This is a genomic window from Burkholderia sp. 22313, assembly GCF_052045245.1.
GTDB lineage: Bacteria > Pseudomonadota > Gammaproteobacteria > Burkholderiales > Burkholderiaceae > Burkholderia.
In genome coordinates, this window is the sequence record NZ_JBQEON010000013.1 from 57001 (window position 1) to 114671 (window position 57671).

Annotated in this window: 46 protein-coding genes and 2 pseudogenes (1 of these 48 running past the window's edge); 21 read left to right on the forward strand and 27 right to left on the reverse strand. The window is 63.9% G+C overall.

The window, feature by feature from the left end:
• The 5 genes from ACTJKF_RS13140 to ACTJKF_RS13160 all read right to left on the reverse strand — a co-directional run.
• Positions 1-1597: the 5' portion of a DNA polymerase II gene (locus ACTJKF_RS13140; RefSeq protein ID WP_440623962.1), read on the reverse strand. It extends 776 nt beyond the left edge of the window; 1597 of the gene's 2373 nt are visible here — the first part of the coding sequence; the start codon lies at positions 1595-1597; the stop codon falls past the left edge of the window.
• An 80-nt stretch (positions 1598-1677) separates the two neighbouring features.
• Positions 1678-1923 (reverse strand): hypothetical protein, encoded by a 246-nt coding sequence (locus ACTJKF_RS13145; protein WP_440623963.1) that lies wholly within the window; start codon positions 1921-1923, stop codon positions 1678-1680.
• A 65-nt stretch (positions 1924-1988) separates the two neighbouring features.
• Positions 1989-3581 carry a PAS domain-containing hybrid sensor histidine kinase/response regulator gene (locus ACTJKF_RS13150; protein ID WP_440623964.1) on the reverse strand — a complete coding sequence of 531 codons (1593 nt, stop codon included), beginning with the start codon at positions 3579-3581 and terminating at the stop codon, positions 1989-1991.
• Positions 3582-3739: 158 nt separating this feature from the next.
• Positions 3740-5386, reverse strand: a complete 1647-nt coding sequence (locus ACTJKF_RS13155) for an EAL domain-containing protein (protein ID WP_440623965.1) — start codon at positions 5384-5386, stop codon at positions 3740-3742.
• A 465-nt stretch (positions 5387-5851) separates the two neighbouring features.
• Positions 5852-6181, reverse strand: coding sequence for a hypothetical protein (locus tag ACTJKF_RS13160; protein WP_440623966.1), 330 nt, complete (start codon positions 6179-6181; stop codon positions 5852-5854).
• 591 nt (positions 6182-6772) lie between these two features.
• Here ACTJKF_RS13160 and ACTJKF_RS13165 point away from each other — a divergent pair.
• Complete coding sequence (locus ACTJKF_RS13165) at positions 6773-7054, forward strand: transcriptional regulator (protein ID WP_440623967.1); 282 nt, start codon at positions 6773-6775, stop codon at positions 7052-7054.
• 192 nt (positions 7055-7246) lie between these two features.
• Here ACTJKF_RS13165 and ACTJKF_RS13170 read toward each other — a convergent pair whose 3' ends face one another.
• On the reverse strand, positions 7247-7681 hold the full coding sequence (locus tag ACTJKF_RS13170; protein WP_440623968.1) for a phosphatase: 435 nt from the start codon (positions 7679-7681) through the stop codon (positions 7247-7249).
• A gap of 327 nt (positions 7682-8008) precedes the next feature.
• Positions 8009-9367 carry an NAD(P)/FAD-dependent oxidoreductase gene (locus ACTJKF_RS13175; RefSeq protein WP_440623969.1) on the reverse strand — a complete coding sequence of 453 codons (1359 nt, stop codon included), beginning with the start codon at positions 9365-9367 and terminating at the stop codon, positions 8009-8011.
• Positions 9368-9467: 100 nt separating this feature from the next.
• Here ACTJKF_RS13175 and ACTJKF_RS13180 point away from each other — a divergent pair, with 100 nt between their 5' ends.
• Complete coding sequence (locus ACTJKF_RS13180) at positions 9468-10421, forward strand: LysR family transcriptional regulator (protein WP_440623970.1); 954 nt, start codon at positions 9468-9470, stop codon at positions 10419-10421.
• A gap of 60 nt (positions 10422-10481) precedes the next feature.
• Here ACTJKF_RS13180 and ACTJKF_RS13185 read toward each other — a convergent pair whose 3' ends face one another.
• Entirely contained in the window at positions 10482-10700 is a 219-nt protein-coding gene (locus tag ACTJKF_RS13185; RefSeq protein WP_440623971.1) for a hypothetical protein, read from the reverse strand.
• 191 nt (positions 10701-10891) lie between these two features.
• Between ACTJKF_RS13185 and ACTJKF_RS13190 the strand changes: the two genes are divergently transcribed.
• Together ACTJKF_RS13190 and ACTJKF_RS13195 are read left to right on the forward strand one after the other, a co-directional pair.
• The gene (locus tag ACTJKF_RS13190; protein ID WP_440623972.1) at positions 10892-11797 is read left to right on the forward strand and encodes a helix-turn-helix domain-containing protein; all 906 of its coding nucleotides are present in this window, start codon (positions 10892-10894) and stop codon (positions 11795-11797) included.
• A 285-nt stretch (positions 11798-12082) separates the two neighbouring features.
• Entirely contained in the window at positions 12083-12976 is an 894-nt protein-coding gene (locus ACTJKF_RS13195; RefSeq protein WP_440623973.1) for an NAD(P)H-binding protein, read from the forward strand.
• 82 nt (positions 12977-13058) lie between these two features.
• Here ACTJKF_RS13195 and tssE read toward each other — a convergent pair whose 3' ends face one another.
• From tssE to tssK, 6 genes are all read right to left on the reverse strand, one after another.
• Positions 13059-13484 (reverse strand): type VI secretion system baseplate subunit TssE, encoded by a 426-nt coding sequence (gene tssE / locus ACTJKF_RS13200; protein WP_440623974.1) that lies wholly within the window; start codon positions 13482-13484, stop codon positions 13059-13061.
• A gap of 15 nt (positions 13485-13499) precedes the next feature.
• A complete protein-coding gene (gene tssH / locus ACTJKF_RS13205) occupies positions 13500-16223 on the reverse strand; it encodes a type VI secretion system ATPase TssH (RefSeq protein WP_440623975.1) in 2724 nt (907 codons plus the stop codon).
• Between the two features lie 136 nt (positions 16224-16359).
• Positions 16360-16845, reverse strand: a complete 486-nt coding sequence (locus tag ACTJKF_RS13210) for an Hcp family type VI secretion system effector (protein WP_175780303.1) — start codon at positions 16843-16845, stop codon at positions 16360-16362.
• A 108-nt stretch (positions 16846-16953) separates the two neighbouring features.
• Entirely contained in the window at positions 16954-18675 is a 1722-nt protein-coding gene (locus tag ACTJKF_RS13215) for an OmpA family protein (protein ID WP_440623976.1), read from the reverse strand.
• Positions 18672-19403 carry a DotU family type IV/VI secretion system protein gene (locus ACTJKF_RS13220; RefSeq protein WP_440623977.1) on the reverse strand — a complete coding sequence of 244 codons (732 nt, stop codon included), beginning with the start codon at positions 19401-19403 and terminating at the stop codon, positions 18672-18674. Before ACTJKF_RS13220 ends, ACTJKF_RS13215 begins: the two co-directional genes overlap by 4 nt.
• The gene (gene tssK / locus ACTJKF_RS13225; protein ID WP_440623978.1) at positions 19400-20752 is read right to left on the reverse strand and encodes a type VI secretion system baseplate subunit TssK; all 1353 of its coding nucleotides are present in this window, start codon (positions 20750-20752) and stop codon (positions 19400-19402) included. Before tssK ends, ACTJKF_RS13220 begins: the two co-directional genes overlap by 4 nt.
• A gap of 599 nt (positions 20753-21351) precedes the next feature.
• Between tssK and tssB the strand changes: the two genes are divergently transcribed.
• From tssB to tssJ, 13 genes are all read left to right on the forward strand, one after another.
• Positions 21352-21864, forward strand: a complete 513-nt coding sequence (tssB, locus tag ACTJKF_RS13230; RefSeq protein WP_440623979.1) for a type VI secretion system contractile sheath small subunit — start codon at positions 21352-21354, stop codon at positions 21862-21864.
• 73 nt (positions 21865-21937) lie between these two features.
• Positions 21938-23470, forward strand: a complete 1533-nt coding sequence (tssC, locus tag ACTJKF_RS13235; RefSeq protein ID WP_440623980.1) for a type VI secretion system contractile sheath large subunit — start codon at positions 21938-21940, stop codon at positions 23468-23470.
• Positions 23471-23553: 83 nt separating this feature from the next.
• Entirely contained in the window at positions 23554-25893 is a 2340-nt protein-coding gene (locus ACTJKF_RS13240) for a type VI secretion system Vgr family protein (RefSeq protein WP_440623981.1), read from the forward strand.
• A 9-nt stretch (positions 25894-25902) separates the two neighbouring features.
• Positions 25903-28533, forward strand: a complete 2631-nt coding sequence (locus ACTJKF_RS13245; protein ID WP_440623982.1) for a glycoside hydrolase family 19 protein — start codon at positions 25903-25905, stop codon at positions 28531-28533.
• Complete coding sequence (locus ACTJKF_RS13250) at positions 28526-29323, forward strand: hypothetical protein (RefSeq protein ID WP_440623983.1); 798 nt, start codon at positions 28526-28528, stop codon at positions 29321-29323. Before ACTJKF_RS13245 ends, ACTJKF_RS13250 begins: the two co-directional genes overlap by 8 nt.
• A 262-nt stretch (positions 29324-29585) precedes the next feature.
• On the forward strand, positions 29586-30839 hold the full coding sequence (locus tag ACTJKF_RS13255) for a hypothetical protein (RefSeq protein WP_440623984.1): 1254 nt from the start codon (positions 29586-29588) through the stop codon (positions 30837-30839).
• Positions 30840-30984: 145 nt separating this feature from the next.
• Complete coding sequence (locus ACTJKF_RS13260) at positions 30985-31242, forward strand: PAAR domain-containing protein (RefSeq protein ID WP_440623985.1); 258 nt, start codon at positions 30985-30987, stop codon at positions 31240-31242.
• A 3-nt stretch (positions 31243-31245) separates the two neighbouring features.
• Positions 31246-32484, forward strand: coding sequence for a hypothetical protein (locus tag ACTJKF_RS13265; RefSeq protein ID WP_440623986.1), 1239 nt, complete (start codon positions 31246-31248; stop codon positions 32482-32484).
• Positions 32481-36296 (forward strand): ImcF-related family protein, encoded by a 3816-nt coding sequence (locus ACTJKF_RS13270; protein WP_440623987.1) that lies wholly within the window; start codon positions 32481-32483, stop codon positions 36294-36296. The genes ACTJKF_RS13265 and ACTJKF_RS13270 overlap by 4 nt, the downstream gene beginning before the upstream one ends.
• 8 nt (positions 36297-36304) lie before the next feature.
• Complete coding sequence (tssA, locus tag ACTJKF_RS13275) at positions 36305-37885, forward strand: type VI secretion system protein TssA (protein ID WP_440623988.1); 1581 nt, start codon at positions 36305-36307, stop codon at positions 37883-37885.
• A gap of 9 nt (positions 37886-37894) precedes the next feature.
• On the forward strand, positions 37895-39709 hold the full coding sequence (tssF, locus tag ACTJKF_RS13280; RefSeq protein WP_440623989.1) for a type VI secretion system baseplate subunit TssF: 1815 nt from the start codon (positions 37895-37897) through the stop codon (positions 39707-39709).
• A complete protein-coding gene (tssG, locus tag ACTJKF_RS13285) occupies positions 39673-40815 on the forward strand; it encodes a type VI secretion system baseplate subunit TssG (protein ID WP_440623990.1) in 1143 nt (380 codons plus the stop codon). The genes tssF and tssG overlap by 37 nt, the downstream gene beginning before the upstream one ends.
• Positions 40816-40972: 157 nt before the next feature.
• Entirely contained in the window at positions 40973-41500 is a 528-nt protein-coding gene (gene tssJ / locus ACTJKF_RS13290) for a type VI secretion system lipoprotein TssJ (protein WP_440624044.1), read from the forward strand.
• 135 nt (positions 41501-41635) lie between these two features.
• On the opposite strand, the gene ACTJKF_RS13295 is transcribed toward tssJ, so the two are convergent.
• Together ACTJKF_RS13295 and ACTJKF_RS13300 are read right to left on the reverse strand one after the other, a co-directional pair.
• Positions 41636-42844, reverse strand: a complete 1209-nt coding sequence (locus tag ACTJKF_RS13295; RefSeq protein ID WP_440623991.1) for a benzoate/H(+) symporter BenE family transporter — start codon at positions 42842-42844, stop codon at positions 41636-41638.
• Positions 42845-43074: 230 nt separating this feature from the next.
• A complete protein-coding gene (locus ACTJKF_RS13300) occupies positions 43075-44100 on the reverse strand; it encodes a fatty acid desaturase (protein WP_440623992.1) in 1026 nt (341 codons plus the stop codon).
• A gap of 296 nt (positions 44101-44396) precedes the next feature.
• Between ACTJKF_RS13300 and ACTJKF_RS13305 the strand changes: the two genes are divergently transcribed.
• Entirely contained in the window at positions 44397-45221 is an 825-nt protein-coding gene (locus ACTJKF_RS13305; protein WP_440623993.1) for a phosphate/phosphite/phosphonate ABC transporter substrate-binding protein, read from the forward strand.
• A 43-nt stretch (positions 45222-45264) separates the two neighbouring features.
• Here ACTJKF_RS13305 and dbpA read toward each other — a convergent pair whose 3' ends face one another.
• The 5 genes from dbpA to ACTJKF_RS13330 form a co-directional block, all read right to left on the reverse strand.
• The gene (gene dbpA, locus ACTJKF_RS13310; RefSeq protein WP_440623994.1) at positions 45265-46662 is read right to left on the reverse strand and encodes an ATP-dependent RNA helicase DbpA; all 1398 of its coding nucleotides are present in this window, start codon (positions 46660-46662) and stop codon (positions 45265-45267) included.
• On the reverse strand, positions 46659-46856 hold the full coding sequence (locus ACTJKF_RS13315; protein WP_124612887.1) for a hypothetical protein: 198 nt from the start codon (positions 46854-46856) through the stop codon (positions 46659-46661). The genes dbpA and ACTJKF_RS13315 overlap by 4 nt, the downstream gene beginning before the upstream one ends.
• A 253-nt stretch (positions 46857-47109) precedes the next feature.
• The gene (gene mqo / locus ACTJKF_RS13320; RefSeq protein WP_440623995.1) at positions 47110-48771 is read right to left on the reverse strand and encodes a malate dehydrogenase (quinone); all 1662 of its coding nucleotides are present in this window, start codon (positions 48769-48771) and stop codon (positions 47110-47112) included.
• A 524-nt stretch (positions 48772-49295) separates the two neighbouring features.
• Positions 49296-49616 (reverse strand): hypothetical protein, encoded by a 321-nt coding sequence (locus tag ACTJKF_RS13325; RefSeq protein WP_440623996.1) that lies wholly within the window; start codon positions 49614-49616, stop codon positions 49296-49298.
• Between the two features lie 61 nt (positions 49617-49677).
• Positions 49678-50166 carry an Lrp/AsnC family transcriptional regulator gene (locus ACTJKF_RS13330; protein ID WP_440623997.1) on the reverse strand — a complete coding sequence of 163 codons (489 nt, stop codon included), beginning with the start codon at positions 50164-50166 and terminating at the stop codon, positions 49678-49680.
• A gap of 125 nt (positions 50167-50291) precedes the next feature.
• Here ACTJKF_RS13330 and ACTJKF_RS13335 point away from each other — a divergent pair, with 125 nt between their 5' ends.
• Positions 50292-51329, forward strand: coding sequence for a histone deacetylase family protein (locus ACTJKF_RS13335; protein WP_440623998.1), 1038 nt, complete (start codon positions 50292-50294; stop codon positions 51327-51329).
• A gap of 69 nt (positions 51330-51398) precedes the next feature.
• The gene (locus tag ACTJKF_RS13340; protein WP_440623999.1) at positions 51399-52544 is read left to right on the forward strand and encodes a branched-chain amino acid ABC transporter substrate-binding protein; all 1146 of its coding nucleotides are present in this window, start codon (positions 51399-51401) and stop codon (positions 52542-52544) included.
• 59 nt (positions 52545-52603) lie between these two features.
• On the opposite strand, the gene ACTJKF_RS13345 is transcribed toward ACTJKF_RS13340, so the two are convergent.
• Entirely contained in the window at positions 52604-53482 is an 879-nt protein-coding gene (locus ACTJKF_RS13345) for a mechanosensitive ion channel family protein (protein WP_440624000.1), read from the reverse strand.
• Positions 53483-53811: 329 nt separating this feature from the next.
• Between ACTJKF_RS13345 and ACTJKF_RS13350 the strand changes: the two genes are divergently transcribed.
• Complete coding sequence (locus ACTJKF_RS13350; protein ID WP_440624001.1) at positions 53812-55182, forward strand: M23 family metallopeptidase; 1371 nt, start codon at positions 53812-53814, stop codon at positions 55180-55182.
• Between the two features lie 134 nt (positions 55183-55316).
• Here the strand turns inward: ACTJKF_RS13350 and ACTJKF_RS13355 are convergent, their stop codons facing one another.
• The 5 genes and pseudogenes from ACTJKF_RS13355 to ACTJKF_RS13375 all read right to left on the reverse strand — a co-directional run bounded on the left by ACTJKF_RS13355 (position 55317) and on the right by ACTJKF_RS13375 (position 57293).
• Positions 55317-55778 carry a hypothetical protein gene (locus tag ACTJKF_RS13355; protein ID WP_440624002.1) on the reverse strand — a complete coding sequence of 154 codons (462 nt, stop codon included), beginning with the start codon at positions 55776-55778 and terminating at the stop codon, positions 55317-55319.
• A gap of 100 nt (positions 55779-55878) precedes the next feature.
• Positions 55879-55998, reverse strand: a pseudogene (locus tag ACTJKF_RS13360) (fucose-binding lectin II); the annotation flags it as partial.
• 26 nt (positions 55999-56024) lie between these two features.
• Positions 56025-56174, reverse strand: a pseudogene (locus ACTJKF_RS13365) (fucose-binding lectin II); the annotation flags it as partial.
• Between the two features lie 670 nt (positions 56175-56844).
• On the reverse strand, positions 56845-57165 hold the full coding sequence (locus tag ACTJKF_RS13370) for a helix-turn-helix domain-containing protein (RefSeq protein ID WP_440624003.1): 321 nt from the start codon (positions 57163-57165) through the stop codon (positions 56845-56847).
• Entirely contained in the window at positions 57162-57293 is a 132-nt protein-coding gene (locus tag ACTJKF_RS13375; protein ID WP_440624004.1) for a hypothetical protein, read from the reverse strand. The genes ACTJKF_RS13370 and ACTJKF_RS13375 overlap by 4 nt, the downstream gene beginning before the upstream one ends.
• Positions 57294-57671 lie beyond the last annotated feature (378 nt).

Here is a 57671-nt window from a genome sequence, read left to right on the forward strand (position 1 = left end):
TGCGATGCATGATCTCGTGGCCGCGCATCGTGATCGACGACGCGAGGCGCGGATCGAAGAACCGGCAGCCGGTCGAGCCGAGCACGCCGTAGAACGAATTCATGATGATCTTCAGCGCCTGCGACAGCGGCGCGTTGCGCTGGCGCTTCGCTTCGTCGCGGCCTTCCGACACGCGCCGCACGATGTCGGGCAGGCAATGCGCGGTGCGCGAGAAGCGTGCGCCGAGAAAGCCGGGCACCGACGTGTCGTCGCCCGGATGCGCGAGCCCTTCGATCAGGCCGGCCGGATCGATCAGGAACGTGCGGATGATCGACGGATACAGGCTCTTGTAGTCGAACACGAGCACCGAGTCGTACAGCCCGGGCCGTGAATCCATCACGAAGCCGCCGGGGCTGTTCTGGCCCGTCACGTCGCCGAGGTTCGGCGCGACGTAGCCGAGCCGGTGCATGCGCGGCAGGTACAGGTGCGTGAACGCGGCGACCGAGCCGCCCGTGCGGTCGGCCGCGAGGCCGGTGACGGTCGCGCGTTCGAGCGCGAACGACAGCAGGTCGGCCTTGTCGAAGATGCGCATGACGAGTTCGCAGTCCTTCAGGTTGTAGTGCGCGAGCGCGGGCTTGTCGTGATCGAAGCGGCGCTGGATTTCGTCCATCCGCTGATACGGATTGTCGATCGACTTGCCTTCGCCGAGCAGCGATTGCGACACGTATTCGAGGCTGAACGACGGAAACGTCCACGTCGCCGATTTGAGCATGTCGATGCCGTCGAGAATCAGGCGGCCGGCCGCACCCGCGAAGAAATGGTCGGGTTGTTGACCATGCGCGCGCCAGTCGAGCACGCTGCCGCCGCGACCGAGTTTCAGCGGCACGCCGTATTGCTCCGCGTGCGCATGCAGGATGCGCAGGTCGAACTGCACGAGGTTCCAGCCGATGACCGCATCGGGGTCGTGTTCGGCAAACCAGTCGTTGAGCCGCGTGAGGATCCCGGCCCGGCTGTCGCAGTAGTCGAGGCGGAAATCGACGGCCTGCGCATCGCCGTTCGGCGGGCCGAGCATATAGACCTGCCGCTGTCCGCAGCCCTCCAGCGCGATCGAATACAGCTCGCCGTGAACGCTCGTCTCGATGTCGAGGGACACGCAGCGCAGTGTCGGGCGATAGCCGCTCGCGGGTTTCAGTTCGCCGTCGGTCAGCGTGCCGTCGCGGCCGGCCGTGCCGCGAAACAGCACGGGCGCCGTGATGAAGCGTTCCATCGTGTAGCGGTCGGGCGGTTGCACGTCGGCTTCGTAGACGTCGACGCCGGCCGCGGAGAGACGCTTCTGGAGTCCGGACAGATGGCGGTAGCGGCGGCAGTAGAGGCCGGCCACCGCGCGCTGGCGGAAGTCGCGCAGCGCGAGCGGGCGCAGTTCGGCTTCGCGTTCGCCGGCGAGCGCGCGTTCGGCGAGCGCCTGCTGCTCGGCCGGCACGAACGCGACGGCTTCCTGCGGGCGCAACCGCACGCGGCGCGGGCCGTGTTCGGTTGCCAGCCAGAACTCGATCTCGATGCCGGACGCGGTGTCCCGCCAGTGGCGGGTGAGGATGAAACCCTGCTCGAACTCCGTCAAAACGCTTGCTCGTCGTGGATGCCCAGGCGGCGGATTTTAGCGCTTGCGCGCGGTTCCCGCCGAACGCGGCGCTGCCGGCATCAGATGGCAGGAAGCCGCCGCGCGACGCGCCACGCGGTGCGCGTCGTGTCGACCGGCCGCAGCAGCCAGCGGCGCGCGATGGCCACATGGCGTTTCTGCGTCAGGTACGCGTCCACCGCGAGTGCGAGCGCGTCGTCGTCGTCGTCCGGTTGCGACAGCGTCGCCGCTGCACCCGAGCCGTCCGCGAATTCGGGCACCGCGGTGTGCGGTGTCGCGATGTGCGGCGTCGCGTGGTCCGCCGTCACGAGACTGCCTCGATACCGATGCGAATGTGCCGTGCGCAGCAGAATCGCAGCCGGCGCGTCCATGGCTACAGCCGGCCGCGGCGCCGCGCATCGTCCTCGACGCGCACCAGCAAGTCATCGAGCGCATCGATCGGAATCGGCTTCGGGAAATGATCGTGGAAGCCGGCGTCCGCGGTTTCCTTGCGGTCGGACGCGTGGGCATGACCGGACAGCGCGACATGGAACGCATCGGGGACGGTGCCGCTCGCCTTCAGCGCCTGGAGCAGCTCGAAGCCGCTGATGTCCGGCATGCCCAGATCGATCAGCATCAGGTGCGGCGCGAACTCGCTGGCAAGCGGCAGCGCGTCGCGTGCGTGGTACGCGACGCGAGCGGTGTGGCCCTTGATCTGCAGCAGGAGGCCGAGCGTGTCGGCCGATTCGCGGTTGTCGTCGACGATCAGGATGCGCAGCGCATGCGCGGGCGATCGCGCCGGCGCCGTCTGCGCGGCTTCGACCGCAGGATCCGGCTGCGCGGCCGGCAGCCGCACGGTAAACGACGACCCCTTGCCGAGGCCGGCACTGTCGGCCGTGACGCTGCCGCCGTGCAGGTCGACGAATTTGCGGCAGATCGCGAGGCCGAGCCCGAGCCCGCCCGGTGCGTGGCGCTCTGCGATGTTCTCCTGTTCGAACAGCTTGAAGATCGACTCCTGCGCGCCGGGCGCGATGCCGATCCCGCGATCGACCACCTCGATCGCAACGACCTTCCCTTCGGTGCGCACGTGGACCTCGATGCGCTCGTCGTTCGGCGAGTACTTCGACGCGTTGTCGAGCAGGTTGTACAGCACCTGCACGAGCCGCGCGTCGTCGCCATGCACGATCACCGGCCCGGGCGGCAGGTGCACGAGAATCTGCTGTCCGCGCGCGTCGACTTTCGGTTGAATACCCTGCACGCTCCGGTACACGATATCGCGCACGTTCAGCGGCGCTTCCCTCAGTTCGAGCTTGTCGGACTTGATGCGCCCGATGTCGAGCAGATCGTCGACGAGCCGCACGAGCTGCTCGATCTGGCGATCGGCGATGTCCTTGCATTGCGTGAGCGCCGGGCCCAGTTCGGACGGTGGCAGGCTGCGGAGGATCCCGATCGTGTGCCGCAGCGGCGCAAGCTGGTTGCGCAGCTCGTGCGCGAGCGTCGCGATGAAGACGTCGAGCCGCTGCGTGGCCGCTTCGAGCGCCTCGACGCGCTTGTGTTCAGTCATGTCGCGCGTGATCTTGATGAAGCCGCGCAGTGCGTTCGATTCGTCGCGCACGGCCGTGATCGTCACGCTGGCCCAGAAGCGCGAGCCGTCCTTGCGCAGGCGCCAGCTCTCGTCCTGGAAGTGGCCGTACGCGGCGGCGGCTTCGAGCGCGTGCGCCGGGCGGCCCGCCGCGATCGCATCGGCCGGGTAGAAACGCGAGAAGTGGCTGCCGACGATCTCGTCCATCCGGTAGCCCTTGATACGTTCCGCGCCCGCGTTCCACGTCGCGACGTTGCCCTGCGGGTCGAGCATGAAGACGGCGTAGTCGGTAATCGACGCGACGACGGTCTGGAAGCGGAGCTCCGCGTAGCGGTCGAGCAGCGACTGATCGTGCGCTGCGGGCTGGCCGTCCGGAAGGATGGGTTGCGGCTGGTCTGGCGTCATCGGGACACTCGTTCAACGTAGCGGTTGCGCTGCGTATTCCATGACAGCGCGATGAGGTCATGCCCGGTCGCCCGGCGATCGGGGTCGCGTACAGGATAGCTGCCGGGCAGCGCGGAATCAAAGGGGGGCCGAGTGCCTGATGGCGCGCCGGGCAGCGCTCAGGCCGGCATCGGCGCGCACGCCCGCTTCAGGTGTTCGGGCCGCTGCGGCCGCTGATACAGGTAGCCCTGCGCATACTGGATCCCGACGGCCTGCAGCGCGCGATGCTGCTCTTCCGTCTCCACGCCCTCCGCGATGATCTTCAGGTCGTAGTGATGCGCGACGGCCGCGATCCCTTCGATCAATCCGGCATTGCCCGTCGTCAGTTGCGCGATGAACTGGCGATCGATTTTCACGTAGTCGAACGGAAAGCGCGACAGCATGTCGAGATTGCTGTGATGCGTGCCGAAGTCGTCGATCGCGAATTTCGCGCCCGTCGCGCGCAGCGCGGCAAACATCGCGGTGGTGCGCGCGTTCTTTTCGAGCAGCATGCGCTCGGTCACTTCGAGCACCAGCGTGAAGCCGGGCGGAAGCTGCCGAATCGTCTCTTCGACGACGGACACGAAGTGCGGGCGATCGAGATCCTTCGGCGCGACGTTGATCGCGATGCGCAGCGGCATCGACGGCACGATGTCGGTCAGCTCGGATACGGCCGTGCGCAGCACGAATTCGGTCACCTTCGGCAGGATCGCACTCGATTCGACCTGCGGGACGAACACGGCCGGGCTGATGGCCCCCCATTTCGGATGGTGCCAGCGCAGCAGCGCTTCGACGCCCACGGTCCTGCGCGTATCGACGTCGACGATCGGCTGGTACACGACGTGGAACTCGTTGCGCTTGAGCGCCTGGCTGACGGCTTTCAGCAACAGCCGGCGCGGCGCCATGGCGAGCAGGTAGGCGGCCGCGACGAGGCCGTTCACCAGCAGCGCGATCGTGATGCAGATCAGCCGGTCTTGCCGCAGCACCTGGGACACGTATGGGGCCGAAGCGGCTACCGAGACCCGGAACGGCCAGGCGTGCGAGGCGATCGTGCTGCCCGCCGACGGAGCCGCGCGGAACGCCGGCATGAACGCGCCCTGCTGATCGAGGCCGCCCGCGCCGTTGACCGACAGCGTGGCCGTTTCCGCGCCCAGGCGGGCACCATGCGCGAGCATGTCGGCCACGTAGTCGCCTTCGATCAGATACAGGACGCCCGATCCGGACGCGGTCGCCCGAAATACCGCGAGCACGGGCACGCGATGCTGAAACGGGGTCTGCTGAAGCAGCGTGACGGCCGTGGCCCCCGGTTCCGGCGCGTGCAGATACGCGTCGAGCGGGACGTCGATCGCGCCCAGTGCCGACGAGCAGGTGACGCGACCGTCGTTGACCAGCGCGACGGCGCGAAGATAGCGAAGGCGAGTGCCGATTTCGGCGAGCGTTCTGAACACCGTCGTGCAGGGCCGCCCGACCAGCGCGGTCAGCTCGTTCGGGTGCCGCGAGCGAACGCCGTCGAGGATGCGGTTGACCGACAGCACGATGTCGTTCGCGACCACGCGTTCGTGCCGTGCGATCGAGCTGCGCGCCACGCGTTCGGCCACGACGAGCGCGGCCACGAGGACGAGAATGCAGACGATCAGGGCAACCGGGAAGACGATATGCAGCCACGCGCTGCTGCGCTGGAAGACGGGCTTCCGGCTCGGCGTGGGCGTGGACGTTCCTCGGGTTGCGCTTGTTGTTGTTCCCATGGGAATGCAGGTCGAACCGGTCGATGAACGGGTGCGAAGCACTCGCCGTGCCCGGCCGGGGCACCGCGGTTGGCGCCGACGTCGGGACGCGAATCGATTCTACGCTCACGACACGCAAGAAGCGTCATCGCGGCGGGGGCGCTGGATTCGGCGCATTTCTCGATAACATACATCAATCATGTATGTATATTGATATGGCGTACCGAAAAAAACCCGACCGCATCGGAGTGCGGTCGGGACAGAAAGACACCGTCTCTTGGCACGAGGAAGGTGCGCGGCAAGTATAAGGCGCGGCGCGCGATTGCGAAATATTGTTAATCAACAAATGGTGTGATTTTGTGATTGACTATCACCAAGAAATATTCGCACAACGCGGTATTGCCGCGATTTCTCCATGATCCGCAGCGAACGTCGCTCAACCCGCATCAAGCGGGTTTCTTTTTTTCCGGCTCGGGGAAGGTCCGGTCAGAATGACCGGCCCGCTTCATCGGTCGGGACGGTCACGCGTCAGAAGTCGTTGCGCATCTTGTGGAGCAGGTCGCGGGGCGATTGGTGCGTGTCCACGGCCGTGAGGATGTCGGTCAGAAACCAGGGCAGGTTCAGCTGCGTGCCGGAATCGCCGACGCATACGCGGATCGGCGGGGCTTTTGATGCAGAACGGGAGTCGGGCGACGTGCCGGACGAAGGGGAGGACGTGGAAGACGCGGAGGACGGCACGCAGTTTTGCGCTTGCTGCGGAACCGGCGCGGCAGCGCTGCCCGAACGCGTGCCGGCGGCGGCCGGCAAGCTGGCGGCGGCGAGCAGAGTCAGGATGGCGAGCGGGGCGATGCGTTTCATGGGGACTCTCCGGCGATGTTCGTTCGACCTCGCCGGCCGGGCCGAGTTCGGCGGCGTCAACGGCTGTGGCGTTCCGATGGCGCGCCGATCTCGCCGGCCGACCGCGATCGCGAGCCGCGTAGCCGCTGCTGAACGCATTCGGCGGCATGTTGCTGCGCGATTTATCGCCGGTACGGCCAGGCATCCCGCTTGCCGCCGATTTCGTATCGCTTCTTTTTGCATACCGAAGCGATCGGGTGGCTGCCGAGCGGGTTCGAATACGCATTCGACACGCCGTTGACGCATCGCTCGCGTCATGGCTGCGATGCGCGTCATATGGCCGAACACCGTGCGTGATTGACTTGCACGCACCGGATCAATTGTTTCAAACGTTAAGAATCGTTTGAATTCCGCGTCTGCGCTTGCGATGCGCAATGCGCTCCTTTATCGTGCCGCCACGGCGCCGCCGACGCGGCGCGTCAAGCCAGATCGCAAGGAGCATTCGTCATTACCGCATTCAATCGTCGCACCCATATTCGTGCGTTTCTCGTGGCATCGGTTGCCTATTTCAATCTGTCGCATCCGGCATCGGCGGCTTACACGGAATCGTGGATGAGCGACCACGATGTCAAGGAATACGCACACCAGGTCAAGCATCCGCCCGTGGCGGCGAGCGGTGCGGCGGCCGTGAAGCCGGGGCCGCAAACCGTTCGCTTGCGGTCGAACGCGCCGGCCGCGGCGCATGCCGGCGTGAAGCCTGTGTCAAAGACGCACGCGGCGGCGGCGAAGGTGTCGAAGGTTCAACATGCGGATAGCGCCGATCCGAAGGGGCCGGCCGCCGCGAAGCCCAAGGCAGCGCGGGCGGTACGCACGGGCGCGGCAGTACAGCATTGACGCAGCACGAAGGCCCGCGCACACGTCGATGTGTCGATGCACGTCGGGATGACCGTTGCATTCGACGGTTGCGGAGACGCTGACGTCACTGATGGAACGCTTACCGACGCGTGGCATGCAGAACGCCGCGTCGCGAAGCCGCGTGATCATGCGCGCGAGGCCGCCGGGCTCGCGCGGACGCAGGGGTTCAGGTCAGTGAACGCCTGCCGATGCGATCGATCGCACCGTGTCGGTGATGCGGACGCAACGCGACAGGCCGAACGTCTCGGCTTCGCGGCGTTCCGGTTCGCTGCTCGCGACGGCCACCGCGCGCTCGGGCGGCACGCCGAGCGCCTGCAGCGCAACGTCGAATGGATGCTGTTTTGATACGGATTCCTGCTGATTGGAATCGGTCACGACGACCGAGAAGCGGTCGAGGTTCGCGCGGCCGAACTGGCCTTCGAACATGTCGCTGAGCCGGGCGGCCGGCAGCGTCGTGACGAGGCCGAGTCGATATCCTTGTTCCGATGCACTGTCGAGCCACTGGATGATCGCATCGCGCTGGTTGCGCGATTCGTGCGAGTCCGGTGTTGCTTCGATCTGCGCGAATGCTGCGTCGAGACGGGTGACGATGGCTTCGATGACCACGGTGATTCCTCTCGTGAGACGTGACGATCCGTTCGCGGACGGGCATGCCATACACCTTAGCGTCGATCCGGAACACGCAACCAATTAATATTTATATCCGACTCATACGATTCGACTAATGAATCGGGCGGCAAGCCAGGGCCGGCGCGGATGCGCGCAATGCGAGGCTTTCCGCACGATGCGCATCGCATCGATGGCCTTCAATGCGATGCACCAAACGTGCGCACGATGTGAATGCACCGGATCCGTGCAAACAAAAAAACGGCGTATCGGGCAAGGTGCGCCCGATACGCCGTCGTGCGATGCCGCGCGCCGGCGGCGCCCGGATCAGTGCAACTTGATCGACGGCTGGTTGCGGCTTTGCAGCCAGTGGCTCAGCGACTGGAACAGTGCGCGCTTCAGTCCGACCACGCTGAACAGGTGCTTGCGGTACAGGAACTTGTACAGGCCGATCGCGGCGAGCCCGTCGACGATCAGCGAGCGCGAACGCACGCCGACGTCAGCCTGGTACACGGCGCCCGCCCGGCCGAGCGACACGACGGTGCCCGCGTCGCGGAACGTGAAGCCTGCCACCGGCTTGCCGGCGAGGCGCCGTGCGAGCGCTTCGCCCAGGTACACGGCCTGCTGGTGCGCGACCTGCGCGCGCGGCGGCAGGAACCCGCCGGCATCGGCCGACGGGCACGCGGCGCAGTCGCCGAACGCATACACGTGCGGATCGTCGGGCGTCTGCAGCGTGTCGGTCACGATTACCTGGTTCGACCGGTTGAGCGCGATGTCGCCCAGTTCCCGCAGGATCGCGGGCCCCGCGACGCCGGCCGCCCAGATCGTGATGTCGCTCGCGAGCCGCTCGCCCGTCGCCGTCGTGACCGCATCCGCACCGACTTGCGCGACGCGCGTATCCGTCAGCACGTCGACGTTCAGCGCGCGCAACCGCGCGTGCATCTTCCCCGACAGTCTTTCATCGAGCGCCGGCAGGATGCGCGGTCCGCCTTCGATCAGCCGGATGTGCACGTCGCGCGCGGACACCAGTGCCTTGAAGCGATACGTCGTCAGCTGCTGGATCGCATGGCGCAATGCGGCGGCCAGTTCGACGCCCGTCGCACCCGCGCCGATCACGTTGATGCAGATCGGCGCCGCGTGCCGCGCGGGCTGCTGCTCGGCCAGGTGGTTCGCCTTCGTGCAGGCGGCGAGGAACTTGCGGCGGAAATCCTCGGCCTGGTCGAGGTTTTCGAGCGGCAACGCGTGGCGCGCGGCGCCCGGCACGTTGAAGAAGTTCGTCACGCTGCCGACCGCCAGCACGAGATCGTCGTAGCCGAGTTCGCGCTGCGGCAGGATTTCCGTGCCGTCCGCGTCCTGCACCGCCGCGATCGTCGCCGTGCGTGCCGTGCGGTCGACCCGCTGCAGCGCGCCCTGCACGAAACGGAAGCCATGGCGCTTCGCCTGCGCGGCATATTCGATCGTGTGCGAGGCCGGATCGCGGTGGCCGGATGCGGCTTCGTGCAGCAGCGGCTTCCAGAAATGCGTCGGGTAGCGGTCGACGAGCACGACGTCGGCATGCCCGTGGCGCCCGACCGTGTCGCCGAGGCGCGTGGCGAGCTGCAGCCCGCCGGCGCCGCCGCCGACGATCACGATGCGCGGCACGCGCGGTGCGCGATCCGTGGCAAGGATAGGCGTGATGTTGTCCATGATGTGGCTCCCGCTGATGACGATTCGGATGACATTGCTCAAGAACCGACGATATAGTTTCGAACCCACTCGAACAATTTAATGTTTATAAGCGACTCATATGTATTCACTTATAGGAAAGACCGCGACGTTCCGGCAGCTGAAGGCGCTGGACATGATTGCGCGGCTCGGCAGCGTGTCGCGCGCGGCCGAGGAGCTGAACCTGACGCAGCCGGCCGTGTCGCTGCAGGTTCGCCTGCTCGAGGAGGCGGTGGGCGCCGCATTGCTGCAGCGGGTGGGGCGCGGCGTGCAGCTGACCGCCGCCGGTGAAATCGTGTCGCGCTATGCGCGCGAGATCCTGCATCTGTGGAGCGAGGCCGGCGACGAAGTGGCTGCACTGACCGGCGATCTCGGCGGCATGCTGCGGATCGGCGCGATCACGACGGCCGAATACCTGATCCCGCCGCTGCTGGTGAAGTTCACCGCGACGCGTCCGCACGTGAAGACGTATTTCAAGGTCGGTAATCGCGACGACATCATCCGCATGCTCGCGACACATGAAATCGATCTCGCGGTGATGGGCAGCGCGCCGAAGGAGCTGCGCACGCATGCGGTCGAGTTCGCTAAGCATCCGATGGTGTTCGTCGCGGCGCCCGGCCATCCGCTCATGCAACGCAAGCGCGTCTCGCTGAAGGATCTCGAATCCGCGCACCTGCTCGTGCGGGAACGCGGCGCGGGCACGCGTTCCACGGTCGAAAGCCTGTTCAAGACGTCCGGCTACCGGTTCCATGTGGGCTCCGAACTGTCGAGCAACGAGGCGATCAAGCAAATGGCCGAAGCGGGGCTCGGCATCGCGTTCCTGTCGTTGCACGCGTGTGCACTCGAGCTGCGCGCGGGGCTGCTGGGGCAACTGCCGTTTCCGGGCAATCCGATCGAGCGCGAATGGTATGTCGTCACGCTCGCCGACCGGCGGATCTCGCAGGTGACGGGGCTGTTCCGCGACTTTCTGATCAAGCAGGGCGCGCCGGTGATCGACGGCGCGACCGTGGCGCCGCACGAGCGGCGGCGCAAGTAGGCGCAAGGATGCGCAAGCCGGTGGACGAGGGCGCCGCGCGCGGGGCGTGTGCGCCGGCGGTTAAACGATTCCGAAGTCGTCGTTGCTGTCGGGAATCGATGCGATCAGCCGTTCGAGCCGGTACCAGCCGAGCAGACGCAGGCAGCGTGCGGCGACCGTCGCCCGGATGCTGCCGGAGCGAGCGCGGGAAACGGGGCCGGAAGTGGTGCGGGCGGCGCCGGACGGTAGCGGCGCGGCGAGCGTCGCGCGAGACGGGCAGCAATCGGGCAAGACGGGCATGACGGGCTCCGTAGGTGTCGGATGAGGCGATCGTAGGCGTGTCGGTGCCCGCTGGCGCGCACGCACGGATCGGCTTGAGCACAAACGGATGATCTTTTGCCGCGCGGCGCCGGAACGGGCGTTCAGGCCGGCAAGCGCCCCGGAAAAGCGTCACAATGCGCGTTCGACACCCGATCTGGTGGAGGGGAACCATGAGCGATCCGATTCTCGCCGCGCCGGCCGACAACGGCGTGCCGGTCAGCCTGCGCTCCAGCCGCGGGCTTGGCTGGCGCGGCTTCGGCGCGTCGCTGCTGGAAATTCGCGCGGGCACGTACCGGATCCCGGCCGCCGAGCACCACCGCATCGGCGTGCATATCGGTTCGCCCGTGCGCGCGGATTGCGTGTGCGACGGCGAACGCGTGTCGCGCATCCAGGCGCACGGCGACGTCGACGTGATTCCTGCCGGCCTGCCGGGGCAGTGGACCGACAGCGCCGACTGCCGGATCCTGCACATCGCGCTCAGCGACAGTTTCGTGCGGCGCACGTTCGAGCAACTCGAACTGAAGCCGTCGCAGGCGCAGATCCGCCGGCGGCTGCAGGTGCGCGATCCGCGCCTGCAGCACATCGCGTGGGCGATGGCCGCCGAACTCGAAGCCGACGACGCATCGGATCCGCTCTATGCGGAGAGCCTGTGCACGGCGCTGGTCGCGCGGCTCGTCGACAGCCAGCCGGCGTTTCGCGCGCGCCGGCGCGAGCTTGCGCCGAAAGCGGCGGCGCGCGTGATCGACTATGTCGAGGCCAACCTCGAGCGCCGGATGACGCTGGCCGAACTCGCGGCGCTCGTGTCGATCAGCGTGCCGCATTTCAAGGTGCTGTTCCGCGAGACGCTCGGGATGCCGGTGCATCAGTATGTGGTGCGGCGCCGGGTCGAGCGCGCGAAGGCGTTGTTGCTCGAAGGGCGGCTCAGCATCAGCCAGATCGCGCTCGAAGCCGGGTTCGCGCATCAGAGCCACATGGCGAACTGGATGAATCGTGTGCTTGGGGCAACGCCGACGGAGATCGCGCGGTCGGGCGCGCGGGGTGGATTGAGGCTCGCTTCCGGCGGTGAGGACCGCTGATCGACCGTCACGCGAGACGGTTTCTCCGCGCGGGACGCCGACCGGCGAGTCTGCTCTCCGTCACGCGCAGGACTACTCCAGCTTGGCCAGCAACACCAGGTTGGTCTCTGGTCCAGGACGATTGTCCGGCGGCCTGTTGGAGAAGTGCCCGGTCCTGCCGCGCAGCGGACATCGTCGGCCGTCGCCAAAACCGTCATCCGTTCCTGTCCGGGGCATCCGTCCGTGCGCGCCACGTTGGCGGTGCGCGCCGACAATCCCCTCACCTTCATCCCCCAGGAGCGAATCGTGTTCGTGATTTTCGGAGCATCAGGCAACGTCGGCTTGTCGACTGCGACGACCCTGCGCCACGCAGGCCACCCGGTGCGCGCGGTGCTGCGCGACCCACGCCGGCGCGATCGCTTCGCGCAACTCGGCTGCGACGTCGCGATCGCTGACCTGACCGACGCACGCTCGGTTGCCGCGGCGATCGACGGCGCCCAAGCCGTGCAGATGCTGTGTCCGGTGCCTGTCGCCGACAGCGACCCGGCCGCGACGATGGAGCGGACGATCGACATCGTGACCGGCGCGCTCGCCACGAATCCGCCGCCGGTGTTGCTCGCGTTGTCGGACTACGGCGCGGAACGCGACGGCAACACGGGTATCACGCGGCTCTTTCATCGTCTGGAAGAAAGCCTGAAGGCGGTTCCGGCGCAACTCACGTTGTTGCGTTCGGCCGAGCATCTGCAGAACTGGACGCGCATCCTGCCGGTCGCGCTCGCAACCGGCGTGCTGCCGAGTTTTCATCATCCGGTCGACAAGCGGTTTCCGACGGTCTGGGCGCCCGATGTGGGTGTCGCGGCGGCGCGGTTGCTGCTCGATCGGACTGAATTCGGTAACGAGCCGCGTATCGTCAGCATCGAAGGACCGCGGCGCGTGAGCGTGCGCGACATCGCGGAGATGCTCGGCGCGGCGGCCGATCGTCCGATCGTCGCGCGTGAACTGCCGCGCGATGCATGGACTGCGACGCTGTTGCGCGCGGGACTCAACGAACGTCATGCGCAACTGATCGTTGACTTGTACGACGTGCACAACGCGGGGCAGATCGATGTGGAGGACGGCGTGTCGGCGCGGGTGTATGGTGCGACGGCACCGGCAGAGGCGCTCGCTGCGCTGGTGCGCGAGCAGGCGGCGCGGGTGTGATGCACGCAGCCGCTATCTGGAGTTGATGTTGAAAGACCGGGTTGGCAAGTTGCGAAACCCGGTCCGGACTTCAGGGCGCGCTTTAACCTTGCCCCGAAGTCCTGCGTTTCAACCACATGCGCCCGGGCGGCTCGAAGTACGTACCGAATCGCACGAGTCCGGCCTTCTTCAGATGGCACGTCATTTCAAAACTCACCAGCACGCCAGGATCATCGTTGTCGAGGATGTCGACGTCGATGGAGCGGATGCGGGGCTCATACTTCAGGAGCGTCGCCTCCATCTGCTGCTTGAGCATATGGGCTGACGCGGGCAGCGCCTTGTAGATGTTCGTCAGATCCGGCAGACCATAGTCCGGCAGGTGTTTCAGCGCGCCGGCACGCGAGTTCAGGATGCGCTGCACATTGTGCTGGACGCTGATGCACTCGAGTGTCCGGTCGTCGTAAGTATCGAGCGGCTCACCGCCGATCTGACCGAGCAGCATGTCATGGAGAGAAGGGCGCGCCTGCATGATCCTGGCCTCCCGTTACGCGGTAGCCGGCGTCGGCTCCGACGTGCCCGCCGCGACGTTGCTCCGATCGATGAAATCGATCGTCAGGTTGGCTCCGGCCGAGCTCGACAGCACGATCTTTTCGGGTGGGGCACCGGTGGCCATGCGCGCAAGCAGTTCGCGCGACACGCTTGGCAGGATTCGCTGATCGAGGAACGCATCGACGTTGCGTGCGCCGGATTCGCGCGCGAGGCAAAGCTCGGCCATCGCGTCGATCAACGACGCGTCGCACGCCAGCTCGACGCGGTGTTGCCGGCGCAGGCGGTCGGCAATCTTCGACAGCTTGAGCCGCACGATCGACGCGAGTGCGGCGGCGTCGAGCGGCCGATAGACGAGCGACCGGAAGCGCGCGAGCAGGGCCGGCTGGAAGTGCGCCGCAAGCTGCGGGTGGATTGATTCGAGCAACGCCGCCTGAGCGATTTCCGGATCGTCGGCGGTCATCTCGTCAATCCGTGCGCTGCCGAGATTGGATGTCATCAGGATCACGCAATTGCGGAAGTCGATCTCGCGTCCTTCGCCGTCGCGCATCATGCCGCGGTCGAACACCTGATAGAACATGTCGAGCACGTCGCGGTGGGCCTTTTCGACTTCGTCGAGCAGCACGACGCCGTACGGCCGCTGCCGCACGGCTTCGGTCAGGATGCCGCCGCGGCCATAGCCGACATAGCCGGGGGGCGAACCTTTGAGTTGCGACACCGTGTGTGCTTCCTGATATTCCGACATGTTGATCGTCGTGAGCGCGGCCTCGCCGCCGAACAGCAGGTCGGCCAGGGCCAGCGCCGTTTCGGTCTTGCCGACGCCCGATGGTCCTGCGAGCAGGAAGACACCGAGTGGCGCATGTTCATTCTTGAGGCCTGCCTTCGCGGTGCGCAGGCTCTCGGCGAGCGCAGCCAGCGCGTCGTCTTGTGCGATCACGCGCCGGGCCAGTTGCTGTTCGAGATTCAGCAGGCTCAGCAGTTCGTCTTCGACGAGATTGCCGACCGGCACACCCGTCCATTCCGCAACGACACGTGCGATGGCCGCTGCATCGACATCGACTGAGATCAACGGCGCCTTGCCTTGCCGGTCGGCCAGTCGGCGTTTGATATCGTCGAGCGGGCCGTGGCGGGTCGCCGAGCGGTCTTCGGCGATTTCGGCGCGATACTGGTGAACGAGGCGGACCAGCGCGAGTTCGCTGGCATGGCGCGCCTGCAAGCTTCTCAGGATGTTCCGCGCCTCGGACAGTGCGCTCTCCAGCGCCGCGCGCCGAGGCGCAACGTCATCGATACCGGCCTGCGCGTCCGCGTCGAGCGTCGCCTGTTCGAGTTCGAGCGCGGAGACCGCGGCGCGCGCGCGTTGCAGTTCCGCGGGCGGCGATTCGAGTCCCATTCGCACCCGTGCGGCAGCGGTATCGATCAGGTCGACTGCCTTGTCCGGCAGTTGCCGCGCGGGGATATAGCGTCGCGAGAGTTTTACCGCCGCGATGAGCGCATCATCCCGAATGTGCACGTTGTGATATTCCGCATAGCGGCTCTTCAGGCCCCGTAACATCAGGCACGCCGCATCGTCGTCGGGCTCGTCGACCTTGATGATCTGGAAGCGGCGCTCGAGCGCGGCGTCGCGCTCGAAGAATTCCTTGTACTCCGACCAGGTCGTTGCGGCAATCGTACGCAGTTCGCCACGTGCGAGCGCCGGCTTGAGCAGGTTGGCCGCGTCGGCGCCGCCGGCGGCGTTGCCCGCACCGATCAATGTGTGCGCCTCGTCAATGAAGAGCAGGATCGGCTCGGGCGAAGACTGGACCTCGTCGATGACGCTCTTCAAGCGTTGCTCGAATTCCCCCTTCACACCGGCGCCGGCCTGCAGCAGGCCCAAATCGAGTGTCAGGATGCGCACGTCGCGAATCACGTTCGGAACGCTTGCCTCGGCGACGCGCAGCGCGAGGCCTTCGACGAGCGCGGTTTTGCCGACACCCGGTTCGCCGACGAGAATCGGATTGTTCTTGCGCCGACGCGCGAGCACGTCGACCATCTGCTGAACTTCGCGATCACGGCCGAACACCGGATCGATGGCGCCGCGTCGAGCCTTGTCGGTCAGATCGATCGTGAAGCGGGAAAGGGCGTCGCCGTCGGTGGTTGGCCGGGGCGCGCGCGTTGCTGCCGCGACGGGCACGGCCGATGCTGGCGTCTGATCGGCTACAGGCGCGATCGGATGGCCATCCGATCCAGCTTCGATATCCTCCGGACGCAAGCTCTCGCACGAACGATGGGCAAGGCGCGGCAGGACGCGCTGGATCTGCGTGCTGCCGACGGACAGCAGAGGCCAGGCGTTTTGTGTACGCAATACATGGGGCCGATCGACGATCGCCTGCAGTAGATCGCCGGACCTGATGATCGCGTCGTCGGTCTTGGACGCTGCATGGAGCCATGCGTCTTGCAGCATGGTTGCCAGTTGCGGAGAGAGGGCCGGCTTGCCTCGAAGGTTGCGTGGAAGATGCTCGATCGAGGCGAGCAGCGCATCCCGGACGGTGTCGATGTCGATACCGTAATGCCCCAGAATTGCAGGGATGTCTCCGTCACCGGCTTCGATCAGTTTCAGCAACCAGTGCTCGACGGTGATCTCGTCCGCGAGACGCGTCTGGCATAAGCTCACGGCCCCTTCGAGCGCCTTCGCGCAGTGCGGATTGAGTCGACGGAGCAGGTGGGTTGTGTCGCGCGGAGTCATGTCGATGTCTGAGGAGGGAAGGGGCGAGGCACAGTCGTGGACCGAACTCGGTCTCGCGGACAGGAAGGCCAGCCTGAACCGGCCAGGCTGGCAAAAGAACCGCGCGAGGCGCCGGCGGTTCGCCCATCGAGAGGGATCAGGACCGCTCGTTCCAGCTGTCCTTGTGGATAATGTTGCCGTCCTTGTACGACCAGGTGATCGTTTCGTAGCGAAGCTCCACGTTTTCGAGGTGGTTGTGCTTCTCGTAGTCCGGGTTCTTGATGTCATGCATGACCGGATTCACGGCGACGATCTTCACGTTGTCGAGCTTCGTGTTGAAGTACTCCTTCTCCTTGCCCGCGTCGTCGATCTTGTACCACTTGATCTCGACCGACTTGAGCGTCTGGCCGCTCGTCACCGCCTTGTACAGGTACGGCGTCGACGCGTCGGTTTCCTTCGTCAACGTGATCGGCTTGTGGACGCGCGTGCCCGTCAGCTTGCCGGTGTTGCCGTCGGTCGGGATATGCACGCCGTGGTCGAACGCGACGAGTTCGACGCTGCCTTCGCGGTCCTGAACCGTCACCGAACCCTTGATGTCGGCGCCGCCGTCGTCCTTGAGCCACATATAGGCCGGAATTGCCATTGCCTTACTCCTTTATATTTCACTGTACGCACTACTAAGCTCGTCAGGAGCGAGCCCCTGATCTTGAGAATCCCGAAGCGAGTTGCTTTGGGGGCTAAACCGGGATCGCTACTTTCCCGTGTCCGGTACCAGGGTAATGTCCACGCGACGGTTTCGTGCGCGACCGTCGGGTGTGTCGTTGCTCGAAAGCGGGCGCGTCATGCCATAGCCTTGAATCGCAAACCGGGTCGCGGAAATGCCGGATGCGTCGACCAGCCAGTCGCGCACGGCTTCCGCGCGCGCGGTCGACAGCTTCAGGTTGCTGTCCGGATTGCCCACGTTGTCGGTGTAGCCGGCGACGAGGATGCGTTTGTCGGGATGCGCGTTGATCATGTCGAGTGCGCCGACCATTGCACGGTTCGACCCCGGCTTCAGCAGCGCCTTGCCACTGTCAAACAGCGACATGCTGTCGAGCGAGACGACGGCTGGCGGGGGCGGAGGCGGCTCGTAAGATGCGATCGCGTTGTTCAGCACCGGTATCAGCTGCGCGCCCCGATACATGCCGAACGACAAGCGCAGCGGAACACCGGTGCGTGCGTAGCGGTCGAGTTGATCCCGATCGGCCACGAGCGCGCGTAGCGCGTCGCGCTTCGCGGCGTCGTGCTTTGCCGGGATCGTCGAATAGCGGCCGAGATCGGCGGCGATACGATCCAGCAGCGCTTCGTTGTTCCTGGCTGCACCCCAGAAGGCAACGGCAGCGGCGCAGGCGAACAGCGCGAATGCGTGGCCCACGGAGGCCTGACGAGGAGACATCCAGTATCGTCGCGGCATCGCTTCGATCAGCGGCTGCGGGAGCGGCCAAGGCGTCGGCGAGGCGGCTGAGGTCGTACGTGCCACGCGCGTGTGCATTTCGACGTCGCGTTCCCACAGGTTTCCGGACGCACTTGCCGGACCGCAGTCGATCCAGCCGGCGCCGAACTGCGTCCATGGCGCCGCCGGCTGTCGTCGGTCCGTCAGTGCGCCGAGAACGACGCGCTGCGTCCAGCCGACGATGGAGGCCAGTGAGGCGGCGCGTGTTGCGGCGACGCGATCGCCGGCCGCGCGCTGGATCTCGTTTTCCGCTGCGCGGACCACGGATTCGAAACGTTCGCCACCCGTCAGGCACGCGGCCGACGACACGCCGTACCACACCGGCGTCGAGAGGTCGACAGGGCCGGTGGTGAGCCGCTGGTAGACCGCGACGTAGCCGGGTAGTCGCGCACCCAGCATGCGGGCAGCATCGGCGGCGGCCTGCCGTATGGCACGCAAGTTCTGCGTCAGCGTGTCGGTTTCCGCGTGCAGTGCAGGCGCGACGGACAACACGACGCCGTCCGGCGCCCGCCCGTCGCGCCACTGCCTGACCGCAACGGCCAGGCGCGGCAGGTCCTGTGGGCGATCGACGCGCAGCCAGATGCCGCCGTCGCCGAGGTGCACGTGCCGGGCCTCTCCCGCACGGTCGAACAGTGCGGGCAGACCGTCGCCGGTCACCAGCACGAGCGGCATGCGCGTGCGCAGCTTGACCGGAATGTCGGCCGTCGCTGCACCCAGCGCGGTCAGCACATGCGCGCTCTGGCTACGCGCGCGGCCAAGCCTGCACGTACACCACACCATTAGTACGAGCGCGACAATCCCGGCAATGGCCGAAAGTGTCCAGACGACGCCGGAGCCGAGCGGAAGCACCAGCCAGATCACGGCGAGCCCCAGCACAGTGGCGAATGCGACCATGAACCGGGATGGGTAGCCGAGCCCTTCGTGGCCGCGATCGGGCGATCGCTTCGATTCTGCAGAGAGAGCAGGCAGGTCGGATTTCACGGGCGAATGGCCTTTGTCGCCACAAGGTATGCGAGCTGCCCGTCGAGTATGGTCGACCAGACGCCCCATACGATCGCGGCGGCGATGCACGCGAGTCCGGCGATCGCCCATGGAGACAGCCGGTAGAACCAGTCGGACACGCGCCGTTCGACGCGATCCGCGATGAATGGCCGATCCGGGGCAGGGCGCAGCGTTTCCAGTCTGGCATTCAACGACGCGATCAGCGCAGTCCGCTTGGCTTCACCGTCACGCGCGTACCGGCCCACGAATCCCATCCCGAGGATGGCCGAGTAGCACTCGAGCAACGCGACGGGCGGCGTGGGTTCGCGCATGCGCGCGTCGATCCGCTCGAATACGCGTTCACCGGCTTCGTGCAGGTTGAACTGCTCCACCTGCAACGGCTCGCGTTCCCATGCGGCTCGGGATTCGCCGGGCAGGTGTCGCAGCGCTGCCTCGTCAAGCAGCCCGCACTGCGCAATCAGTGCCTCGTTGCGCACGTCGTCCGGAAAGCCCCGGTGCCGCAGGGCGCTCGAGAATTGTTCGACAAGCTGCTTGCACCGGATCCGCAATGCGACCTCGTCCTGGGCCCGTCCGCCCGAAGCGAGCGTCGTCACAAGCAGTGCGGTGTCGCGTAGCAGATCGCGCATCCCATCGCCGGACGGGCTGCTGGCGCCCGTCGCGTTTGGCATCAGGGCCGTGTCGATTCGGTTGGAAGTCAGGGCATTCATGAATGCAACACGGCGTAAAGTTCGAGCGAGGCGTCGGGTACCGACGCGGGCAGGTAGATCTGGCAGGCTCGTGCGGCGAGCATCTTCGCGTGCACGGCACTGGACGCGTCCAGCGCGAAATACTGATTGTCCAGACGCACGGGGATCGCACCCGGCACGCGCTGGACGGCCTTGAGCGGGACGCCTAGCAGAGCCGAATTGATGATGTGTTCGACGTCGTCGGGCGCGCCGATCTTGCAAAGCCGTGGAAATTGTTCGAGCAGCTCGAACGCGGGCATCGGCGCGTTGACCGACAGATACCAGTCGGCGGCATCCGCGACGATCCGTTCGTCGAGGAACTGTCCGGTCCAGGTGGTCGGCCCCTTGCGGGTGAGGCCGATCGACACGACCCGCGACGGAATGATGGCGTCGAGCAGAGTGCGGATCAGCGATTCCAGTCTCGCGAACACCTCGTCGGCTCGCGCATGGTCGTACGCTGGAATGTCGGTGAGCTGCGCTTCGGTCGAGAACGTCATCAGTGCGCTCGTCAATTGCGCGAGTGTCGTGTACAGATGCTCCGGCGGGCGATTCGGATGCGCGGCGAACAGCCGCAACTGCGGCCAGGCCGCGTGGATGCAATGCAGCAGCCAGAAGAGTTGCACGTCGGCCACGCCGTATTCCGCGACGTCGGCCATGCGCTCGCTACGGCGCGTACCGAGCGCGAGCGTCTTGGCGTGCAGGATGTCCGTCAGGCGATTGATCCGCTCGATGTGCAGCGGATGGCTGCCGAGCGTGAGGCATGGCGGTACGAACTGTTGATCGACCTGGAACTGGCCGCCCGATCCGCGCGTCAGTCGCGCGATCGCACAGACCGTGTCGTCGGCGTGCGACTCGAAGTCGAACACCAGCCGCACTGCATGCCGTTCGACGGCGATTTCCGCGTCGCCGGTTCCGTTCAAGTCGCCGACCTTGACGAATTCACGGTAAGCGCGCCGTGGGCGAGCGATCGACGTCTCGTCGAAACGGCAGTTGCTGCCATTCGCATCCGGCAACGCGAGCGCTGCGAACAAGACGACGCTCTGCATGTCCGCTGGCACGCCTTGCGTCAGATCGCGCGCAGACGGCAGCGAATCGGCGACGGTCGTATCGATCGGCGTGCCGTCCGGAAAACACAGCCTCAGGCGGGTGAGTTTCAGGCGCCCTGTCGACAGCGCTTCTTCGTCGATCTCTACTCCAAGCGTTCCCCACGGCTGCGCCATAGCCGCGCAGGCGTACTGACGTAGCGCAAATTCAGCCCATCTATCCTGTTGCTGAAAATGCTGCTGCGTCAGGATGAGGCCTTCGTGCCATAGCGGCTTCGCGATTCGCATGGTCTCTCGTGTGGTGTGTCTGTTCGTTATTCGGTTCAAGGGCGTAACCTATACACGACATTTTTTGCAATGTACAACCCATTTGGGAAAATCCAACTAATTTGGTTTACTAATGGAAAACCGGGAAATGTGAACAAATGAGACGATTCGTTAAGCGGTTATTTTTGGGATATATGGTTTTCATGATGGATTTGCGTGCCGGTGGGAGGGGTGGCGTGTGAACAATGGGAAAGGCGACGGTGACCAGCCTGATAGGGGATTGGGACGGACGTGAATGAATCGAAGTGGCGTCTTTCTGGGCTGACGTGTCAATTATCTCGAAAATAATCAAGGTCTTTCGAATTTGTTAATTGTTTCTGGATGTTTGCGATTTTTTGCATTTGGTCGTTGTGGTTTTTGAGCGACGCGCTTTGACTGTCCAAGCGTTTGCCGTGTATAAGTCCCAGGCGATTCAGTCATACGAGCGGAGGCCGTGCGATGAAATATCGATCGAGACATGCTGCGCATTGAATCCCATGCGTGATGTATCGACGAGATCATCGTGTTGAATGCGCCGTGCTCCTGTCCAACGCTTGACCATCACTAAATAAGGATTGCAAATGGATAGCTTCCAGAGGGAAATTCCAAAGAGCCGTGTCTCGATTACGCTGGATTTGCATACGGGCGGGGCCCAGAAGAAGGTCGAGCTGCCGTTGAAGCTGCTCGTCGCGGGTGACTTCAGCGCGGGCCGTGAACAGGTGCCGCTGGCCGAACGCAAGAAGGTCAATATCGACAAGAACAACTTCGATGCGGTCCTGGCCGACTATGCGCCGGATCTCAAGATTGCCGCGGAGAACACCCTGACCGGCAACGGCTCGGAGCTGCCCGTCAATCTCTCGTTCCGCTCGATGAAGGATTTCGAGCCCGAGCAGGTTGCTCGCCAGATTCCCGAACTGCAAGCGATGCTGGCGATGCGCAATCTGTTGCGTGACCTTAAATCGAATCTGCTCGACAACGGCATGTTCCGCCGTGAGTTCGAGAAGATCCTGAAGGACCAGCGCCTCTCCGACAAGCTGCGTGGCGAACTGGGGCAAATCGCCACGGCCACCCTGCAACAGGAAGGCCATGCGTGAGCGCGGCCGGCCCAAGACGGCCGTCACCGCCTCCCGCAACCAGGCAGCCATACCACACGTGACTGAGAGACACATGAACCAGAATGAATCGCGCCACGGCGCCACGCAAACGATGGTGCTCGAGAACGACAGCGTCTACGCCACGCTGTGCAGCAAGATCAACCTGAAGCCGGTCGCCGAGGCGCGGCCGCTGGAAGCATTCCGCGACAACGACGCCTTGTCGGAGGCATCGGCCGACGAACGGGTCGCGCGCGGCATGGACGCGCTGCTCAACCTGATCGCGAAGGAAAGCAAGCCGGTCGACCGGCTCGACAAGTCGCTGCTCGATTTTTACATCGGGCAGCTCGACCGGCAGATCGGCCGCCAGCTCGACGCGGTCATGCATGCACCGGATTTCCAGGCGCTCGAAGGGCGCTGGCGCGGCCTGAAGATGCTCGTATCGCGCACCGACTTCCGCAAGAACGCCCGAATCGAGGTGCTGGATGTGTCGAAGGATGCGCTGCAGCGCGACTTCGAGGACTCGCCGGAACTGATCCAGAGCGGCCTGTATCGTCTCACGTACATCGAGGAATACGACACGCCGGGCGGCCAGCCCATCAGCGCGATGATCAGCGATTTCGAATTCGCGAACTCGCCGATCGATGTCGCGCTGCTGCGCAATATTTCGAAGGTTGCGGCTGCGGCGCACATGCCGTTCATCGGCTCGGTGGGCGCGGCGTTCTTCGGCAAGCATTCGATGGAGGAAGTCGCGTCCATCCAGGACATCGGCAACTACTTCGATCGTGCCGAGTACATCAAGTGGAAGAGTTTCCGCGACACCGACGATGCGCGTTACGTTGGCCTGACGATGCCGCGCGTCCTCGGCCGCCTGCCGTACGGCAAGGATACGACGCCGGTGCGTGCGTTCAACTACGAAGAGGCGGTGAAGGGCCCGGACCACGACAAGTATCTGTGGGTCAACGCGTCGTTCGCGTTTGCGGCCAACATGGTGCGCAGCTTCGTCAGCAACGGCTGGTGCGTGCAGATTCGCGGCCCGCAGGCAGGCGGCAAGGTGGAAGACCTGCCGGTTCACCTGTATGACCTCGGCACCGGCGTGCAGCCGAAGATTCCGACCGAAGTGCTGATCCCGGAAACGCGCGAGTTCGAGTTCGCAAATCTCGGCTTCATTCCGCTGTCGTTCTACAAGAACCACGACTTCGCGTGCTTCTTCTCGGCCAGCTCGACGCAAAAGCCGGCGCTGTACGAGACGAAGGAGGCGACGGCCAATAGCCGCATCAACGCGCGCTTGCCGTACATCTTCCTGCTGTCGCGCATCGCGCACTACCTGAAGCTGATTCAGCGCGAGAACATCGGCACGACCAAGGACCGGCGTCTGCTCGAACTCGAACTGAACAACTGGGTCAAGGGGCTCGTGACCGAGATGAAGGATCCGGGCGACGAGCTGCAGGCGTCGCATCCGCTGCGCGAGGCGAAGGTGACGGTCGAGGACATCGAGGACAACCCCGGCTTCTTCCGCATCAAGCTCTTCATCATCCCGCACTTCCAGGTCGAGGGCATGGACATCGGCTTGTCGCTCGTGTCGCAGATGCCGAAGGCCAAGAGCTGATCCGACGTTTCATGCATGACCCGCCGGGGCGTTGATGGCTGCCCCGGCGGGGCCGTTGAGTTTGTGCACCTGAGAGAAAAACCATGTCGATGATCCTGCCGTCGCAGGCTTATGAATTGAAGCTGGCGCCACACCCGGCGCCGACGTCCGTGCTGCGGTTTACGGGCCGGGACGCCGTGAGCGAGTTGTACCGCTACGACATCGAATTCACGAGCCCGATGGCGGGTATCCCGATGGATCAAGTGGTCGGCCGCCCCGCGAAATTCATCGTCGCGCCGGTCGATCCGAACCTGGACTATCTGCGCAGAATGTTCGGCGAGAACGCCGGGCAATTCAGCACGATGTCGCCGGCCTATACGATCCACGGCGTCATCACGCAGTTCGACGAGTTCGGCAGTTCGGCCGATGAGACCCGCTATCGGGTGCGGCTCGAACCGAAGCTCGCCGACCTGAACCGGGGCGTGACAAGCCGGCTGTTCCAGAAGCAGTCCGTCGAGGAGATCGTGACCGACACGCTGCGTCATTACGGCTACCGGGCGGGGGTCGACTTCGTGTTTCAGCTGCGTGGCGAATACAAGCGGCGCGAGTACATTACCCAGTATCACGAAACGACATTTGTCTTTATCCAGCGTATTTGCGCGGAGGAAGGGATCTGGTTCCGCTGGGAGCAGAAGAAGGATCACGCGGTGCTCGTGTTTGGCGACGATCTGGACGCCTACGCACGCAAGCAACGCACCGTGTCGTATCGGCGAGACAGCGGGCTCGAGAGTGCCGGCGCGGACGCGATCAAGACGCTCGAGAAGCGGACCCGGCGTGTACCTGAAGCCGTGCGGCTGCATGACTACAACCATCGGCAGGCCGGTGTATCGCTGCTGGTCGAGGAAAATGCCGCGCGCGACGACACGACGACGAGCGGTATTGACTATCGCTGGGGCGAGCATTACGAGACGCCGGAAGAGGGTATAGGTGTGGCCCGCCGGCGTCACCAGGAGCATCTCGCGGCGCAGATCGCGTTCAAGGGAACGGGCAATCCGTTCTGGCTCGAAGCGGGTGAAGTCATGCGGATCGAGCCGAACCTGGCCGACGCGAAGCATGGGATCTTCGTCACGGCGGTGGAGTCGCAGGGTGGGCGCGATCAGTCGTATTGGATGACCTTCGAGGGGATCCCGTCTGATCGTGTGTGGCGCACGCCGATCGATACCATCAAGCGACCGGCCATCGACGGCATTTTGCCCGCACGCATTACATCCCCCGGTGATTACAAGTACGCGTATCTGACCGAGCAGGGCTGGTATGTGATCAAGTTGCCGTTCGATCTCGATGAGTGGAGCCCGGGCGGGACGAGCCGGCCGGTGCGGTTCGCGAAGCCGTATAGCGGTGACAACTACGGGCATCACTTTCCGCTGATCGATGGGGCGGAGGTGGCCGTTGTTTTCACGCAAGGGCATCCGGATCGGCCTGTGATCATTGGGGCGATGCACGACAGCCTGCATCCGGATCTCGTCACCAGTCGGAACCATACCCGGAACCTGATCCGCACCGCCGCGCAGAACGAACTGCGAATGGAGGATAAGGAAGGTGTCGAGCACGTTCATCTGACGACGCCGTTTCAGAGCAGCGAGCTCAATCTGGGGCATATGGTCGACGGTGAACGCGAGGAACGTGGGCGTGGTGCCGAATTGCGCACCGACGGATCGGCGACAGTCCGGGGAGCAAAGGGGGTGTTGGTTACTGCGGAAGGCCAACCTGGCGCCGCAGGCCAGCAACTTGCGATGCAGGATGCTGAAACGACGCTCGAACAGGCTGTACAGATTCTAAAAACGCTCAACGACTCGGCAAATGCCGCGAGAGCGCTTCAGGCCGACATTGATCAGCAGCGGGTGCTGATCCAGCAGAAGCTCACGCGACTGCAGAAGTCGGTTCTCGTCGCAACAGCTCCCGATGGTGTCGGACTAGCTAGCGGACAGCAAATGCAGATCGCCGCTCGCAAGCAAATGTTCGTTACGGCCGGCGATGGACTCGATATCGGCGTCATGAAGCGAATTGCGATCGCTGCCGGCGAGGCAATCTCGCTTTTTGCGGCGAACCTCGGGATTCGAATATTTGCCGCGAAGGGCAAGGTTCAGATTCAGGCGCAGTCCGATGCTATGGAGCTGATGTCGATGCAGGATATGACGGCGAGTTCGTCGGACGGCGAAGTGGTCATCACGGGCCGCAAAGGTGTCACGCTCGGCGACGGGGCCGGCGCCTACGTCAAGCTCTCGGGCGGCAAGATCATTCTTGGTAGTCCTGCTGGAGAAATCGAGGTCAAAGGCAACCTGACAATCGACGATACAGACGGCGGCAACTTCAAGTTCCCGGCTTGGTCGCAGGCACCGCTCAACGATGTGAAGAAAGTAATGAACTTCGGATTTTCTGAATAACGGACAACTATGGCAAACCAACCCGCACCGAAGCAGCCGCAAGCGCCTACGCCGGCTCCGGTCAAGCTGAAGCCGTTGCCGTTCGCGTTTCCGTTCCTTCGAAAGGGGCGGGGCCAGTCGGAAGCCTCTGCACAGTTCATGGACGAACACGAGATATACCGGCTGCTGGCTGAACGCGAGCCATCAGGCACATATCTCGTTAGTCGCAATGGGATGTGGCACGGCGGGATCCATATCACGGAGGCTGGTGCAGGGCAATCGCTGGATCTCGACGCGGGTCTGCGTTGCATCGCTGACGGCACGCTGATCGCATTTCGCGTCAACAAGACATATCCGGTTAGCGAAATCGGTGAAGCAGGGGGCGGCTCGCCGGTCCAGGCACCGTACAGCACAGGCTTCGCGCTGGTGCGGCACACGATGGAGTTTCCGCGTGGCACGAAGCTGACGTTCTACAGCCTGTACATGCATCTGATGTCGTGGGATGACTACGCAAATTTCCCGAAGCGGAGCAAGCCGTCGTACTGGCCACGGCAATGGCAGGTCACGCAGTACGCGCAGGACAGGCCGTCGCCGGGTCGCAATGGCCGGGTTCCCGATGCGTCCGAGCTGGGGCTGCGCGTTCGAAAAAGCCACCCGCGCGGCGAAATCATTGGCATCCTGCCGCAGGGTGCGAGCGTCAGCGTTGGCAAGCGGGAAAAGAGTTGGGCGCAAGTGACGGATTTGCACGGAGCTTCGCTAATTCCGCCCGAAGCCGGTGGCTACGTCGAGTCGTCCCGAGCTGTCAGTGGTTGGATTTTTGTCGGCCAGGATAACGGAGGGTCAACCGTCGCCGAATTCGTCCAGGATTCGATGTTCGACCGTGTGATGGTTACAACAGAACAGACGAGTCGGCCGGGCGATTTGCAAGGAACCTCGGGCGGGATACCGATAAAGGCTGGCGATTTGATCGGCCACCTTGGCCGCTACGATTCGCTGAACGAACGCACGTCCGGTACCCGGATGGCGCACATCGAGGTGTTCTGTGACGATGGCATCCAGCCGTTCCTGGAGCAAGGGCGTGCGTGGGTCAATCAGCACGGTCCGCGCAAGGAAGACTGGATGGCGCTGGGTCTGCCGTCTGAGCCGACAATTTTGCGGATTGCACCGGGCACGGTGCTGTATCAACGCACTCGAGACAATAAGTTCGTCCCCGGTACCGAGCCGCAGTTACGAAAGACAGACTCCGTTCAGGTGTATTCGCTCGCCGAACTTGCACGCGATTCGAATCGGCGAGTCCCCGAGAAGCATCCGAATCCCGATCCGGGTTACCCGGTGAACTGGTGGCACGTTGAGGGTGTGAATGCGCACGGTCAGCCGATCGACGGCTGGGTGTGCGACTTCAACCACGCGAGCGGCCGGGTGACGCGGGAGTTCGCGCAGAAGTGGGTCGACTTCGAGTGCCTGGCGGATGTCCATGATCCGGCGCATACGATCTTTGCGACAACCCAGGAATGGGCTAAATGGGTGCGCGGAGCCGAAGTTGCGGACCTCGCTTCACGTTCGAAGCTGAGTCCGTTGATGATCAAGGTGTACGACGCCTTGTTTTCGAAGGGCGACGGTAAGCAAGCGGTTAGCGAGTTATGCACGCTGTCGCAAACCGAGCGTGGTGGATATCCGTGGCTGATGCAAGCAGCGTCTCGGCTGATCGTGAAACACGAAAGCGAGTGGGCGAATCCGTCGAAGTGGCGGCAGCTGATCTCTGAGTTGGAGAAGCGGACAGGACCCCAGCCACAGCACGAGGAAGAGCAGAAGCGAATCGAGAAACTCGCGTGGTGGGATGAGGTGAAGGTTGGGGCGATGGGTTTCCCAGGGGCAGATGTATATCATCTCAACCCAATTTCCTTTGCGGCTAATTTTTTAGGTGCAAATCTGATTTGCAGGAGATGTGGCGGGATAATCACGTTGACCGTTGACTTCTTGAAAAAAATTGCCCCGGGTGCAGATGTCAACTTTGTTTCTGAATTGATTCGCGCCTCAGTTGAATTGTTTCCAAAATATGGTGTTAATAGTTGTCGTCAAGTGAAACATCTGTTGGCGCAGGCTAAGCACGAGACGCAGAGATTTTCTGCATTTAGGGAATCGTTAAATTATCAAAGTTACACCGGAGAACGTTTGTATGGAATGGCCCCTACGGTCATCGATAACGGATTCGCTCGAAAGAAAATTTCCTTCTCCTCTCGTAAAGAAAAAATTGCGTGGATTCAAAATCATCTGATCGCGAATGATGCAGCGTATGGGGAGCACTGCTTCGGTACGAGTGAACAGCCCGGGAAAGATTTTCGCGGCCGTGGACTACTTCATTTGACTCATTACGGAACATACAAAGATTGCGCTCAGGCGATTGGTTACCCTATTGATAGTCAACCGGAGCTTGTCGAGAACGATCCCAAAGTAATTATAGAGACCGGATTATGGTTTTGGAGCGGAAAAGGGATTGGTGCAATCGCTGATAATCCGGCAACTATCGGCGATGAAGGCGTTAGTAAAGTTACGCGCCTCATAAATCCTGGGTATAAGGGTCTTTCTGAGCGGCAACAGTTTAAAAGAGAGATTTCCATTATATTTGATCGGGATTTTTTGTCGGGGTGCACCGATGATTAAGAATTTTATTTTTATAATTTTCGCAATTGCAGTTGGCTCGGCATACGCGAAAAGCACCTGCGACGATCTTCATCGTGAGCAGAGTTATCCGCCGTTGAATATAAATAGTGGAACAATCTGCTTCGTTCTGGAGCCGGTGCTTGATGCTAAAACCAAATCACCGATTGGCGCCAACGCAATCTCCTTATACCACATTGAAAGCGGGGGGGCGCCCAAAAAAGCTGAAGGACGGGGGCTGCTTTATGATGATGCCCCTGGAAAAATTATTGATGCCTTTTCATTGGATGTCGGTTGCGATCGCACCGAGAAAATTTTCGTAATTCATTCCATAGAGGTGCGCGAATCTCTTGTGGAACCGAATTCGTCTGGGGAGTTCTATTCGGTTGATGTATTTGACATAAATGGAAAAATCTTGCGTCGTGACGAGCGTGCTTCCGATTGGTTTGGCTCGGATTACAGCTTTCTGTCGAGCGGCTCGAGGGTGGTTTATAAATATCCTTATCAATCAAGAGACGATGTTCGGGCGGCGATGGAGTCTCCTTTCGTCTTATTGATGAAGGGTGATAACAGAATTGCTGTCGACGTCAAACAGAAAGCCTATTTATTTGATGGGCCTGGTATTGGAAATAGAACGAAAAAATACTTGATTAAAGGGGATCGGGCTGTCGTTGAAAAAATGACGGCGGGATGGTGTCGGATCAATTACTCTGGAGGTGCGAAGCCCTTGGAGATGTGGCTAATGTGCGGCGCACTTGATCCAAAATTACCCGCAAAAAAAGGTAGACGTTAATGTGGATATTCTCACTTCTAATCCATGTTGTCCGGTGAATGAGCAAGGTCGGCCGATTGACGGATCGGTATGCGACTTCAACTCTTTTCCCTTCATCCGTTTGTTTCTGAGAATCCGGGTGAGTGGTGAGGTGCACAGCTTGCGAGTCTGAAGTATTGGAAATATATGGTCCGACTAGGCAGATGGCCAAGGTTGGCGGTGTTAATGTCGCGCCTGCAAGATATTCCTTACTCAAGAGCCGTCTTGCTTAAAGGAGAGGGAATTGAATCCTATTAGATTTGCACTGATTAAATGCTTATCCATGGCTTTGGTGATGAACTCGCAATTATGCAGGGCGGCTACGGATAGCATTCCTCTTCTGGATGGCGCAACGTTGGTATTCTCGGCGCCGCTGACGCCGAAGGAGCAGAAAGTATTTGGATCCGGCTGGAAGGTCGCGACATATATGGATGCGGAAGGAAGTGAATTACATCTTTTCCCACTTGAGAAATTGACTCCAGTAGGTGGGGTAATATTTGGAAATTTTATTTCGAGGAAAATATCTCCGACCGGAAAGTATGTCGTGATAGACGTACTTAGGGCTGGCCTGGTTGATCCAGGATTCTCCGGAAAACCAGAGGTTCAGAGCAGGCAATATTGTCCGGTCTTAGAAGCCAAGACGGGATGCATTGTAAGCAACCAGTCTGGCGAGCTATGCGAAGGGCAGTGGCAGAAGCAAGAGGATCGGTGGATAGTTCCCGGGCTGACCGATGATGCAAACGAGGAAATGCTTAAGCATCAATTTGACGATGCAAACACCTTGTGGAGAGGATACGTAAATTCCCTTGGCAAACCATTTCATCTTTCAATTCGGGAAGCAATTTCTTCAAATTTCTGGATCCGCAATTTGATGGCGTGCGATCACCCCAGGGCGAGCAATGTTGCATCATACAAAAATATCGCTTCAGAATTGAAGAAGGTAGGGGATTTTTTAGGCTCAGAATATGTCGAGAAGAGGGTTCGAGATATAGCTATTCAACGTGACCGAATCGAGTATGGGGCTAAGGTTGCTTCTGATTGCCCAGTGGTAAATATAGAGAATAATGTTTTTGATGCGTCATTGCTGGAAAGGAATTCGAGGGTTTCCATCGAAAATGGCACGGATGACTATTCGATCGTTCTTGATTTTTATCGAGTGACAAGGGAGGGGTGTAGAAAAACTGAATTTGCAAGATACCCTATTGAGGGAGGTTCGCCGACAGTCGAGTCAATATTTTTTATGCCTCTTCATGGTCGCGTTAATGTGTTTTCCATTGTCGCATGGGATATAAACAATCGTGGTGATGGCACTTATGGGCGACTTTATCAGGTGTACGCCTATTTTTTGGATAAAAATGGGGTTCTGGTGGAAAATACGCGTGTTTCCGAAGATAACTCAATGACTGGTATCGATGGATATGCCCATGGTGCGAAGTCGAAATTTAGATACGGAACGGCTTCTGATGTTAAGAGGTATTGGCGCAGCAGGCTGAGATAGGCATCGTGGATGAATTTATTAATTGAAGAAATTAGTAGTGGCTCTTGCGTCAGATCTAGCGGTAGTCGATCGACGAGGAGGCTCAGTTGCGATGAAATTCATAAACTTATACGCAACAGCAATTTCAATTAAAAACAGATAGCCAATGAAAAATCTCGTATATGAAGGCGACGCAACGAGCCACGGCGGCAAGATCCTGACCGGCTCTGATCGCATCAAGGTAAAGGGTCGCCGAGCCGCACGCGTCGGCGACAAGGTCTCATGTCCGATCCACGGCGATAACGAAATCGTCGAAGGCAGCGGCAGGATGAGAGATGGCACGACGCCGCTGTCGCGCGACGGCGATCACACGCGGTGTGGCGCGGAGCTCATTGCGTCGTCGAGCGGAGCACGGGTTCGGTAAGCGATGCCAGTCGATTTCAATCGCGTGCCGCCGCGGGTGGCGGTGCCCCCGCCGCCTCATATCTCGATGATCGCGTGGTCGATCCTGCTGGTACTTGTCATGGGAGCGGGCGCGGGTCTGTCGATCATGCTCTGGCCAGCGGGTCGTCCAACTGACACGCTGTGGTTTGCGGTCTGCGTGGTGGGTTACCCCTTTCTGGCTTGGGCATTTTCGCTGTTCGCGTGGCTCGGATACGGGTACGTCAGCCGCAACCAGGCGCTTGCGACGAATCGCGTGAGCGACGAAGCAGAGCAGGCATGCCATGCATCGGCGGCCAGACCGCTGGCAATATTGGGCCATGCCTGGTGCGTCGCCGCGAACGAGCCGGAGAACTCGCTTGAGGGCATCCTCAAAGGTACCGATTCGTCGAAGCTACGGCCCAGTAGCGCAGTCGCTGATTGCGCAGTCAACGCGCGTTGGCTCGACATTCCCGATCAGCCTTTTCACCCGGGCAACGAACTCGCTGAGTATGCTCGCCATCATGCGGTATGTATGTGGCTGCTCAAGCGCTTGGTCGACGGTCTCCTGCCACAACTTGGCGCGCTTCCACCGCGAACAAAGCTGCTCGTCGAGCTTCAGCACCGCTCCAGAGTGGAGTCCGAGATCATCAAATCCCGCATACGGGAATTGATTGCTGCACGTGTGCCTGCTGCGAAGGTAGACCTGCGACCAGGAACGCACGAGTCCTCCCTCTTTCGAACCGACGCATGGTTTGACAATCGAGACGTCGATACGGCCCACCTGCTGATCGCCGTTGAGCTTCGCGACGCAATCAGTGCTGTCCTGTCTGATGGCGTTGCAGAGGTAGGCGTAGCCCTGTTCGTGGCGCAACCGCGACTTGAGTCACAGGCAAATCCTGTCGGGCTTCGGTTGCATCGTCCTGCCAAAGATACGCTTGATTTTTCGGCCCGAACGCTCGGACTGGCTGCCCGCTGGGGGCAATCTTCACCCGACCGCTTGCGCACAGTGTGGACACACGGCCTGACGGGTGAAAGCGTCGGCGCGATTCGGCAAGCCGCACCATTTCCCGACGAGACGCATTGGAATGTGCTCGAGGATTCAGTGGGCGATTGCTCAGGCGCCGGACCGTGGCTGGCCGTCGCCCTTGCCGCAGAAAATGCCCGGATAACGGGTGATTCGCAAATGGTGCTGTGTGGCGACGGAAAAGACCTGATTGCCCTCGTGTGCAGAAAACAGACATGAACGACAACAACGACACCAAGACTCGACCGGCGGGCCTCTTTATTGGCATCGCGGCCGCCATCGTCTTCCTTGCACTCGGTATCGCAGTATGGGTGGAAGGGCCTCGGCATGGCTGGTCCCTTGAGATACGAATCATCATCGAGTTTTTCCTGTTCTCGGTCTTGCTGCTGGTGATCCTGCTGGTCAAGTACTTTGAGTGGGTGCTGCTTTGGATCGCATCGTTGAAAGCTTCCCGCTGGTTCGCCCGATACGACGCTGGCCGACCTGGAGTGTCGGTTGATCTCGACGATCAAGGCCAATCGTCGGGACAGGTGGACCGGGCTGCCGCGATTCGCAACGCACTTCGCGACCGCCACGGATGGCGCTGGCGCTATCGCGAACGATGGGTGCTCGTTGCCGGCGACGTGCCTCTGGTGAAACGCCTGGCACCGGGTCTCGTCGACGCGGGATACCTGATCACTGGCGATACGGTCCTGCTGTACGCGAAGCAAACCCGCGACACGCTGGATACCGAATGGCTCGACCAGATCCGCCGCCTGCGCCGTCGTCGCCCGGTCGATGCAATCGTCGCTGTCACACGTAACCGCAATTCTGTCGAAGCACCGTTCGACGCCGACGCTCTCTCCCAGCGACTCGCACGCCACGCGCGTGCGCTGCGCTGGGCCGCGCCGGCCTATCTGCTCAATGTGACGGATTTCGGCAGCGAGGCGTCGAGTCCCGACGAGGCGATCGGCTTCACCTGGTCCAATGCGCGCATCAGCGCCGAGGCGATCGACGCGTCGCTGCAAGACCTCACCGACAACCTGGCGGATGCCGGTGTCGTGCGGCTGACGAAGGACGCAGGCGACCGTTTTCCCGCCGAACTGTCGCAGCATATTTCGAACCTCGGAAATGCACTGTCGGGTCTGGTGCTGCAAACCTCGCAGTCACGTATCCGGCGGCACGCGGTCCACGGCCTTCTGTTCGCATCGCTATTCAAGGAACGGGAACTGACGCCGCCGCAGGCACCCGCCGGCGCGAGCGAAGACGAACCGCCGGTCGGCCCGCCACACCGCACGATATGGCAAACCGTTGCAGAGCACAGCCGCAAGATCCACGGCCGCCGCGTAGGCCTCTCGTTGTCGACCGCGGCCGCATGGTTCACAACCGGCCTGATCGGTTGCTGGATCGCCGGCACGATACTTTCCGGTTTCGTCAACCGTGCAACGATCCGTAGCACCGCTGACACGATCGCGACTCTCTCCACGGTGCAGGACCGCACGCAGGCCTTGCAGGTACTGAACACGCTGGACCGCCAGATCGACATGCTCGAAGTCCATCAGCGCGAAGGCGCGCCGTGGGCGTCGCGATTCGGCCTGAATCGCGACGGCGCACTGCTCGACGCGTTGTGGCCGAGCTATGCCCTCGCGGCGAACCGCATCCTCATCGCTCCTATTCGCGAGAAGCTCGAAGCGCGTCTGCAGCAGCTTGCATCCCTGTCCGACGCTCAGATTGCCGACGGCGGCAACGCACGGATCCAGGCCGCCTACGACACGCTCAAGGCCTACCTGATGCTCGCGAAGCCGGAGCGTGCCGTGGCGGCCTTTCTGACGCCGCAGCTTGCCGCGACGGCCGTACCCGCACGCCCGTCCGATTCGTCCTTGTCGCCGGGCGCCTGGGAAGACCTGCGTCTGCACGCCATCGCGTTCTTCGCAAACCATCTCGGCCAGGCTCCCGCATCGAATGCTTCCGCGTTCGCGATTACGCCGGACGGCAACCTGATCGCATCAGCCCGCCAAACGGTGATTGGTGTGCGGGGCATCCAGAACTCCAGGGATGCGCTCTACCAGCAGATCATCGATGAGGCGACGCCGAAGTATCCGCCGGTCTCGCTCGCGACGCTGCTCGGCGATACGACGAGTCGAGGCCTGTTCAATACGACCGCGACCATTCCCGGTGTTTTCACGCGTGCGGCTTGGGAGGAGCGGATCTCGAAGGCGATCGATGACGCCAGCGCACAGCGTGACGTGTCGGGCGACTGGGTACTGCGCCCGGAAGGAAGTCCCCGTGGAGAATCTGACACCAACGCCGGCAACCCGCCCCCGTCGACATTGAAAGCCGAATTGCGTCAGCGCTACTTCGATGACTACGCGCGCACGTGGGCACTGTTCCTCAACAGCTTGCGCTGGCAAACCGCGCCAACGCTGTCGGCCACGGCCGACCAGCTGACGCTGCTGGGCGACTCGCAACGTTCGCCGCTCGTTGCACTGATGAACGCGATCGTCTACCAGGCAGGCGCGGGCGCGAATGCGCAGTCGCTCTCCGCGAGCCTGATCAACAAGGCGCAACAACTGGTCGGCGCCGACGAAAAGGATCCGTCGAAGCAGGCTCAGCCGCAGCTTGCGCCGCTTGCGTCAGCCTTTGGCCCGATCCTGCGCCTGACCGGTAGCGATCTGGTGTCCGGCGCGACGGCCAACGGCAAGGCCGCCACTCAACTGGCCGCAACCGGCGACCTGAGTCTCGCACGCTACCTCGAGCGGGTCACGGCGATGCGTCTGAAGGCATCGCAGATCGTCTCCGGTGCCGATCCGGACGCGATCGCGCGGCTGGCCGCTCAGTCGGTCCTGCAGGGCAAGACGTCCGATATCTCGGATAGCCGCGACTACGCGAGCCGGGTGGCCGCGAGCCTGGGCGAACAGTGGGCCGGCTTCGGTGCGCTGTTTCGGGCACCGTTCGATCAAGCGTGGCAGGTCGTCGTGCAGCCTGCCGCGTCGAGCCTGAACGAAATCTGGCGGACGGCGATCCTGGCCGACTGGAACAAGTCGTTCGGCGGCCGATATCCGTTCTCGGACGCCGACAACGACGCGTCGCTGCCCGAGATGGCGCGCTTCATGCGGCCCGACAATGGCGTGATCGCCCAGTTCGTTGCAACGCAGCTCGCCGGTGTCATTGAGCGGCAGGGCGACCGGTGGGTCGTCGCGCAAGGGGCCGACCAAGGCGCGCTCACGATCGATCCGGTCTTCCTGAGCGGCCTGAACAAGCTCACGCGGATCTCGACCGTGCTGTTCCCGTCCGGAGACGCGCGCGTGCGATACGACATGCAGGCAGTGCCGGCACCTGGCGTCACCGACATGAAATTCGTGCTGTCCGGGCGCGAACTGCGCTACTTCAACCAGAAGCAGGAATGGGTGCCATTCGAGTGGCCGGGCCAGTCGCTCGAGAACCTGTCGCATATCGAATGGCAGACCGAGCAGGGCGGATTGCGCACGGCGCTCGACTCGCAGGGGCGCTTCGGCCTGATCCGGTTGCTGGAGCGTGCGAAGGTCGCGCAGCAGGACAACGCACGTTACTTGCTGACCTGGATGCCGGACACGAGCCAGGGCATTCCGCTGAAGGTGCAATTGCGCAGCGAGGCGGGCGCCGGGCCGCTCGACGTACTCCAGTTGCGCAACTTTGCGCTGCCGGCGCGGATTTTCGTGACCGGGGCGGCGAGTACCGGGTCGAAGGTGTCGACAGCCAGTCCGCCGCCGTTGCCTGCTGCGGCGATCGCAGCGGCAAAGCATGCGGCGGTGCCGCTGCCGCCGGGGCTTCCGGGTGCGATGTCGTTGCAGGATGCGCCGCTGCCGGTGACGCCGGAACCGGCGCCGCGTCGAACTGCCGCGGTGGACTCACGTCGAGCGCACGCGCAGCCGGCTGCGTCCGGCACGAAGTCGCCCAGGGCCAATCCGGGGATGAATGTGTCGTCGCTGGCGACGACTTCGATGTCTGTCGACGCGTCCTCCAAGCCGTTCGGACACGCCCTCCGGTTGCTGGGCGACGCATTTGCGTTTTGAGACCTGCCATGACACTCGCCAATTTCGTCAAGACACTCGTCGGCGGTCCTCGCATCGATTCGCTGCAGGAAGCGCGCCGCAATACCTGGGCGGCATGGCTTGCCCCGATACCGGGGGAGCACGCGTATGGTCGCGATCCGGGCTACGAGGATGCATTCTTCGAACTGAAGGACGAAGCGACAAAGCTGTCCGGAATCGACGACGGACTGATCGCCCGCGCATGCGAACAGCTTCTCAAGGAAACCGGAAAGGATCTGCGTCTGGTCGGTTACTACGCATTTGCGCGGCTGCGTCAGGATGGTCCCGCCGGATTCGCCGACGGCCTTGAACTGGCCGCTTCACTGGTTGACCGGTTCGGCGAGACCTTGCTGCCTGCCCGCGCCGAGGCAAAGCGGGCGGCGCTGGAAATGCTGTCGACCGCGCGAATGATCGAGACGCTGGACAGTCGCGGAGACTTCGCACCCGTCGATCTCGAACGTGCGACGGCGGCGCTCGACGCGCTCGTCACCCGCACGGCTACGTGGCCCGACGCCGCCCGTCCGAACCTGCATCCGCTTGCTTCCCGCTTCGGGAACAAGGATGAACCGGTGCGCAACATGAGCCCGGACATCGCGATGCCGCAGACGTCCGCTTCGACAAGTGCATCGGTCGGATCGATCGCATCGGCGCGCGACCTGCTCGATCAGGTCCGCGCGATGTCGGCATGGCTGCGCGATCAGGAAAACGGCTATTTGCCGTCAGTGCGTATCGCACGCAGCGTTCGGTGGGACACCTTGCACGACGTGCCGCCGTCGGATGCCGCGCTGCACACGCGCCTGACACCGCCGCGCGCCGAGTTGCGCCAGCAGATGAAGCGGCTCGTGCTGCAGAAGCAGTGGCACGAACTGCTCGAGCGCGTCGAAGGTGCTTTCATGGAAGGCGTCAATCATCTCTGGTTCGACCTGCAGTACTTCCAGCACGTCGCGCTCGATCACGTCGGAGCACCCTATCCCACGTGGGGCGAATTGCTGCGCGCGGACTTTGCGTTGTTTCTCGAGCGATTGCCGGGCATCGAGCGGCTTTCGTTCAGCGACGGCACGCCATTCTCCGACGACACGACGCTCGAGTGGATCGCCCGGCACGCCGTCGTGCGCGACCTCGAAGCGGGCGAGACCGTCGCGCCGCTGCCTGTGTCCGCGGATAGCGACGGCGATGCCGGCGACTGGCCGGAAATCGAGGCGCAGGCTCGCGAGCTGGTCGCGCGCGACGGTGTCGAAGCCGCGTTCGCATGGCTCGATGCGCTGCCCGGCATGAAGACCGAGCGTCACCGTTTCTTGCAGCGGCTCGTGATGGCACGCCTGGCCGATCAGGCCGGTCGACCCGATACGGCCCTCGCGTTGCTGGTCGAACTCGACACGTCGTCGCGTTCGCTGCCGGTGATGCGCTGGGAGCCCGCGCTGGCGTTCGAGGTCAAGCAGCAACTCGTGCGAGCGTTGAAGGCGACGAGCAACCGCAAGGACGCCGACAAACCGACGCTCGCGCGCCGCATCGGCGAATTGCAGGCGGAACTTACCGTGCTCGACCCGGCTCGAGCGCTGACTCTTTCGTAACGAGAATCCATGGCAAATGACGATCCCATCCTGCGTTACTACGAAGCGGAAATGCGCTATTTGCGCGAGTCCGGCAAGGAATTCGCGAAGGCGCATCCTGATCGCGCGCGATTGCTCAACCTCGACCGTGTCGGCGATCGCGATCCGTACGTCGAGCGACTGTTCGAGGGCTTTGCATTCCTCACCGGGCGCCTTCGGCAGAAGCTCGACGACGAGTTGCCGGAGCTGACTGAAGGGCTGGTCAGCCTGCTATGGCCGCACTACTTGCGCATGATCCCCTCGTTGTCGATCGTGGAACTCGTTCCGCTATCGGAAAAGCTTCAGAAGACCGAAGTCGTGCCGGCAGGCGTATCGATACGCTCCGCGCCGATCGTCGTACCGCCACCCGCTGGCGCGGAAGGTGGGTCGCCGAAGACCGTGCAATGCATTTACCGGACGACGCAAGCGGTCACGCTGCAACCGGTTACGGTCACGCATGCCGGGCCGGCCGTGCGTCACGACGGCCGCTCGGTGATCCGGCTCGGCTTCTCGCTCGGCAGGTCGGCACGCCGGATGGAAACGGATCTGTCACGGTTGCGCTTGCACCTGAATGCGGATCTGCCGACGGCGTTCGCGATGCACCTTGCCCTGACGCGCCAGGTCGACACGATCCAGTTGCGCATTCCGGAGATCCGCGACGGCGAGGCGACGCAGCTTGCCGGCGTCACGATCGAACCGGCCGGCTTCTCGGCTGAAGAACGCCTGTGGCCGAAGGCCGATGCGGCCTTCTCCGGCTATCAATTGCTGCTCGAGTACTTTACGTTCCGCGAGAAATTCCTGTTTGTGGACCTGTGCGGACTGGATGTCACGAAGCTGCCCGAACGTACCACCCGGTTCGAGCTGGAAATCGTGCTGACGCAGACCTATCCGTCGGACCAGCGCTTCGGCGCCGAAAACGTGCGGCTATTCTGTTCGCCCGTGATCAACTTGTTCGAGCTGGATGCCGAGCCGATCGAGATCGATCATCACGAAACCGAATATCGCGTGGTGCCGGCCGGCCATCAAGGTGAGCATGTCGAAACGTATTCCGTCGACGCGATCGAGGCATTCGACCACGAAACGGCCGAGCGGTATGAATACGTGCCGTTTGCGACGTTCCGTCATCGTGGCGGCATGCTGCGTCACGAGGCGCCGGAGCGGTATTTCCATTCGCGCGTGTGCTCGGGTGTCGCGGGGTTGCACGAAACGTGGGTGGTTCTCGGTGGTCATGCATGGGAAACCATCGAGACGTTGCCCGAGGAAAGCCTGTCGTTGCGCGTGACGGGCACGAACGGGTTGCTGCCGCGCAAGGGGCTCCGGGAAGCCAGTCTCGACGAACTCGCGACCAGTTCCCAGAACGTCGCCGGGGTGCGCAATCTCGTCTCGCCGACGCTGCCGCTGTATCCGCCGACGGAAGACCGGTTCCAGTGGCGTGTGCTGTCGCACCTGGCACCGAACTTCCTGTCGATGATGGACGCGGAAGTGTTGCGCGGGGCGCTCGCGCTCTACGACTGGACGAATGACGAACTGAACCGTCGACGGCTCGCGGGCATCCTGTGGGTGTCGCAGGCACTGATCGAGGAGGTGTCGGGTGGTTCGGTCGAGCGGGGCGTGCTGATCGAGGTCACGCTCGACAGCCATGCGTTCGCCGGGGACGGTGACGTGATGCTGTTCGGCGAGCTTCTGCATCGGTTCTTCGCGCTCTACGCGGACATCAACCTGTTCACGAAGCTCGCGATCGTCAGCCTGCCGTCGCAGGCCCGCATCGAATGGCCGCGCAGCAAGGCCGAGCGGGCGCCGCTATGAAGCTGCACGACTTCCCGAATCTCGATCCGCTGGTCGCCTCGCTGCTGGCGCGTGCACCGCGGATGAACTTCATGCAGCTTTGCCGGTTGCTCGAGGTGCGTTTTCCCGACCAGCCCGGGTTCGGCACACGGGATGCGCTCGATCATGAACCGGTGCGCTTCCGGCCGCGGCCGCGAATGGGTTTTCCGGCGAGTGAAATCGCGTCGGTCGAGTTTGACGATGGATCGGACGCGTTCGGGTCTGGATCGCCTCCGACCGTGCGCACGACTTTCATGGGGCTGTATGGCGTCGATGCGGCGATGCCCTCGCACATGATCGACGAAATCGTGCTGCGCGAGGAAGGGCACGAAGCGGTCGAGGCGTTTCTCGACCAGTTCAATCACCGGTATGTCACGTTGCTGTATCGCGCCTGGCGGAAGTATCGCTATCCCGAGCACTTCCGGCCTGGCGGCATCGACGCGCATTCGCGCAACCTGCTGTGTCTGGCCGGGTTCGGCTGGGGCGACAAGCCGAAGCGCGCCGGCCTGCCCGATTCGCGGATGCTGGCGCTGCTGGGGCTGTTGATTCAGCGCACGCGCACGCCGGAAGGGCTCGCAGGTGTCGTGGCGCTGGCCATCCCGGGAGTTGAGGTTCGGGTCGACGAGTTCTGGCCGGTCGTGACGTCGACGGGGCGGCCGCGGCCGCTCACGGCGGCCGGGCCTGCTGTCGGGAAATCGGGAGCCAGTCAACGGGACGGGTTGGGCAGCGGCTACGTATTGGGGAAGCGGATGGCGTATCGAAGCCGGGCGGTACGGCTGACGTTGCGCCCGGCTGATGCTCGGCAGGCGCAGGACCTATTGCCCGGTGCAGGGCTGCATCGCGATTTGATGGCCTTTGTGCAGCTATATGTCGGTGTCAAGGCGGACGTACATCTGCGGATGGAAGTGTCGTCGCGATACACGCCGGAGCCGGCGATCGGTCACGGAAACGCCGGGCCCGCGCCACGGCTCGGTTGGACCACCGTGCTGCCCGCTGACGAGGAACGTATCGTCAATATTGCACTTGGCATGTACGAAGCGTTCCCGGGACCAGGGCCCAATCCCCACATTACTCCCTTGCATGCATGACGGCGAACCTGCGTCGCCAAGACGAGAAAGCCAACGCCATCAACGGCCGTCGTGATTTCGCCGGCGAAACCGTTGAGGGCATTGATCTCGGCTGCGCGCAGGTCTACCGATGCAGCACTTTAAGCTCATTCGTTACATGACTATTTCAGGAACGTCGATGTCTATCCGTTTCGCTGTTTCAACTTTCTTGTCCGTCTTGCTGCTGTCCGCGTGCGGCGCGTGGCAGTCCGTCTCGGACGCCTCGTCCGGCGCGTATCACGCGGTGTTCTTCAAGCAGGTCAAGGTGCTCAACGTCGATCTGTCCGCCCGGGAGGCGTTGAACCCCGACGACGCCGGCCGCGCGACATCGGTCGCGGTGCGCGTGTATCAGTTGAAGGATCGCAAGCTGTTCGACGGCGCGTCCTACGAGGACCTGCTGAAGCATGACCGGACGGTGCTTGCACAGGACCTGCAGGCAGACCTTGCCGCGGTGTTGAACCCGGGAGCGTCGGCGAGCCTTTCGCAGCCGATGCAGGCCGATACGAAATACGTCGCGATCGTGGCGTTCTACCGCAACCCGGGCAACGGTGACGGGTGGAAGCATGTGATCGAAAAGAAGAAACTCGACGCGGACAAGCCGTTGAAACTCGAGCTTGTCGATCAGCTTCTGCTGGCCAGCGGCGCTCGTCGCGACACATCGAGGTAGTGGCTGACTGGCCGGTCATCGGACATTACGTGACCTGATCCGCGCACTGGGTGAACCGAATCGAGCGATCCGACGATCCCGTGCCCGAGCCGGCATTGCATCGAGTGTTTGAGTGCGGCGGCACGGTGAGCCCGCTCACTCCCCCCGACGCCCCCGCACCCTGCTCAACACCGCATACGCGACCGACCCGATCACGATCCCCCAGAACGCCGACCCGAGCCCGAGCCACGTCATCCCCGACGCGGTCGCAAGGAACGTGATCACCGACGCTTCGCGATGATCCTCGTCCTCGAAGATCCCGTGCACGTTCGCGCCGATCGCACCGATCAGCGCGAGCCCCGCGAGGATCGCGACGAAGGCTTTCGGCAGCGCGAAGAACAGCGTGACGATCGTCCCCGCGAACAGCCCGCCGATCAGATAGAACACCCCGTTCGCGATGCCCGCGACATAGCGCCGGCCCGGATCCTCGTGCGAGTCCTTGCCCGTGCAGAGCGCAGCGGTGATCGCCGCGACCACGATCGTGATCCCGCCGAAGCACGCGGCCACGAGCGACATCACGCTGGTCGCCGTGATGATCGGCCGCGCGGGCGTGTGATAACCCGACACGCGCAGGATCGTCATCCCCGGCAGGAACTGGCCGGTAAGGCTCACGACGACGAGCGGCAGCGCGAGGCTGAGCGTGGTGCCGAGCGTCCATTCGGGGGCGATGAAGATCGGCCGCGCGATGCTCGGCACCACGTTGCCGAGATGCGCCATCCCGAGCAGCGTCGCGAGCGCGGCGCCGGTCAGCAGCACGAGCACGATGCTGTAGCGCGGCAGCAGGCGCTTGAAGATCACGTACGCGGCGATCATCCCGAACCCGAGCACCGGCTGCGCGGTCGCGGCGGAGAACGCATGCATGCCGAACGGCAGCAGGATGCCGGCCATCATCCCGCACGCGATGCCGCGCGGAATGTGGCGTACGAGCCGGTCGAAATAGCCAGTGATGCCGATCACGAGGATGATCACCGCGGCCGTGATGTACGCGCCGACGGCCTGGTTCAGCGTCAGTTGCGGAAAGAGGCCGACGAGCAGCGCGGTGCCGGGCGCCGACCATGCGGTCACGACCGGCACTTTCAGCTTCCAGCTTGCGAACAGTCCCGAGAGGCCCGCGCCGATCGAGATTGCCCAGACCCATGACGTGACCATCGCATTGGACGCATGCGCGGCCTGTGACGCCTGGAAGAAGATCGCAAGCGGGCCCGCGTAGGAAATCAGCACGGCGAGAAAGCCCGCGGTAATCGCGGAGACGGACCAGTCGTTGCCGATCGAGCGGATCGCGCCGGGCGAAGTGTTCGGTTGCATCGTCGTAGGGGAGTGCGGCGCGCGGCCGGGAGTCTGAGCCAGGGCGAATGATTGTTGGAAGCCCCGGACGAGCCGACATTCTGGGCATTGCCGGCGGAATTGGCAATTCGCCGATGCGGGCTGGCGTTGTCGGCTATTCGTAAGGCATGCCCGTTGCAGCGGCCGGGCGACCTCGTGCGTGCATCGCCCGGACGCGCGGTGTCACGGCGAAGCCGCGCATCACGTACCGGCTACGTACTGATCTGAAGATAGCCGTCGACCACGGCGACCTTCGCGCCACTACCCGTCGACAGCGACGCCGTGCCGTGGTCGAACGGATGCACGGGCGTGTCGGTCGGCGTCCAGGCGTGGCGCGCCAGCAGTTCGCGATAGCCGCGGCGGATCACGAAGCCGCCGCATTTCTCCGCATACGCATCGCGCCGCATCCGGTACGCACGCGGCAGGTCGTACCACGGCAGCTTCGGCAGGTCGTGGTGCACGAGGTGATAGTTGTTGTTCAGGTACAGCAGCCGCATCGCGAAGCCGGCTTCGTTGATCACGATGCGCGCCTTCGGATGCGGTGCGGCACGATGCTCGAACAGCGAACGGATCATCGCGAGCGACAGCGCGGGCCAGGTGACCGCCAGCAGGTAGTACCACCACGGCACGCCGATGGCCCACTGCAGCCATGCGAGCAGCGCGGCCGCGCAGGCGGCGTGCGTGGCCCACATCGGCAGATAGCGGAAGTCGCCGCGCCGGAACGCGACGAATGCGTCGCCGATCATTGCGGCGATGCTCGCTGGCGGTCCGAGAACCAGCCGCCCGATGAAAGTTGTGCGTGCAACGATCATGCCGCGATGCCAGCGCGGCAGCCGCCCCCACCGCGCGCGCGACACGTAATTCGATTCCGGGTCGACGCCGGGCACGGTCAGGTCTTCGTCGCGGTGATGGTCGAGGTGCGTGTCGCGATAGAGCGTGTACGGATACCAGATCGTCAACGGCGGATAGCCGAGCAGCCGGTTCACGAACGCGGAACGTGTCGGATGGCCGTGCAGCAGCTCGTGCTGCAGCGACATGTGCCACGCACCGAGCAGGATCAGCGGCGGCGTCGCGGCGGCGAGCGACAGGCGAGCGCCGCGCACGAGCAGCAGCACGGCGAGCCAGCCGCCGTAGATCGCGACGACGAGCAGCCAGGTCGGCCACTCGGTGCGGGCAGTGAAGCGGGCGTCGAGCGTGGCGATCGCGCGCGCGTGGTCGACGTCGAAGTATTCGGCCATGGTGCTCGGGCGGGATGAAACAGGCTATACGGGCTATACGGGCGATATGGATAGCGGACGATCGCACCCCGGTATGGGACGCGATGCGATTGGCCGACGCGTGTTGCGGCGCGCTCGAAAGCATCGCGACACTGGAACGCTAACCGCGCCACGTAGTCAGGCAAACCAAGCAATTCGCATTTGCTTAGCGCGGCGCGGCCGATAAGCATTGGCGGCAGCCCGCCGTGGGCCGGCTATCGCTGAAATGCGATAGAACCGGTTTCCTTCAAGGCGCCACCGATGCGTAGAATGCCCGGATGAGCCAATGGATCGCCGGACTGCCGATGTACAACGTGACGCCGCGCCACGCCGCACTGTGGCGCGCGCTGCTGCGTGACGCGCTCGATGTGTTCGCGCGCACCGGCGAGCCTGCCGGCGTCGCGTTGCTCGACGAACCGTTCGCGGATCTGCACACGCTGTGGCGGCGCCACGACCTGCTGTTGTCCCAGACCTGCGGCTATCCGTACCGGATGCTCGGATTGCGCGATGCCGTGCACCTGATCGCGACGCCGGCCTTCGATGCGCCGGGCTGCGATGGTGCGCGCTACCGCAGCGTGCTGGTTGCGTCGGCGCGCGTGCATGCGGGCGGCGTGACCACACTGGCCGCCTGTCGCGGCTCGCGGGCCGCGATCAATGGCGGCGATTCGCACAGCGGGATGAACGCGTTCCGGCATGCGGTCGCGCCGCATGCGCATGGCGGACGTTTCTTCGGTTCGGTCGTGTCGTTCGGCTCGCACCTGAACGTGCTGCGCGCGCTGGCGGCCGGCGACGCCGATTGCGCGGCGATCGATTGCGTGACGTTCGCGTATGTGCGCGATGCACTGCCCGAGCTGCTGAACGGGATCCGGATCATCGGGATGACGGCGTCGGCGCCGGGGTTGCCGTTGATTGCGTCGAAGGCGCTGGACGGAGGGCGGGTGAGCGCGTTGCAGGACGCACTCGATCACGCGGCCGCGGTCGATCCGGAACGGGCGAACGCGTTACGGCTGACGGGATTCGAGCGTCTGCCGCGGGACGCATACGACACGATTGCCCGGCTCGCGCGGGACGCGGCCGCGCTCGGGTATCCCGAGCTGGCATGAGATGGCAGCGCGGCTGCCGTGACAGCCGCCGCACCGCCCGCGATCACTCGTCGTCCATCAACCGGACCTTGACGCGCTTGCCCTTGATCTTCCCCGCATTGAGCTTGCGCAGCGCGTCGTGCGCGACGCCGCGCTCGATCGCGACGTAGGTCGAGAACTCGGTCACGTTGATCTTGCCGATCTGCTTGCCGTCGAACCCCGCATCGCCGGTGAGCGCGCCGAGCACGTCGCCCGGGCGGATCTTGTCCTTGCGCCCGCCGAGGATCTGCAGCGTTTCCATCGGCGGCAGCAGCGTGTCGTTGCCGGCCGGCTTCAGTTCCGCGAGCGGATGCCATTCGACGTCGCGCTTCTGCGCCTGCTCGATCGCGCCGACGCGGCCCATCTCGTCCATGCTGGCAAGGCTCAGCGCCCAGCCTTCCTGGTCCGCGCGGCCGGTGCGGCCGATCCGGTGCACGTGCACTTCGGGGTCCGGCGTCACGTCGACGTTGATCACCGCCTCGAGCTGGGCGATGTCGAGCCCGCGCGCGGCGACGTCGGTCGCGACCAGCACCGAGCAGCTGCGGTTCGCGAACTGGATCAGCACCTGGTCGCGCTCGCGCTGGTCGAGCTCGCCGTGCAGCGCGAGCGCATGGAAGCCCTGCGCGTGCAGCACGTCGAGCAGGTCGCGGCATTGCTGCTTGGTGTTGCAGAACGCGATCGTGCTGACCGGCCGGTAGTGGTTCAGCAACTGCCCGACCGCGTGCAGGCGCTCGGTTTCCGTCACTTCGTAGAAGCGCTGGCGGATCTTGCTGTTGTCGTGGCGCTCCTCGAGCTTCACTTCCTTCGGGTTGCGCAGGAACTGCTGGCTCAGCTTCGCGATGCCGTCCGGATAGGTCGCGGAGAACAGCAGCGTCTGGCGCGCGGTCGGGCACATCCGCGCGACCTTCGCGATGTCGTCGAAGAAGCCCATGTCGAGCATCCGGTCGGCTTCGTCGAGCACGAGCGTGTTCAGCGCGTCGAGCTTCAGGTTGCCGCGGTCGAGGTGATCCATGATACGGCCCGGCGTGCCGACGACGATATGCGCGCCGTGCTCGAGGCTCTGCGCCTGCGGGCGCATCGGCGTGCCGCCGCACAGCGTCAGCACCTTCACGTTTTCCTCGGCGCGCGCGAGGCGGCGCACTTCCTGCGCGACCTGGTCGGCGAGCTCGCGCGTCGGGCACAGGATCATCGCCTGCACGTCGAAGCTGCGCGTGTCGAGCCGCGACAGCAGCGCGAGCGAGAACGCGGCGGTCTTGCCGCTGCCCGTCTTCGCCTGCGCGATCAGGTCGTGGCCGGCCAGCGCGATCGGCAGGCTCGCGGCCTGGATCGGCGTCATGTCGACGTAGCCGAGCTGCGCGAGGTTCGCGAGCGCGGCGGGCGTCAGCGGCAGCGCGCTGAACGGCGTGGCGGTCGATTGGGTCAAGACAGGTCTCCAAGGTAGGGGCGGCCTTCCATCTGTTCGTAGACGACCGTGCCTTCGTCGTCCTCGAAGCGTTCGAGATAGTTGCGGGCGCCGCACAGCGGGCAGCGGAACAGCAGCCCCTGGCCTTCGTCCTTGATGACGACGTCGGACGTCTCCCACTGCGTGCCGCAGCTCTGGTTTCGGCAGGTAAACACGGTCATTCTCCAGCTGAATTCGGTTGATGGCGCGCCCGGCGGACGCGGCAACGCGGTGCGGCGCTCGCGCGGCTCGGGCGCGGGCCGCACCGGCGGTCGCGGGGACCGCGTCGATGCGGATGGTGGATCGGGTGGCGACGGCGTCGCGCGTGCCCGCAATTCTAGCGGATGCGGGCGGTGCCGCCTGCATCCGCCATGTAAAACGGCCGCCCCGAAGGGCGGCCGCCGGTGCGACAAAACGGGGCCGGACGCGTTACAGCGCCATGTCGGCCGACGCCTTCGCGGGGCGCGTGGGGGCCGTGCCAGTGGCCTGCGCCGGCGTCGCCATGTCGATCTTCGGCGGCGGCGACAGCTGCAGCACGTCGCTGGTATAGGTCCATTCCTCGACGACCTTCGCCGGGCCGTCGTTCAGCTTCGTCCCGTAGCTCGGCACGATCTGGCGGATCTTCTGCTGCCATTCGGGCGTCGCGACCTTGTCCTTGAACACCTTCTGCATCAGGTTCAGCATGATCGGCGCGGCCGTCGACGCGCCCGGCGATGCGCCGAGCAGGCCCGCGATGCTGCCGTCCTGCGAACTGACGATCTCGGTGCCGAGCTTCAGCACGCCGCCCCTGACCGGGTCGCGCTTGATGATCTGCACGCGCTGGCCGGCCTGCCACAGGCGCCAGTCTTCCTTCTTCGCGTCCGGGAAATATGCCTTCAGCGCGTTGAAGCGGTCGTCGTCCGACAGCATCAGCTGGCCGGCCAGATACTGGACGAGCGGGAATTCATCGACGCCCACGCGCAGCATCGGCGCGACGTTGTTCAGGTTGGTGCTCTTCGCGAGGTCGAAGTACGAGCCGTTCTTCAGGAACTTGGTCGAGAACGTCGCGAACGGCCCGAACAGGATGATCTTCTTGCCGTCGATGATCCGCGTGTCGAGGTGCGGCACCGACATCGGCGGCGAGCCGACCGACGCCTTGCCGTACGCCTTCGCGAGATGCCGCTTCACGACCTCGGGGTTGTCGGTCACGAGGAACGAGCCGCCGACCGGGAACGCGCCGTAGTCCTTCGCCTCGGGGATGCCCGACGCCTGCAGCAGGTGCAGCGCACCGCCGCCCGCGCCGATGAACACGAACTTCGCGTCGACGGCCTGCGGCGGCTCATCCGAATGCAGCTTGACCCACGACACGTGCCACGTGCCGTCCGCGTTGCGCGCGATCTCGCGCACTTCGCTCGACAGCGACAGCGTGACGTTCGGCTGCGTCTTCAGGTAGCCGACGAACTGGCGCGTGATCTCGCCGAAGTTCACGTCGGTGCCGATCGGTGTCCAGGTGGCGGCGACCTTCTGCGAGCGGTCGCGGCCTTCCATCATGAGCGGCACCCACTGCTTGATCTGGTCGTAGTCTTCCGAATACTGCATGCCGCGGAACAGCGGGCTCGCCTGCAGCGCGTCGTAGCGCTTCTTCAGGAAGCGGACGTTGTCGTCGCCCCAGACGAAGCTCATGTGCGGCGTCGAGTTGATAAAGGCGTGCGGGTTCTTCAGCACGCCCTGCCGGACCTGCCAGGCCCAGAACTGGCGCGAGATCTGGAACGACTCGTTGATCTCGATCGCCTTCGAGATGTCGATCCTGCCGTCCGCCCTCTCCGGCGTGTAGTTCAATTCGGCCAGCGCCGAGTGGCCGGTGCCCGCGTTGTTCCAGCCGTTCGAGCTTTCCAGTGCGACGCCGTCGAGGCGCTCGACCATCGTCATCGACCAGTCGGGCTGCAGCTCGTGCAGCCACACGCCGAGCGTCGCGCTCATGATGCCGCCGCCCACCAGCAGGACGTCGACTTTCTTCGTATCGGCGGCATGCGCGGACGGCGCGGCGACGCACAGCGCGAGCGCCGACAGTATTACCCGTAACGTTTTGATCACAGCAGATCCCTTTTTCAACTTGGATGCATCGGTTTGCCAAGCCGCCCGGCCGAGGCGAAATCGCGGCGCGGTGCGCGGATCCGGAGATCCGGATCGCGAATCCGGAATTCCGGATCGATTGCGTTCGCCGTTGCATTTGTGCACGCAAGACCGTTGCGAAGGACACCTTCGGATCGGCTTCATGTTGTCACGCAAGCGCATGCGTCATGGTCAGGCGACGGGCGCGCAACACCTTGCTGCAAGCCTCGCCTGACGTCGCTTCAGGCTGCGTCGAAAGAGGCCGCGCGCAATGGGTTTCGGGCAGGCGGGATGGCAAGGGGCGCGTAATATAACCGAACTCGATTATCGTGTCGCACGCGCGAAATATCCTTGTTTTCGTGGGGTTTCTTGTTTGTCCGGGTTTCCGGAATGACGGCGCGCGGAGCGGGAAAATCCGCGGGGCGCGCCGATTCGTCGGCGCGTCAGTTCAAGGCGCGACAGGAACGCACACGGCGTCGCGTCGATACTTCAACGTGATGTCGCGGCAGGGCGCCGCGACCGCGTCACTGCGCCGAACCGTTGCGGCAGAACTGCCCGTACGCCTGCGCCGAATTCGCGAACCCCTTCTGCTTCGCGAGTTCCCACGGGCGTTCGCATTGCAGCGTTTGTTCGCACCATGCGTAGCCGGCCGAGCCGATGCAGCCATGCGCGTCGCGATCGCCGCCGACGACCGGCGGCGCGGCCTGGGCGGTCTGCGAGGTTTGCGTGTCCTGCCCGGCGACATCGGGCGGGAGTGGGGAGACAGGCTGCGTCGCGCATGCGCTCAATGCACACACGAATGCGATCGTGGCGGCAAGCGACGCGGAAGGAATGAATCGTTTCATAACGTAGCGCTCCATGGGATGACGATCGGCCGCGGAAGCCCGTGCACGATCGGAGTGGCGTTCACGCATCCGGCACCGGCACGCGTGACGAGAACTTGACCTCGCGCAGCGCGAGGCTCGACTGGATCGACGACACGCCGGCCTGCTTGCGCAGCACGTGTTCGACGAATTCCGCATACGCGTCGAGATCGGTGGCGACGACCTGCAGGATGTAGTCGGCCGCGCCGGTGATCTTGTGGCACGACGTCACTTCGTCGTGACGCCGCATCACGTCCTCGAAGTGATCCGAATCCTGACCCGAATGCATGTTGAAGGTGACCTGCACGAATGCGAACACGTTCATCCCGAGCGTGCGCCGGTCGAGGTTGGCCTGGTAGCCGGTGATCACGCCTTCGTCCTCGAGCCGCTTGCGCCGCCGCCAGCACGGCGTGACGCTCAATGACAGCCGTTCGCCGAGCGTCGCGTTCGATAGCGCGCCGTCTTCCTGCAGCAGGCGGAGCATCGCGCGGTCGACGCCGTCCAGTTCCACCGAAGCGCGATTTTTGCTCATTCCAGGGACTCCGTAGACGGTTTTCTCAAAATTGTACGAAACGAGGAGGCGAAAAGCAAAGCTATTGCCAGCCAGCGTCAATAGACTGTTGCCACCCCTCACAGCCTTCACTGCAACGGTCCACCATGCTCACGGTCTACAGCAGCGATCACCATCTGCATCGCGGCGTCGAACTGAAGGACGGCGCGATCACCGATTCGTTCGAGAACCCCCTTCGCGCCGAGACGGTGCTGGCGCAGGTGCGCGCGGCCGGCCTCGGCGACGTGATCGCGCCGCGCGCGTTCGACCGCGCAAGCTATGCCGGCGCGCACCGCGCGCGCTATGTCGAGTTCCTCGCCGGCGCATGGGACGAATGGGTCGCGAGCGGCCGCACCTGCCAGGCGCTGCCGCTCGTGTGGCCGGTGCGCGCGATGCCGTCGGCCGCGACGCTCCCCGACTTCATCGACGGCAAGCTCGGCTTCTTCGCGATGGATGCGGGTGCGCCGATCAACGCCGGCACGTGGGGCGCGGTGAGCGCGAGCGCGAACTCGGCGCTGACCGGCGCCGACCTGCTGTCGAACGCCGGCGCGCGCGCGGCATTCGCGCTGTGCCGGCCGCCGGGCCACCATGCGGGCCGCGAATACATGGGCGGCTACTGCTACCTGAACAACGCGGCGATCGCGGCGCAACACGGCATCGCGAGCGGCGCGTCGCGCGTCGCGGTGCTCGATGTCGACTTCCACCACGGCAACGGCACGCAGGACATCTTCTATGACCGCGCGGACGTGCTGTTCGCGTCGCTGCATGGCGAGCCGGCGGTGTCGTATCCGTACTTCTCGGGTTATGCGCACGAGCGCGGCGCGGGCGCGGGCGAAGGCTTCAACCTGAACCTGCCGCTGCCGAAGGGCACGCAATGGGACACCTATGCGGCCGCGCTCGGTCAGGCCACTGCCGCGATCGCGCAGCATGCACCGGACCTGCTCGTCGTGTCGCTCGGCGTCGACACGTTCGAGCACGACCCGATCAGCCATTTCCGCCTGCGCTCGCCCGACTACCTGCGCATCGGCGAAGCGCTCGCGCGCCTGAACCTGCCGACGCTGTTCGTGATGGAAGGCGGCTACATGGTCGAGGAAATCGGTATCAACGCGGTGAACGTGCTGCTCGGCTTCGAAGGGCGCGCATGAGCGCATCGCATTGCCTGCATCAACGACGGTCCTGATCACGAACCCGGAGCGACAAGGAAGGAGACGAACATGAATCGGCATCAGAAGAAGACGGCATGCGCAACCGCGGCCGCGCTGGCATGTGCATGGCTGGCGCTGCCCGCGCACGCGGACGAGATCGTGCGCATCGGGCACGTCGCGCCGCTGACCGGCGCGATCGCGCATCTCGGCAAGGACAGCGAGAACGGCGCGCGGCTCGCGGTCGAGGAGATCAACGCGAAGGGGCTCGTGATCGGCGGCAAGAAGGTCACGCTGCAGCTCGACGCGCAGGACGACGCGGGCGATCCGCGCACCGCGACGCAGGTCGCGCAGCGGCTCGTCGATGACAAGGTGGTCGGCGTCGTCGGCCATCACAACTCGGGCACGTCGATTCCGGCGTCGCGCGTGTATCGCGACGGCGGCGTCGTGCAGATCTCGCAGGCCGCGACCAACCCGATGTATACGCAGCAGGGCTTCAAGACCACCTATCGCGTGGTCGCGACCGACGCGCAGCAGGGGCCCGCGCTGGCCGCCTACGCGGCGAAGAACATGGGGATCAGGACGGTTGCCGTGATCGACGATTCGACCGCGTACGGGCAAGGTCTCGCGACCGAGTTCGAGAAGGCGGCGAAGGCGTCCGGGATGAAGGTGATCTCGCGCGACGCGACCAACGACAAGGCGATCGACTTCCGCGCGATTCTCACGAAGGTCAAGGGCGAGAACCCCGACGCGATCATGTACGGCGGGATGGATGCCACCGGCGGCCCGCTCGCGAAGCAGGCGCGCCAGCTCGGCCTGCGCGCGAAGATCCTCGCCGGCGACGGCGTGTGCTCGACCGACCTGCCGAAGCTCGCGGGCCCGGCGTCGGACAACGTCGTGTGTTCGGAGGCCGGCATCGCGCTCGAGAAGATGCCGGGCGGCGCGGCGTTCGTGAAGCGCTATGAAGCCCGCTACCACCAGCCGATGCAGGTGTATGCGCCGTTCTCGTACGACGCGGTGTACATCATCGTCGACGCGATGAAGCGCGCGAACTCGACGGACCCGGCCAAGGTGCTGGCCGCGATGCCGGTCACCGACTATCGCGGCGTGATCGGCGAAACGAGCTTCACGCCGCAGGGCGACCTGAAGCACGGCGCGATCTCGGTGTTCACGTACAGGAGCGGCAAGAAAGCGCTGCTCGATATTGTGAAGATGTGACGCGGACGGGGCGTGCGGCCGCGCGGCGTCGCGGTCGTGTGCCCCGTTGCCGTTTGCCGTTACGACGCCTGAACGCGGCGCGGGTCGGCCTGCCGGGCCGACTGTTCGGCGTCGTGCACGATATGCAGCTCGCGCGTGCGGATCGGCAGCGCACAGTCCGCATCGGCGAGCGTCTTGCGCACCTGGCGCGCGAGGCGCCAGCGCATCGCCCAGAACGTGTCGGTGTGCGTCCATACGCGCATGTTCGCGATTGCCGTGCTGTCGTCGAAGCGCATCACCATCACGTCCGGCGCCGGATCCTTCAGCACGTCGGGATCGGCCAGCGCCAGCGCGCGCAGCGCGTCGAGCGCGCGATCGATGTCGTCGTGCACGGACACTTCCACCTCGAGGTCGAGACGGCGCGTCGGATTGCGCGTGTAGTTGCGGATCGCGCTGCCCCACAGCGCGCTGTTCGGCACGTATTCGCAGATGCCGTCCGGCTTCGTCAGCCGCGTCATGAAGAGTCCGACTTCGTCCACCGTCCCCGCGACACCCGTGCCGCCGTCGATGTAGTCGCCCACCTTGAACGGCCGCAGCAGCAACAGCATGATGCCGGCCGCGATGTTCTGCATCGTGCCTTGCAGCGCGAGCCCGATCGCGAGGCCGGCCGCGCCGAGCACCGCGACGATGCTCGCGGTCTGGATGCCGAGTTGCGACAGCGCGCCGACGATCGCGACGATGCGGATGCCCCAGACGGCGACGTCGCAGAGGATCGGCCGCAGCGTGTCGTCGACGCGCTCCTTGTTCGAGAGCAGCCGGTTCAGCCAGTTGCCGATGCGTTTCGACAGCCACCAGCCGGCGACGAGCAGCGCGAGGCCGGCGCAGAGCCTGAGCGAAAGCGTGGACAACGCGTTCCACAGGAACGTCCAGCGTTCCGGATGAAGATGATCGAGAAACATGACGGGATTCCGGTTCGAAGATACAGGTCGCGACGCGCGGCACGCTCGCCGTGGTCGGACGGGCATGCGCGCATGCGCGGGCAGCCCTCGACTGTACACGCCATGTGTGGTTGCGCGCGATTGTCCGGGGGCGGATCTCACGCGTATTCACGGTGAAAATCGCTATTTCAGTCGAGTACTAAGCGGATATATAAACAAATAGGATTTGTCTTATTCATCGAGGTCGGCCATGCCGATACACTCGTTTCCAGGCTACCGGATCGCGATGAACGTTCCTCCGCGATACCCGGTTCTTTTCCAGCTTTTCATTGATAGCGAGTGACGACGCGATGCGGTTCGACCTGTGTTTACGTCTCGCACGCGAACAAGGTCCGTCCGCGCAATGCGGCGCCATCCGCTTTCCGATGCGCCGCGCGCTTGCACGCGGTGTCGTGGCGGCGGCGTGGCTTGCCGGCACGCAGGGCGCGATGGCGCAGGCGTCCTCGGATGCCGAGCCGTTCACGCCCGCGGTGGCGCAAGCGGCCGACCTTGTCGACGTGCCTTTTTTCAATTCCGCCCGGACTGTCTGGGGCGGCTTGCTTGCATCGGCATCGGTGGCGGGCGTCGCACCGGATTTGCCGGCGGCGCGTGTGCATGCCGATGCGTACCCCGGCATGTTCGTCGTGCGTGCCGGCGCCTGCACGCCGTACATCGTCCTCTGCGATGCGGCACGTGGCGCGATCGAGCGCCACTACGCGGGGCGCTTCGATTATGGTTTTGCGTCGCCGCTGCCCGCGGTCGGCGTGCCGTCGGTGGCCGGGCCGCGTCATGCCGATCTGGCCTCCGCCGAGCCGTTCGTGCTTGCGGAGCCGGAAAGCGGCGTGCGAGCCGGTGCGATCACCGGCAGCCTGCGTGCGTCGCTTGCGCGCGCCGAACTGCCGGCCGGCGTTGCCGCGCAGGTCACGCGCATGCTGGCCGGTCGAATCGATGTGACGCAGCGCGGCACCGCGGGCGATACTTTCCGCGTGGCCTTCGAGCCGGACGGCGATGCAGCGCGGCCGGGCCGCCCGCGTGTGACCGCGCTCGATATCCGCTTTCGCGGCCAGCGTGTCGCGGCGGTGTGGTTTTCGCCGGAAGCGGGCGCGTCGGGCGCCTACTACGATCTCAACGGCGCGCCGCTCGCCGGCACGCGGTTCGCGATTCCCGTCAGCGCAACGCGCACCAGTTCGCGTTTCGGTGCGCGCGTGCATCCGGTGAGCGGTGCGCGTCACGTGCATTCCGGCGTCGATCTCGCCGCGCCGACGGGCCGGGCGGTCCATGCGTCGGCGCGCGGTGTCGTGTCGTTCATCGGCACCGAGCCGGGCGGCTACGGCAAGTACGTCGTGGTGCGTCATGCCGAAGGCTATGCGTCGTATTACGCACATCTGTCCGCGTTCGAACCGTCGCTGCGCACCGGCATGCGGATCGCGCGCGGCCAGCGGGTCGGCGCCGTCGGCAGCACCGGGACGGCCACCGGTCCGCACCTGCACTTCGAGGTGCGGCGGAACAATCGCCCGATCGATCCGGTCGCGCTGGTGCACGCGACGAATGCCGCCGTGCTGAAGGGGCAGCAGCGCGTGGCGTTCAACCGCGTGGCGCGTGACGCGACCACGCGACTCGCATCGGCCGCAGGGTCGCCGCCGGTGGCGATGTCGAAGCCGGTGGTGGCGCGGGCAGGCTGATCGGCGCGCGCATTGACGAGCATTGACGAGGCCGGCTGCGCCGGCCGGCATCGTCGTGTGCGCGCATCGGTGCATGCACGATTCGCAACGCTTGCCGCTTGCCGCTTGCCGCTTGCCGCGCTCGATCGCCCCCGTCACCTGCCGGTTGCCGGCGCAATCGGCGAGCGTCTCCCGGTGGCGACGTGGTGCCGCAGGCGCTCCCGGGCCGCCAGATATCGGTGCCCGGTAATCGCGGCAAGCTGATGGTCGTGAATCAGCAGGATGCGTCCGACCGCTTCGGGCTCCTGGTCGACCAACCGGCAACAGGCGCCTCTGTCCACGCGCGCGACGCAGGCATGCAGCGCGTGTTCCGCACGCCGGAAAGGCTCGGCAGTCGAATCGATCGAAGTCGTATCGCGCAGGAAAAACGCCATATAGACCACGCGTACCAGGCTGCCGACCTGATCGAGACTGCCGCTGCCCGTCGTCACGGTCTCCAGCGCCAGATGATGGGCCAGCGACAAGGTGCGCACCTTGTCGGGCGGCAGCGGCATCAACAGGTGCCGGGTCCCCCCGCGACGGCCCAGCCACTGCATCAGAGCCTTGCCTGCTGGCATCGTTTCCTCTTCAATTTCGTCAATCTCGGAGCAACAACGGAAATCGCCGGGTGAGTCGACACCCGGCGATTGCGTTCCCGGAGACAGTTAAGCATCAGGTGTTGTCGTCGACAAAGACTTTGATCGTCTGCTGCGCGGACGAATTGACGAGCGCCGTCACGCCGAACGGGATGTTCGGCGGCAGGTTGAAGATACCGTCGCGTTCGCCGCCGCCGGTTGAACGGGCTGCGGCGTCGCCTTCGAGAGGTGATAAGCGGCCGGTTCCTTGCTGTCGCCGATGAACAATTTGATGTGCTGCTGTTCGGCGGCATTCGCAAAGAAAATCGCACGGAAATCGGTGTTCGGCGGAATCGAAAACTCGCCGGCGCGATTCGAGGACGTTTGAGAGTCGGCCATGCTTTCCTCCTGGAGGTCGATGGACAAGGCGCTTTACCGTGTCGCGCAAACGTTTGCCTTTTCAAGCACGGTTCGACCAGCATGGCGGAAAATAAATAAAAAAATATTCGAATGGGAATGAAAATTGTTCAGTAAATCGGGGATTGAGATGATCTGATCAACTATCTCTGGTTCAAAGAATTGTCATTCGAGATATTCGGGAAACTATATCGAAGTGTGTCGCGCCTTATTTGAATAATGGCCGGGGGCGCAGGCGGGTGTGGCGGGGGAGGAACCGGCTTCGGCGCGGACGCTCGGCGCTCGCATATGGCAGCGTGTTGTTTCAACATCAGTGTCTCTGTCGTGGCCGCGCCCACCGGCCACCACCGAACGCCCACGCCGAAGCCGGATCGCAACGGAGGGGTGCGGCGCCGGCGAAGCATGGTGACCGGCTCACTCCGAACTTGAACAGGGCACTTCACCGGCACCGCACCCGGAGAAGCATAGCGGCCGGTTGTCGCCGCGCCTATCGGACGAGGCTGATTTTTGCACGGGATCGTGCGGCGTGCTGGCGGCCGGGCGCGGCCGCAGTCATGCATTTCCTTGATTGCACTTGTTCCTGACGCTGCCTCATGCGAGCACCGGCGCGCTTCCGGCTGCCGCGCACTTCCTTTCCCGGCGCGGCCGATCGTCAGACCGAAGCCGTAATCCCCGCCGACCGAGCCTGTCCCGCAGGCCGTACGACAATTTCCACATGCTGATCAAACGACACGAGCGTCCGCATCAGCAGATCGAGTGAAACGTTCCTGAGCCGCTCGCGCTGCTCGGGCGTGACCACCGGACGGGCCATGTCCGCGAGCGCCGCGACCTCGTCCTCGCTCAAGCCCTGCGACACGATCAATGCGTTGAGCTTCAGCACCAGCGTGGATTTGGCCGACAGTTCTCCGGCGTCGTCGAGACCGACGTCGAGCGGAGCGTGATAGGCGCGTTGATACGAGTCGTTGCGATTCATTGTGCGTCTCCCGTCATCGCCGCGAATTGCCGCAGTCGTTGTCCCGTTGCGGGATCGACGTCGGGGCGTTCATCGTGCCCGAAACAGTCCTGAAAAAACGTCGGTGCGATATGATTCGCGTCAGCCATGACTCACTCCCTTGTAGAGTTGGTTGTGGTTAGCGGCTCGCAGGTGCTTCTACACTTGCGGGCCGCGCTCGTTTACACCGTGGATTTCGATCGTCACTTCATCACATGCTTGGCATGTCGAAGTGATCTGAACGTCCATGTGTGAACGTGCAACCACTCTAGCCGAGTGCGGGTGACGTCAGGTGATGGTTGTGTGCGTTTTCATCGACACCGGTCTTCAGGCCAATGTCGTGCATGCTTGTCAGTCAATGAATCCGGGGCATTCGCGCGAGTCGGTCGCATCTTCGCTTGATGACCGATGTGTCAGAAAGCGTGTCGGACGACGATTTCGATGCGCCCGCCGCGCGACGCACGAGCGCGTCGTTCGCCCCGTGCCCA

Coding starts and splice junctions, on each gene's coding strand:
- ACTJKF_RS13150 (WP_440623964.1), bottom strand. CDS start 3,581: ATGACGCCAGACCAGCCGCAACCCATCCTTCCGGACGGCCAGCCCGCA.
- ACTJKF_RS13160 (WP_440623966.1), bottom strand. CDS start 6,181: ATGAAACGCATCGCCCCGCTCGCCATCCTGACTCTGCTCGCCGCCGCC.
- ACTJKF_RS13165 (WP_440623967.1), top strand. CDS start 6,773: ATGAGCGACCACGATGTCAAGGAATACGCACACCAGGTCAAGCATCCG.
- ACTJKF_RS13175 (WP_440623969.1), bottom strand. CDS start 9,367: ATGGACAACATCACGCCTATCCTTGCCACGGATCGCGCACCGCGCGTG.
- ACTJKF_RS13180 (WP_440623970.1), top strand. CDS start 9,468: ATGTATTCACTTATAGGAAAGACCGCGACGTTCCGGCAGCTGAAGGCG.
- ACTJKF_RS13185 (WP_440623971.1), bottom strand. CDS start 10,700: ATGCCCGTCTTGCCCGATTGCTGCCCGTCTCGCGCGACGCTCGCCGCG.
- ACTJKF_RS13190 (WP_440623972.1), top strand. CDS start 10,892: ATGAGCGATCCGATTCTCGCCGCGCCGGCCGACAACGGCGTGCCGGTC.
- tssE (WP_440623974.1), bottom strand. CDS start 13,484: ATGCAGGCGCGCCCTTCTCTCCATGACATGCTGCTCGGTCAGATCGGC.
- tssH (WP_440623975.1), bottom strand. CDS start 16,223: ATGACTCCGCGCGACACAACCCACCTGCTCCGTCGACTCAATCCGCAC.
- ACTJKF_RS13210 (WP_175780303.1), bottom strand. CDS start 16,845: ATGGCAATTCCGGCCTATATGTGGCTCAAGGACGACGGCGGCGCCGAC.
- ACTJKF_RS13220 (WP_440623977.1), bottom strand. CDS start 19,403: ATGAATGCCCTGACTTCCAACCGAATCGACACGGCCCTGATGCCAAAC.
- tssK (WP_440623978.1), bottom strand. CDS start 20,752: ATGCGAATCGCGAAGCCGCTATGGCACGAAGGCCTCATCCTGACGCAG.
- tssB (WP_440623979.1), top strand. CDS start 21,352: ATGGATAGCTTCCAGAGGGAAATTCCAAAGAGCCGTGTCTCGATTACG.
- tssC (WP_440623980.1), top strand. CDS start 21,938: ATGAACCAGAATGAATCGCGCCACGGCGCCACGCAAACGATGGTGCTC.
- ACTJKF_RS13240 (WP_440623981.1), top strand. CDS start 23,554: ATGTCGATGATCCTGCCGTCGCAGGCTTATGAATTGAAGCTGGCGCCA.
- ACTJKF_RS13245 (WP_440623982.1), top strand. CDS start 25,903: ATGGCAAACCAACCCGCACCGAAGCAGCCGCAAGCGCCTACGCCGGCT.
- ACTJKF_RS13250 (WP_440623983.1), top strand. CDS start 28,526: ATGATTAAGAATTTTATTTTTATAATTTTCGCAATTGCAGTTGGCTCG.
- ACTJKF_RS13260 (WP_440623985.1), top strand. CDS start 30,985: ATGAAAAATCTCGTATATGAAGGCGACGCAACGAGCCACGGCGGCAAG.
- ACTJKF_RS13265 (WP_440623986.1), top strand. CDS start 31,246: ATGCCAGTCGATTTCAATCGCGTGCCGCCGCGGGTGGCGGTGCCCCCG.
- ACTJKF_RS13270 (WP_440623987.1), top strand. CDS start 32,481: ATGAACGACAACAACGACACCAAGACTCGACCGGCGGGCCTCTTTATT.
- tssA (WP_440623988.1), top strand. CDS start 36,305: ATGACACTCGCCAATTTCGTCAAGACACTCGTCGGCGGTCCTCGCATC.
- tssF (WP_440623989.1), top strand. CDS start 37,895: ATGGCAAATGACGATCCCATCCTGCGTTACTACGAAGCGGAAATGCGC.
- tssG (WP_440623990.1), top strand. CDS start 39,673: ATGGCCGCGCAGCAAGGCCGAGCGGGCGCCGCTATGAAGCTGCACGAC.
- tssJ (WP_440624044.1), top strand. CDS start 40,973: ATGTCTATCCGTTTCGCTGTTTCAACTTTCTTGTCCGTCTTGCTGCTG.
- ACTJKF_RS13295 (WP_440623991.1), bottom strand. CDS start 42,844: ATGCAACCGAACACTTCGCCCGGCGCGATCCGCTCGATCGGCAACGAC.
- ACTJKF_RS13300 (WP_440623992.1), bottom strand. CDS start 44,100: ATGGCCGAATACTTCGACGTCGACCACGCGCGCGCGATCGCCACGCTC.
- ACTJKF_RS13305 (WP_440623993.1), top strand. CDS start 44,397: ATGAGCCAATGGATCGCCGGACTGCCGATGTACAACGTGACGCCGCGC.
- ACTJKF_RS13325 (WP_440623996.1), bottom strand. CDS start 49,616: ATGAAACGATTCATTCCTTCCGCGTCGCTTGCCGCCACGATCGCATTC.
- ACTJKF_RS13330 (WP_440623997.1), bottom strand. CDS start 50,166: ATGAGCAAAAATCGCGCTTCGGTGGAACTGGACGGCGTCGACCGCGCG.
- ACTJKF_RS13335 (WP_440623998.1), top strand. CDS start 50,292: ATGCTCACGGTCTACAGCAGCGATCACCATCTGCATCGCGGCGTCGAA.
- ACTJKF_RS13340 (WP_440623999.1), top strand. CDS start 51,399: ATGAATCGGCATCAGAAGAAGACGGCATGCGCAACCGCGGCCGCGCTG.
- ACTJKF_RS13345 (WP_440624000.1), bottom strand. CDS start 53,482: ATGTTTCTCGATCATCTTCATCCGGAACGCTGGACGTTCCTGTGGAAC.
- ACTJKF_RS13350 (WP_440624001.1), top strand. CDS start 53,812: ATGCGGTTCGACCTGTGTTTACGTCTCGCACGCGAACAAGGTCCGTCC.
- ACTJKF_RS13355 (WP_440624002.1), bottom strand. CDS start 55,778: ATGCCAGCAGGCAAGGCTCTGATGCAGTGGCTGGGCCGTCGCGGGGGG.
- ACTJKF_RS13370 (WP_440624003.1), bottom strand. CDS start 57,165: ATGAATCGCAACGACTCGTATCAACGCGCCTATCACGCTCCGCTCGAC.
- ACTJKF_RS13375 (WP_440624004.1), bottom strand. CDS start 57,293: ATGGCTGACGCGAATCATATCGCACCGACGTTTTTTCAGGACTGTTTC.